Genomic DNA, 57,671 nt, shown 5'->3' on the forward strand with positions numbered 1-57,671 from the left:
GAAATGATTATGCCTGGTGACAATACCCAATTCAAGGTGGATCTCATCCAACCGATTGCGATGGAAGTAGGTCTCCGCTTTGCCATCCGCGAAGGTGGACGCACCGTTGGGGCTGGTGTGGTATCCAAAATCCTTGATTAAAGACTGATTGAAATGACTTTAAAAAGGGTGAAGTTTCCTTCACCCTTTTTTTATGGTTCAAAACTTAGTCTTTCAATCAACACGAGGGAAATGCCCATGAAAAAGGAGGTACAGTTTACGGTATCAGTTGCTTGCTTGTTTTTAGGTTTGGTATTGTCCGAATGGGGAGTCCCTCAGGATGACCCTGTTTTTGTAATTCACATCGAGGATCAGTTTTATATTTCGGGGCAAGGAGAAGATACTAACAGGTCCGGTAGTTGAAGGAAACGTCAGAGTGGGGGATGTGGTAGAATTGGTGGGCAGTACGGATAAACCATTCAAGACAACAATTGCTGCGTTGATAATTGAAGGGCGTGAGGTTCCAATGGTCTCTCGTGGAACAACCGTAGGCATTTTATTAAAAGGGCTCGAAAGAGGTGCTGGCCGTCGTGGTATGGTTATTGCTTCACCAGGCTTATGTCTACGGGTAATTGGCTGGAAGTCTTTTTGAAGCGATTGCCGCCCGGAGGTCCCATTTCGGATAAAGCTTTATTGAACAAAGCGTTTGTAATGGTCAATATGAATGGAGTACCATTTTCCGGTACGCTGACGTTCAGTGACGGGCGTCCGTTGCTGGCACGGGGAGATAGCACCACGGCGTATTTAACCATGACGCGTATCGTAGGAACCAGAAAGCACCAAATTGTACACCTTGTGGAAAGAGGTTCCGTATATGCTTTTGGGGTAATCCAGCAGATAGGACACAAAGAAGAAGATGGTTTTGTTGTAAAGAAACGGAAAAATTGTAATTTACACCCGGTATGTTATAGGATATAAACGGGCAACGTCTTATATTAACATTCTGCATAAAAATACCCACCGGCGTAGTATAAGGGTAGTACAGCGGTCTCCAAAACCGTTAGTGTGGGTTCGAATCCTGCCGCCGGTGCTACACCAAAATATGTTATCAGTTATGGAGCGCATACGCACCTATTTACAAGAAGTATTAAAAGAACTTCAAAAAGTTAGTTGGCCTACACGTGAACAACTTATTGAAAGCACCATTGTGGTAACGGTTGCCATTTTATTGGTTTCCTTTCTGACGTTTGCGGCAGACTCGGTCATTAGTTTGATCTTGGAAAACTTTTATAAGTTTTTCTCCTGAATTCCGCAAGACCTCCTGTTTAGATTGCCTCCCACAAGCGCAAAGAGTCCCTTTGTATGAAAGAATCCGCATCAAATACAAGCCGAAAGTGGTACGTTGTACGCACGTTTTCAGGCCATGAGAAGAAGGTGAAAGAAAATTTGCTTTCCGAACTTCGGCGCTTGGGAATTGAAGACCGTGTAGGGGATGTATTGATCCCAAATGAGACCATTTTTGAGATGCGGGCAGGCAAAAAGCGTACTCGTGAGAAAACCCTTTTTCCAGGCTATATTTTCATTGAGGCGATTCTGGATAATGACCTGATTCACGTTATTACGGGTCTAGCATCGGTGGTTGGATTTCCAAATGTAGGGAAGGAACCCACTCCGTTACGGCCTGAAGAAGTTTCCCGGATATTGGGTAAAATGAAAGAAGTGCGGGAGGCAGGAGAACAACCTGAAATTCCGTTTAAAGCCGGGGATGCGGTAAAGGTCATAGATGGCCCCTTTAATAATTTCAGTGGCTTTGTAGAAGAAGTACACCCAGACAAAATGAAAGTACGGGTTATGGTTTCCATTTTTGGTCGTAAAACGCCGCTTGAATTGGACTATCTACAAATTGAACACGAAGCATAAACTTCATTAATAACGGGGAAAACCCCACACCAATCACATTAAATCGGGAGCCTAAACGGGCGTTTGTACCGAAGTTGCACTATGGCAAAAAAAATTGACGGCTACATTAAGCTGCAAGTAGCAGCGGGCAAAGCCAACCCAGCCCCGCCAATCGGGCCAGCCTTGGGTCAAAAAGGGGTAAATATCATGGAATTTTGTAAGCAGTTTAATGCTGCTACGCAAGACAAAGTGGGCTATGTGATCCCAGTGGTGATCACGGTGTTCAGTGACAAGTCTTTCACCTTTATTCTGAAAAGCCCTCCTGCGCCCGTTCTGATTAAGAAGGCGGCAGGCATTGAATCGGGTGCTGCAGATCCATTGCGTAATAAAGTAGGTACGATTACTTGGGAGCAATGCCTTGAAATCGCGAAGACCAAAGAAAAAGATATGGGTGGCTCTAGCTTAGAAGCAAAAGCCAAACAAGTTGCAGGCACCGCCCGTTCGATGGGGGTGAATGTATCAGGTGTTCCAGAATAAGTATTAGTTTTCTTCACTTGCGGGAGCCTAAATGCAATATGCAGGAGGCGCAAGAACCGCATAACCTGTCAAAAAAATGGCAAAAAAAGGAAAACGTTACCAAAAAGCCTTGGAAGTGTTGGGTAACGTAGAAATGCCAGTTGGTCTGGAAAAAGCCATAGAACTGGTAAAACAAACAGCAACCGCCAAGTTCGACGAATCTATTCGTGTGGACATTCGGCTGGGGGTTGACCCGCGTCATGCAGATCAAATGGTACGTGGCTCCGTCATGTTACCACATGGAACAGGGAAAACTGTTCGAATTCTTGTACTGACCAAAGAAGGGTTGTGGAACGATGCTAAAAATGCAGGTGCCGACTTTGTGGGATTGGACGAGTATATTCAGAAAATTCAGGAAGGGTGGACAGATGTAGATGTGGTGATTGCAACGCCCGACGTCATGCCACAATTGGGACGGATTGCGCGGATTTTGGGTCCAAGAGGCTTGATGCCTTCCCCACGAACCGGAACCGTTACAAATGATGTTGTAGGCGCGGTTCAAGCGGCCAAAGCTGGTAAGGTTGACTTCCGGGTGGATAAATTTGGGAACTTACACACGGGTATCGGTAAAAAGTCGTTCGCGAACGCTGCACTGAAAGAAAATGCAGAAGCCTTTATCCGCGAAGTAATACGGTTGCGTCCATCTTCGTCTAAAGGTACCTACGTAAAGTCGGTCACGCTTTCTTCTACGATGGGTCCCGGTGTTGCGATAGACCGTAACGAAGCCGTCAACACCATCCGTTAATGTTAACCTGATCAACCGAGGAATTCAACTATGAAAAAGGAAGATAAAGCGGTCGTCATCGAGGAAATCACCGAGCGTCTAAAGAACTCGAATGCGGTTTACCTTACGAGTTTTCAGGGAATGACCGTTTCCCAATCCAATGATTTGCGAAATAAATTTCGCGCTGCTGGCATCGAGTTTAAGGTGCTGAAAAATACTTTTGTACGCCGTGCTATGGACAGTTTGGGCGGATACGAAGGGGTATATACCTTCCTAAATGGCACAACGGCGGTCGCGTTTACATCCGATCCTGCAGCTCCTGCACGTGTACTAAAAGACTTCATCAAAACCAACGATAAGCTCCAGTTTAAGGTTGCTTACGTAGATGGTGCGGTTTTTGAGAGTTCACATCTCGAAGCCCTGACCACACTCAAGTCCAAAGACGAGTTGATCGGTGAAATTGTTGGCTTGTTGCTCTCTCCGATCACTCACGTGGTAGGTGCGTTGCAGTCGGGTGGCTCGAACATCATGGGCATCCTGAAAACAATTTCTGAAAAAGAAAACTAACCAACGGGGTGGGTTCGCCTATCCTCTTATAACCTCATAAACCTTAATTTGCCGGGTAGCGAAAGCAAAGACCCCGGCAGGAGAAACCAAAATGGCAGATTTAAAAGCCTTGGCTGAACAGTTAGTCAGCCTTACCATCAAAGAAGCCAACGAACTATCTCAAATTCTGGAAGCCGATTATGGCATTAAGCCAGCTGCTGCTGCGGTAGCGGTTGCGGGTCCTGCTGTTGCAGCCGAAGCGGCTCCAGTAGAAGAACAAACAGAATTTGATGTGATCCTCACGGGCCTTAAGCCAGATGCTAAGAAGGTTGAAGTGATCAAAGTTGTTCGTGGTGCGGTTAGCGGCCTCGGTCTGGCAGAAGCCAAAGCGTTGGTAGATCAAACCCCGAGCACGCTCAAGAGTGCCATCTCTAAAGGCGAAGCCGAAGAGTTGAAGAAAACCCTTGAAGCAGCAGGTGGTGTTGTTGAAATGAAATAAGGCATATGATTTGATACAGGATATTTTCGTACGTTCTTTATCATCATAAGCTTCAGGCCGGCTCTGTTGTGGAGGAAAATTCTATCCCGCGGAGTCGGCTTTTCCTGCGTAATACAACCTGTTTAGGCGGAATGCCCGTCTTAAACAACACGATATCCTATTCATGGCATTGGTGGCCTGCGATCACAGGTTATCAAAAATAGGGAGATGTTATCAATGGCAGAAAACTCAACCATGTCGTTGAACGGCTTGAACACACCCAAACGAAAGACTTTTGCACGGGTTCGGAATATCTTGGAATATCCAGATTTTTTGGATGTGCAATTTCGGTCGTTCGAAGAGTTTGTTCAGGCTGATTGTGCCCCGGAAGACCGCAAAAATGCGGGTTTGCAGAAGGTGTTCCTCGAGCACTTTCCGATTCAAGACAGCCGGGAGCGCTCCATTTTGGAATTTATCCACTATTCATTAGACCCGCCCAAGCACACCATCGAGGAATGTATTGAGCAGGGTCTCACCTTTGCGGTTCCCCTGAAGGCCCGCTTGCGCCTGTCGTCGAATGAAGACGAAGACGAAGACGAGGCAGAAGAAGCCATCGAGTCTGAAGTCTATTTAGGCAATTTGCCTGCAATGACAAACCGAGCAACGTTTATTATCAATGGCGCCGAGCGGGTTATTGTATCGCAGTTGCACCGTTCTCCGGGTGTATTCTTCGGTCAGTCTCAACACCCAAATGGAACTACCTTATATTCTGCTAGGGTCATCCCGTTTCGTGGATCGTGGGTAGAATTTACCACCGACGTGTCCAATCTGCTTTGGGCATATATAGACCGCAAGAAAAAATTACCTGTTACGACGTTGTTACGGGCGCTTGGGTTTTCGTCGGATGCTTCCATTCTTCGCTTGTTTGATCTTGCGGACGAAGTGTTTTTGACCGACATGGCCTCGTTCTCGCCATGCGTTGGGCGAATGCTGGCTGCTGACATTGCGGTTGAAGCAAAAACCGAAGTGATAGATGAGGATACAGGAGAGGTGGTTTCGGAGAAAATTGAGCGCAGTGTTTTAATTGCTGCGGATACTCAGTTGAAGGACAGTGATTTTGATGTGATCCGAAATTATGACATAGACCGAATTTACCTCCTTAAAGAGGATCAATCTGAAGAAATTGATAAATCTTCGTTATTGAAGACTTTGCGGAAAGATCCCACGACGAATGAAAAGCAAGCGCTAGAATACATTTATGAGCAATTGCGTGGCAGTGAGGCGCCAGATGAAGAAGCGGCTCGGACTGTTTTGGAGCGACTCTTCTTTTCTGAAAAGCGGTACGACTTGGGAGAGGTGGGTCGTTATCGGATCAATAGCCGTTTGAAGCAAGACATAGATCCTGATACGCTGGTACTGACCAAGGAAGATATTGTCTCGATTATACGAGAATTGCTGAATTTACAAAACAATCGTTCATCGGTGGATGATATTGACCACCTCGGCAACCGCCGTGTACGAACGGTTGGTGAACAATTGGCGGCACAGTTTTCTTTGGGGCTTGCACGGATGGCGCGGACTATAAAGGAGCGGATGAACCTGCGTGATGCCGAGAATTTCACTCCTCAAGATTTGGTGAATGCCCGGACGGTATCGAGTGTGATCAATACGTTCTTCGGGACAAACCAGCTGAGTCAGTTTATGGATCAGACCAATCCGCTGTCTGAACTGACACACAAGCGGCGGATGTCGGCCTTGGGTCCTGGTGGTCTTACGCGGGAACGGGCTGGTTTTGAGGTACGTGACGTTCACTATACCCACTATGGCCGTTTATGTCCGATTGAGACGCCGGAAGGCCCGAACATTGGTTTGATTTCTTCCCTTTGTGTTCATGCACGGGTGAATGATTTTGGTTTCATCGAGACGCCGTATCGGATTGTTCGGGATGGGGTGGTTTCGGATGAGATTGTGTATTTGACCGCTGAGCAAGAAGATAATGCTGTTATTGCGCAGGCCAATGCGCAAATTGATGATGCAGGTAACTTCTTGACAGAGTTTGTGAAGTGCCGGAAGTCGGGTGACTTTCCTTTGGAGCGACCAGCGGATATACAGTATATGGATGTTGCGCCGAATCAGATTGTATCGCCTGCGGCAAGTCTGATTCCATTCTTGGAGCATGATGATGCGAACCGTGCGTTGATGGGTTCGAACATGCAACGTCAGGCAGTACCATTGCTTCGTCCTAATTCCCCGATTGTAGGAACTGGATTAGAAGAACGGGTTGCACGCGACTCACGTGCCGTGATTGTGGCGGAAGGCAAAGGGATTGTGAAATTTGTGGACGCTACCCGGATTGTAGTGACTTATGAACGAGAAGAGGAGGATGAACAAGTTTCGTTCGAGAATTCGGATAAAACGTATCACCTCATCAAATTCCTACGCACGAACCAAGACACTTGTCTAAACCAGCGTCCGATTGTGAAAGCGGGCCAGCCTGTAGTAAAAGGGACTATCTTGGCCGATACACAGTCAACCCAAAAGGGTGAGTTGGCACTGGGTCAGAATGTCGTTGTGGCATTTATGCCTTGGCGAGGCTATAACTTTGAGGACGCCATTGTGATTTCGGAAAAAGTGGTTAGAGACGATATTTATACCTCTATTCACATTGAGCAGTTTGAATTACAAGTCCGGGACACAAAGCGTGGCGAAGAAGAACTGACCCGTGAAATTCCGAACATCTCGGAAGAAGCGACCAAAGACTTGGACGAGCGTGGGATTATTCGGGTAGGTGCCGAGGTTAAGGCTGGGGATATTGTGGTGGGTAAGATTACCCCTAAAGGAGAGACCGACCCGACGCCGGAAGAAAAATTGTTGCGTGCCATTTTTGGGGATAAAGCGGGTGATGTAAAAGATGCCTCGCTGAAGGCCAGTCCCGGCATGAATGGGGTGGTCATTAGTACCAATCTGTTTTCACGCCGTAAAGCTGCCGACGCAGTAGCAAAGAAGACAGAGCAGCAGCAGTTGGAAAAAATTGACACCCAAATGGATCGTGACCTAAGGAAGTTACAAAGTTCTTTCTTTAACAAACTTTCTAAGTTGGTGGATGGGAAGACGTCTGGTGGAATTGAGCGTAAGACAGGAGAGGTGATCATTCCGAAAGGCGGGCGCATTACGTTGTCGCCCCTGATGAATGAGGAACCGATGAACCTGAATACCCAGCGCGGCTTCACCGACGATCCGAAGGTCAATCAGTTGGTTCGTCAATTAATTTGGAATTACCAGATTAAACTGAACGATATTACGGGCGATGCGAAGCGGGAGAAACACCGGATTCAGATGGGGGATGAACTTCCACCGGGTATCGTGCAGCTTGCAAAAGTGTATGTCGCCAAGAAGCGTAAACTTCAGGTAGGTGATAAGATGGCAGGCCGCCACGGTAATAAAGGGATTGTCTCTAAAATCCTGCCTCAGGAAGACATGCCATTCCTCGAAGATGGAACTCCCGTGGATATCGTTTTGAACCCATTGGGGGTTCCCAGTCGGATGAACCTTGGGCAGATTCTGGAAACGATGTTGGGATGGGCAGGCCAAAAAATGGGCATTAAATATGCAACCCCTATTTTTGATGGAGCCAAGTTGGAAGACGTGGTATCGGAATTGGATTTGGCCAAATTGCCCAATGACAGCCGTGTACAGCTCTATGATGGCTTAACCGGAGAGCCTTTTGATCAAAAGACCACGGTTGGCGTCATCTATATGCTCAAACTTTCGCACTTGGTAGATGATAAAATCCATGCCCGTAGCATTGGGCCTTATAGCCTGATCACCCAGCAACCACTGGGAGGTAAGGCACAATTTGGGGGTCAACGTTTTGGGGAAATGGAAGTGTGGGCGTTATATGCCTATGGGGCTGCCAACGTGTTACAAGAAATGCTTACCGTAAAGTCCGATGATGTTCAAGGCCGTTCTAAGGTCTATGAAGCCATTGTGAAAGGTGAGAATATGCCTGAACCTAATGTGCCCGAATCCTTTAATGTATTGGTTCGAGAGTTGCAGGGATTGGGATTGGAAATTGATATTGATTGAGCGCTTCGACCAGTGCAATGAACTTCATTGTACTGGTTGGTTTCACTAAAAGCTGGACGCTAAAATCGGGACTCCGAATATGGCTTATACCAAGCAACAAAAACTCAAAAAGAGCTTTAGTACGATGACCGTCAGCCTCTCGTCACCAGAAAGCATTCTGGAACGGAGCTATGGAGAAGTCTTAAAGCCGGAAACCATTAATTATCGCTCGTTCAAGCCGGAAAAAGACGGTTTGTTTTGCGAAAAGATTTTTGGTCCAATTAAGGACTGGGAATGTCATTGTGGCAAATACAAGCGTATTCGCTATAAAGGCATTATCTGTGACCGATGTGGGGTTGAAGTAACCCAGAAAGCCGTTCGTCGTGAACGTATGGGACACATCCAACTCAGTGTCCCTGTTGTTCATATTTGGTACTTTCGCAGTTTGCCGAATAAAATCGGGAATTTGCTCGGAATCAAGACCAAAGATTTGGATAAGGTCATCTATTACGAGAATTATATCGTGATACAGGCTGGTTCTGCACGGGAGTTTGGGATTGATAACAATCAATTGCTCTCGGAGGACGACTATTTTGACCTTCAGTACAAAGTGCCCGAAGATAACCACTTGCTGGAAGACTCGGATCCGCGCAAATTCATCGCCAAAATTGGTGGGGACGCCGTAGAGCATTTGCTCAGAATGGTGGACTTAGACAAAATGGTGGTGGAGTTAAAAACGGAGGCACGGGAAGAAACAAGTCAACAACGCAAGCAAGAAGCTTTAAAGCGGTTGAAAGTGGCTCAGTTTTTCCGCGAGGCGAATAAAAAGCGAGAAAACCGTCCGGAATGGATGGTGATGCGTGCGATTCCAGTGATTCCGCCGGAACTTCGGCCTTTGGTACCGCTTGAGGGAGGGCGCTTTGCAACCTCCGATCTGAACGACTTGTATCGCCGGGTGATCATTCGGAATAACCGCTTAAAGCGTTTGATTGAAATCAAGGCGCCTGAAGTTATTTTACGGAATGAAAAGCGAATGCTGCAGGAGGCAGTAGATTCGTTGTTCGATAATTCGCGGAAGGCAAATGCCGTTCGGAGCGACTCTAACCGCGCCTTGAAATCACTTTCGGATATGCTGAAGGGGAAAAGTGGGCGCTTCCGCCAGAACCTGCTTGGTAAGCGGGTGGATTACTCCGGTCGTTCTGTTATCGTGGTTGGTCCGGAATTGCAATTGCATGAATGTGGCCTTCCGAAAGAAATGGCCGTAGAATTGTTTAAGCCTTTTGTTATCCGGCGCTTGATTGAACGTGGGATCGTAAAAACGGTGAAGAGTGCTAAAAAAGTGGTGGATCGTCGCACGCCGGATGTATGGGACATTTTGGAAAAAGTGATTGACGGCCATCCGGTTATGTTGAACCGTGCACCCACGCTGCACCGCTTGGGTATCCAAGCTTTCCAGCCAACGTTGATTGAAGGAAAGGCGATTCGACTGCACCCATTGGTCTGTACGGCTTTTAACGCGGACTTCGACGGCGACCAGATGGCGGTTCACGTACCGCTTTCGCACGATGCTTGTCTGGAGGCGATGACATTGATGCTTTCCTCGCATAATATCCTCAGTCCAGCGCATGGCGGCCCTATTGCCGTACCGAGCCAAGACATGGTTTTGGGTATGTATTACATGACCAAGTTACTTCCTGGCGAAGTGGGCGAAGGCATGACGTTCTCGGACACCAAAGAAGTAGTGCAAGCGTTCGATCATGGGGTGGTGAAATTGCATACAAAGATTTCGCTTCGGCTGGGACCGGGCAAATTTATTGAAACTACTGTTGGGCGGGCCCTCTTTAACCAGATCGTTCCTACAGAATTGGGGTATGTGAACGAGGTTCTGACAAAAAAGAATCTCCGGAACATCATTGGTCGGGTATTTGCGTCAACCGGATTTAAGGGTACGGCAACCTTCCTCGACAATGTGAAGAATATGGGATTCCACCGTGCAATGCGGGGGGGATTGTCGTTCTCGATTTCGGACATTGTTATCCCGAATCTGAAGCATGAATTGATTGATAAGGCCCACGACGAGGTTTCGGAAGTGCGGGGTCAGTATGAAATGGGCTTCATTACCGATAATGAACGGTATAACAAGGTTATTGACGTTTGGACCAGAACAAACAATAAGGTTTCTGAGGTCTTGTATGAAACCCTTGAAAAAGACCGCCATGGGTTTAATGCCATTTATATGATGGCCCACTCGGGTGCACGGGGTTCTCAAGAGCAGATTCGACAATTGGGTGGTATGCGTGGTCTTATGGCTAAACCACAAAAAAACCTTTCTGGCGGTGCAGGTGAAATTATCGAAAATCCGATTGTTTCCAACTTTAAAGAAGGACTTTCGGTATTGGAATACTTTATTTCTACGCACGGTGCACGGAAGGGTTTGGCAGATACAGCCCTTAAAACGGCAGATGCTGGTTATCTAACCCGCCGTCTGGTGGATGTTGCGCAGGACGTGACGATTACCCACCATGACTGCGGAACCTTGCGTGGTATTCCGATTTCGGCCATTAAGGACAATGAAGATATCATTGAAAAACTCGAAGATCGGATTGTTGGGCGCGTCTCGGTACATGATGTGGAGGATCCGTTGACAGGTGATGTCTTGGTGCGTGCCAATGAAATGATCAACGAACAGGCTGCCGCCCTGATTGGGAATACCTCTATTGAGACGGTGGAAATCCGTTCTGTCTTGACCTGTGAGTCGCGTCGTGGGGTGTGTGCCCTGTGTTACGGGCGTAATTTGTCTTCTGGGCGATTGGCGGAAACCGGAGAAGCCGTAGGGGTTGTGGCCGCACAATCGGTAGGGGAGCCTGGAACCCAGTTGACCCTCCGTACCTTCCACATTGGGGGCGCAGCAAGACGTATTGCTGCCGAAAGTGCCCTCTCTGCACGTTTTGGTGGAAAAGTAGAGTTTGAGAACATGCGCAGTGTGGAATATGATGATGGCAATGGCCCTCGGATGATTGTTTTGGGTCGTTCTGGCGAAATCCGAATTGTGGATGACGGTGGAAGACACCTGATGTCCAGTTTGATTCCATATGGTTCAGAATTATTGGTTGAAGATGGTCAGTTAGTCGAAGAAGGCCAAATTCTTGCCCAATGGGATGCCTTTAACAGCCTTATTATCTCGGAAACAAACGGGATTGTGGCCTACCAAGACCTGATTGATGGGACGACCTATAAGGTGGAGTCGGATGAGCAAACAGGAAATAGCGACATTATTGTAACGGAAGGGCGTGAAAGAAACCTCACCCCGGCCGTCAATGTTACGGCAGAAGACGGTAAATTGCGTGAGTACTCGATGCCAGTCCGTGCTCGTATTCAGGTTCGCGAAGGTGAATTTGTACAGTCTGGGCAAGTACTGGCCAAGATTTTCCGTCAAACAGCACGGACGGGGGATATCACGGGCGGTCTTCCTCGGGTAACGGAACTTGTTGAAGCACGCCAGCCTACGGATGGGGCGGTCGTTTCTGAAATTGATGGTGAAGTAACTTTTGGTCAACGGAAACGTGGGGCACAGGAAGTGGTCATCACCAGTCGAGATGGTTCTATCTCACGCACGTATTTGGTGCCATTGTCTAAGCACCTTTTGGTCTTTGAGAATGACTATGTACATGCTGGCGATCCTCTCTCGGATGGTCAGGTTTCCCCACAAGACATCTTGCGCATCAAAGGCTCTTTTGCTGTGCAGTCGTATTTGGTGAATGAAATTCAGGAAGTGTATCGTCTTCAAGGGGTAACCATCAGTGACAAACATATCGAAGTCATTGTGCGTCAGATGATGCAAAAAGTGACCATCGTAGATCCGGGTGATACCGATTTCTTGGACGAGGATTTGGTAGATCGCTTTGAATTGGAAGAAGTGAACAACCACTTGTTTGATAAATTTGTGGTAGAAGAGCCGGGAGATACATTGCTTAAAATCGGCGAAATCATAGACCGAAAGCGGCTACGTGAGCATACATCGGAAATGAAGCGCCTTGATAAACAATTGCCGGTTGTTCGCGAAGCCCGTCAGGCTGTAGCAACACCAACATTATTGGGTATTACCCAGGCTTCATTGACGACTGATTCCTTTATCTCGGCGGCATCTTTCCAAGAAACCACAAAGGTATTGACACTTGCGGCTGTTCAGGCCAAGACCGATCACCTGCGCGGCCTCAAAGAAAACGTAATTGTAGGCCATTTGGTGCCTGCTGGTACGGGTGTTCGTAAGTATCGGGATTTGCTTGTTTCGTCAAAAGCGGAAACCGAAACGGTACGCTCGGCCGAACTCATCGGCTAAGCCATGCAGCCCGATATTGACAAAGTGTCGCTTCTTTACAGAGGCGGCACTTTTTTTCTTTTTGGTAACTTCGTTATAACAAAATGGAATAATAACCAAAGATTGGTTGGTGTAAGTTGCAATATTATTCCGAATGACATCAATATAACCAGTTAACAGAAAATGCAAGGATTAATAGCTTGGTTGTCTCAGCCGTGGCCGTGGTATGTATCGGGCTTTATGATAGCCCTTTTGATACCGTTATTGGCGTTTTATGAAGGGAAACCCTTTGGTATTTCACGGAACTTCAGACATATGTGTGCAGCCATTATACCTGGTAAAGATGACTATTTACGGTACGATTGGAAGCAGGAAGGGTTATGGAATCTAACGATGCTCTTGGGAGCGGTATTGGGCGGATGGTTGGCATCGGTATATTTAAATCCACATCAAATGCAGCTTTCGGTTGCAGCAACCCAATTAGTCGCGCAGTGGGGCATTCAAACCGGAAGTGAACTTAGCCCCGCTTTTCTGCTTGAGACGGACTTTTTGTTTTCAATAAAAGGCATCTTGGTTTTGGTTCTGGGTGGTTTTTTAATTGGTTTTGGCACACGGTATGCCAATGGGTGTACTTCGGGTCATGCCATTGCTGGCTTGTCTAATTTTCAGTTCCCGTCTCTGGTGGCCGTACTTGGCTTTTTTATCGGCGGTCTTTTGGGATCTTGGTTTGTTTTACCCATTTTGTTCAGGTTGTGATATGTGGTATCAATCTTCTTTTTTTCGTTGGGTGTATTACCTCTTTGTGGGTGTGTGGTTTGGCATTGTGATGACCAAAAGTGAGGCCGTTTCTTGGTTCCGGATTCAGGAGATGTTCCATTTCCAATCATTCCATATGTATGGTATTATAGGGACGGCTATTGGTTTTGGGGCCTTCTTTACGTTTATGATTAAGCGGTTTAAGGTAAAAGATGTATTTGGAAAGGTGGTGGTGCCGGAACAGAAAGGGCAACATGGGAGATTTAACACCCGTTATTTGGTGGGCGGTGCGATTTTCGGGCTGGGCTGGGCGTTAACAGGGGCTTGTCCAGGTCCCGTTTTTGTTTTACTGGGGCATGGCATTTGGTCAATGGCCGTTGTAGCTGTGTCGGCACTGGTCGGAACGAAGGTTTTTGCGCGGTTTCATCACCAATTGGTAGGGGGGTAAATGCTTATAAAGGCGTATCTCGCCCGATAAACCGCTCTTGTCCCAAAAGGAACCGGATTGCCCTTTTTACATTTCTACGGATACTTTCTTCCGACTTCAGGGCTGCAATGTAGCGGATAATTTCTTTTTTTCGAGAGGGTGTCAACTGGTTAAAGCCCAATTTAGCCGAAGGATTCTCATCTAAGGCAGCTACCAATTCTGGATGCGGGAGGATAGATCGGTCGCTGGGGTCATAAGAAAGGGTAAGATGAACAATTTCGCCAATACGCTTAGGGGATTTTAGCAACATTTTTTCATTGACGTACAGTCGCCAAGCACCGCTGTAGCGTACCAAGGTTTGCAGAAAGGGTTTGCCACTGATCGTCCCACAGACCGGAATAGGTCCTTTGTGTTTACCCGCTTGGAAAAATAATTCCAGAAGGATCGCCTCTGGCACCAAAACATATGGATTGATACCTATTAGGTCTAATGGTGCTCCAAAGGCAAACATAAATTACTTTGTTGATGATTCAATTTATGCCTATAAATTCCCTTGAAGTTGTAGGATGAAATTACGGGTAGGCGCCAAAATGGCTGGGCGTTCCATGTAATAATATTCGCCAGCATTTTTGGCCAATAGCGATATTTGTATTTTACCAAAATCGTAGCGGAGGCGGGCATCCCAGACTTTAATAGGAAGGTGGAGGGTGGCATCGGGGATGAAGTTGCCAAAATCGGAATCTACCCGTTCAAATGCAGAAGCATATCGGAAGTCTAAACCTACTTCTAACCGTTGAAGGGGTGAAACCGAGATAGAGGCTTGGAGCAAGTGTTTGGAACGATAATTCAGTGGCAAAATATTGTTTGGATCGGACCGGTCCTTGCCGTCTAATAATAAATAAGCGAGGTTAAATAACAATCGGCCATCTTTACGTCCGGCACTTACCGAGGCATCTACGCCATTGATTTGTCCTTTGGTTAGGTTAACAAATTGGAAGGCACGGGCATTGTTTTGAAATTTGGGTTCTACCAGATCCGTGTATTGGTTGCTAAAAGCCGCCACATCGTATTGTCCTCCCCAGTCCTCGATAGGCAATGCAAAAAAGCCTTTTAAACCTGCTTCGTAGCCATTCGATATTTCAGGGCGCAATTGGGTATTAGGAATCACAGGCAAGAATTCGCTATTGTTCACATATCGTTCGGTGATCCCCGGCACGCGGAAGCCATAGCCCCAAGCCACCCGAAGATTAAGCGCTGGATTCAAGGTATAAGACACATTAAATTTAGGGCTGAACCGTTGTACGACGTCGGTAGATGAGATCTCGTAGCGATCCAATCTAAACCCAGCCACCAAGTTGATTTTTTTTAAAAGTTGTTGTTCGTATTGCCCGAATACGGCCCATTCCGGTTGGGCAAAATTGGTATCATCCCCGCCAAAGAACCGCTTTGAATTGGTGGCATTTTGATCGAACCCCGCTCCGAAGATGAGGTATCGTTTTGCCTTTAGGTCTATGTTGGCCTGGAGTTCGCTCCCAAATCGTACCCCCGTTGTCCATTGATCCCGCTCCACCAGTGCGCCATTCCAGATGGGGATGGTAGTTCCGCCATAAAAACGGTTTTTGAGGGAGATAAAAACAGATGGATTCACCAAAAAGGTAAAAACGGGTAATATGGCCAAGCGCCGGACTTCATTGTCGGAGCTACCATTGAGCAGGCTGGTTTTGGCGACCCGTAGGGCATCGCGTCCACTAGCCCAATAAACAAAGCCGTTTTTGTGGGTGAGGCTACTGGTGACGAGGGTCTCTGTTTTGAGTCGGCTACTAAATTGGTAGCCTAACTTTGCGGCGAGATACCCTTCGTACCCATCCGAATTTTGGAAATAGCCTTCGGTTTGGGCGTAGTTCACGTTCACCCAATAGCCTAATTTGGGTGTAACTTGTTCGGAACGACTGATGTTAGCGCCCCAAAAATAGCGGTTTCGTTGGCTACCTGTCCAACTTTGTTTCCATTCGGTGTACCGCACGGGTGGGTGAACGCCTGCATAACTTCTGAAGGATGTTTCGGGTTTTTCCGGAAAGTCTTTGGTGATTACGTTGATGACGCCACCCAAAGCCCCTCCTCCATAGAGGGCGGATCCAGGCCCTTTGATGACTTCAACCTGTTTTATTTGGGCGGTAGGAACAAGATTAAAGGCAATTCCTCCGGTATCGGCATTGAGCATTGGCACGCCATCCACCAAAAACTGGATACGACTACCTACGCCATATGAAAAACCAGTGGAACCACGCACATTTACTTGGTTATCTGATAGTTGGACGCCGGGTGTATAGCGAAGGGCATCATCTAATTGAACAATATTCCTGACCTCGATGTCTTTTGCGCCGAGTACGGCGATACTTACAGGTGCTTCGGAGTTCAGTTGTTCGCGGCGGGCTGCTGTGATGACCACCTCGTCGGTTTGCATGGATTCTTCCCGTAAGCGGTAGGTACGTAACAAGGTTTCTCCAACTTTTAGCGAGATGGTTTCTTTTTGGGTAAGGTATCCCACTGCCGAAACGATGACCTGATAGACATTCGGCGAAACGGATCTTACGATAAAATGGCCGTTTATGTCAGAAACAGCTCCATATCCGGTGCCGGATAGCCGAATGGTGGCGCCAGGAAAAGGCTTCCCATCTTCCGTCTGAACCGTCCCGGAAAAAGTGGCCGATTGTGCAAGGAGGGGTGTATGGCCAAAGTACATAACCCCGAAGAACACCAAAAAAAGGAAACGTAAGTTCATGTTGTATGGGGTTTTATTGGGGACAGGAAGTCGGTGGAAAAGGGGGGAATTGATTAAAATCTACCGTAAGGCTAATCTCGGCGGTTTGGCCAGAGGACACGATGAAAGTACCATTGTTTTCCGTAAATATCCCTACTGGTTTTATCTCCAAGACCGTCGGGCCATATTGCATATAAACCCCAGAATACACATAAACACCGGGGTTTACATCGCTAATGCTAAAAGTGGATTGTGAGATGTCTGTGCCCGATGCCTTGAGGTCGTTGCTGAGGGCAACTTCACTGAAACGTGCCACAATATCATCCACCGAACAGGGAGTAAATGGTGCTGCACCAAAATACAACGCACGGACTTCTTCTGCAGGGGGCCATTTCCCTTTGAAAAAAATGGTTCCAGAAATTTTTCCCCGCTCCGGTGGCTGAAACCCGTGGTCGCAGCCGGAAATGACAGCGAAGAAAACCAGTAAAACGAGATAAATTCGGTTCATGATCGTTCCTTCATGATTAGAGGAGGCTTAAACGGTCAAAATTCAAAAACCATGATCCGTTTTAAGTTCAGCTTGAAGTTATATTCTTGGCGTTCCATTAGCAAGTCTTTCCTTAAAAAGGCTTTCCTTAAAAAGGCTTTCCTTTTGCGTAATTGGTGAATCTTACCCCATGAAATTATCACAATTTACTTTTGATTACCCGAAATCCCTGATTGCACGTCACCCGGTTTCACCGCGAGATCGTGCCCGTTTGATGGTGGTTCATCGAAAAGACCGAAGGATTGAACATCGGCATGTTGCCGACTTACCACAATATTTTTCGAGCGGAGATGTGATGGTAGTGAACAATACCAAAGTATTTCCGGCGCGGCTACTCGGCGAAAATGCGCGGGGGGCCAAAATCGAGTTATTCCTCTTGAGGCCCATTAATCCTACGGCACATCTATGGGACGTATTGGCGGCTCCAGCGAAAAAAGTGCCAGTGGGCGAAAAACTTTGGTTTGAAGCAGGCTTGACTGCCGAGGTTATAGACAAACCTACTGATCGCAGTCGGACCGTCCGCTTTTTGTTTGAAGGGGATGCCGTGGCATTGAATGGTTTGATAGACCAAATAGGACATGTGCCTATTCCACCCTATCTTAAGCGGCCAGATGAAGAGAGCGATAGATTGGACTATCAGACCATCTTTGCTTCGGAACGTGGTGCCGTGGCCGCGCCTACTGCCGGATTACACTTTACGCCCGATTTACTACAAGCCTTAAAGGAAAAAGGGGTGATTACTGCTCCATTGACACTCCATGTGGGCATCGGAACCTTTCGTTCGGTGGAGGTGGATGATGTGGAAAAGCACCAAATGGATGCCGAGATGTTTCTCATCAGTCCAGAAACAGCAGACACGGTGAACGCCGCCTTGAAAAATTCAGCGCAAAGGGTTACGGTGATTGGAACAACAGCCGTTAGGGCAGTGGAATCTAATGTCTCACCAGAAAAATTGCTAAAATCAGGAATGGGTTGGACCGATAAATTTATCTATCCACCGTATCAATTTGCTGTCACCCAACGATTGATGACCAACTTTCACATGCCTGAATCCACGCTGCTGATGTTGGTTTCGGCGTTGGCCGGGGATGTGGATTTTATGTTACACTGTTATAAAACTGCCGTAGAAGAGTCTTACCGGCTCTTTTCGTATGGCGATGCCATGTTAATTATATGATGGATTCGCGGACACCTTCAACTTCGGTAGTGATTCCGGCGGGGGGGCGTGGAACGCGCCTAGGAGGCCTCAAAAAGCAATATCGTTTATTGGGGGGTGTTCCGTTATTGGTGAGGAGCACTCAGGTGTTTGAGTCCTGTGACGAAGTGGGGGAAGTGGTCTTGGTTTGTCCACCAGGGGAAGAAAGCGTGGTGGAGGCTTGGCAAGAAGAATACGGCCTGTCTAAAATTAAGAAAATAGTCTCTGGTGGTGTTACGCGCCAAGAAAGTGTGCAAAATGGGCTTCAAGTGATTGATGTGGCATCGAAGGTGGTGCTGGTGCATGATGCCGTCCGTCCGTTTATTCAGCCCAATGACGTGACCCTTTTGATCCAGTGTGTAGCGGCAAATGGCGCGGCGTCGTTGGCCATTCCGGTGGCAGATACGTTGCGCAAGGTTGAAGGAAGTAAATTTGCCGATAGCGTTCCGCGAGACGGGCTTTTCCGGATGCAAACCCCACAAGGCTTTTTAATATCCATTTTTAGACATGCCCATCAACTGGCCGCCCAGCATGGCTGGAATGAAACCGACGATGTGGCGCTGGTACAACGGGCTGGCTACTCGGTTAATTTAGAGAGCGGTAGTTCGTGGAACCTGAAAATCACGACACCCGAAGATTGGGCATTTGCAGAAGTATTTTGGCCTCTATGGCAGCAAATGATTAAAAGTGACAAATTAGATTTGTAAAAACAAAAACTTATGCGAATAGGATTTGGATATGATGTTCACCGTTTGATGGAAGGCCGTCCGTTTATATTGGGTGGCGTGGAGATCCCGTTTGAAAAAGGCTTATTGGGCCATTCCGATGCGGATGTGTTGCTCCATGCGATTACCGATGCCTTATTGGGTGCAGCAGCCCTAGGCGATATTGGCGCACATTTCCCCGATAACGATCCTAACTGGAAGGGAGCGAATAGCCGTCACCTATTGCGGGCGGTTATGGACCTTATCTACGGTGCTGGCTATAAAGTGGGCAATGTGGATGCGACAGTGGTTTTAGAACGCCCCAAACTCCGCCCTTTGATAGATCAAATGCGGGCACACATCGCCGAGGATTTGTCTATAACAATAGGCCAAGTTTCGGTAAAAGCCACAACCAACGAGAGGATGGGTTTTGTGGGACGGCAAGAAGGGGTGGCTTGCCACGCGGTATGTTTATTGTTGCAGCGTTAAGTGTCCGATAAATTTTGTTCAAAAAACTATGGACATAGAATAATGTTTAACATCATACAGATGTGTTTAATCAATACTTTTCTTTAATTTCTGCGAGAAGCACCTCCGATTCTTGCAGGTCTTTGGCCACAATTGGTTTGGTGGCTTTACGAATCGAAATGGCTTTTTCCACAGCCTGAAGGGCTTGCGTGTATTGCTTATTTTTGGTATAGGCTGTCGCCATGTTGTGCCAAAGGTATCCAACAAATGGGTGACCGGGTGGAAGACGTTTGGTAGCAATGCGTTCTGCTTCTTTAAAATACTGGATAGACGCAGAGAATGCTTGTTGGTCGGATTTTAAGGTGGCGAGACTGTTCAACTGGAAGGCCACATAAGGGTGTTCGGGGCCCACGCTTCGCTTTAATATTCCTAATGATTCCACATAGGCTGCTTCGGCTTCATTATACCGCTTTTTGTCGTGCAAAAAATTACCAAGGGTATTCAGGTTACTGGCAAAATTTTGTGCTTCGGTAGTGTCTTGCAGGCTTCGGCGGATTGAGACCACTTTTTGGATCAAGGACAAGGCGCGGTCGGTTTGCCCTTTTTCTCCGGCAAAAATCGAAAGGCCATTGAGTAAACTTGCGGTTTGCTTATTTGGAACGGGGTGATGGGATTGATGAATCTGATAAGCTGTTTCATAGGACGTGATGGCCTTGTCTAAACGCCCCATCCGGAAATTGGTGTCGCCGTTAATTTTTAGCGCATCAATATAGGCTTCCGAAACGGAGTTCAGCGATTGAAACTGACGGATCGCTGTCTGAGCGAGAGAATCGGAGGTATTGAATTCGCCCATTCCATTATAAACATCCGCCAAAACCGTTAAAACTTCTGCACGAAGCTCTGGCTGGTTGTTTAACTCGGTTTTGAGGCGGTTAGTCCCTTGTTTTAAGATGGCACGAACGGGAATTTCCCCTTCGGGATATTTGGTGGGGTCACTGGCCTTGAATAAGTCCGTTAGGAAGACACCCACTTCCTTGGCTTTGTCGCGTTCTTTTTCAGCAAGGTTCAGGGCCTCACGAATGCGATTGTTTTGCCAGGTCATGACCACGGAAAAGGCCAGGAGCAAGACCAAAAATGCGGCGGCCCCTCCTACAGCCCACTTGTTACGACGGATGAATTTGGTCACGCGGTACGAAAATGTATCTGGCAATGCGAGAACAGGTTTGCCTTCCAAATAACGTCCAATGTCTTCACTAAGCTGCCCTGCCGATTCGTAACGACGCTCTGGCTCTTTTCGTAACGATTTCAGGACGATATTATCCACATCGCCCCGCAATTTGCGGATAAGTTGGGTTTGAGAAATGCTGCGGGTGGTGCTAATGGTTTTGGGATCCAGTGTTCGGGTATTGCCTTGCCCTATATAAACTTCCCGGATTTCTTGTATGGCGGTGCTGGGTTTGTTCGGTTCTTCTTCCAAAACTACCCGAATTAATTCTGCTTGTACGCGGGTGGCGATGGGAAAAGGACGCGACCCCGTGAGCAATTCAAAGAGCAAAACCCCCAAGCTATATACATCGCTGGCAGTCGTCAGGCTGAGACCCTTGATTTGTTCCGGGCTTGCATAGGCTGGAGTTAAAATGCGCAATTCTGGAACCGTATGCAATGATTCTACCGCCAGTTGATCCGGATTCAAGACCTTCGCAATCCCGAAATCTAAGAGCTTCACTTGTCGGTTTGGCGTCACTAAAATATTGGTCGGTTTCAGGTCTCGGTGTACGACCAAGTTTTGGTGGGCAAACTGCACCGCACTACACACTTCCCGAAAAAGTCTGAGCCGTTCCTCGATGGTGAGCCGATGATCGTCACAATATTGGAGGAAAGGGACGCCTTCAATATACTCCATCACAAAAAAAGGCATCCCTGACTCGGTGGCACCACCGTCTAACAAACGGGCAATATTGGGATGATTGAGTTGGGCCAGAATTTGTCGTTCGGTACGGAATCTGGTCAAAATATCCTCACTGTCCATCCCTTTTCGGATCAACTTCAGGGCCACCCGTTGATGAAAATCGGCGGTTTGGCGCTCAGCCAACCAAACTTCCCCCATGCCGCCACGTCCTATTTGCCGAAGCAAGACATAGCCCCCCACCTTTTCACCGGGATTATATTGTGCTATGGGTTCCGCAGGAGGTGGGGTAACGGCATCAAAAATGTGTTCTACCCGGTCTTCTTCCTCTTCCGCCAGCAGGCTTTTTAGTTCATCGTGCATCTCCGGATCTTGCTGTCCTATTTTTAGCAGGTAAGTGCGTTTATCCGACGCACTCATATCCAGCAATACATCTAAATGTTTCTGAATTTCAAGCCAGCGTTCGGGAGTCATGGTAAGATGGGTTTATGCTTGCACGAAAAAGGCAAGAGGGGTGATATTTGTGATGGCCAAGCGGTGCTAAAAGACGCACCGAGGTTTTAAGAAGAAACGCCGGAAAAAGATAAAGAAATGATCTTACCCTTCAAAAATTATCCCAACAAGGAGGTTCGCAAGGAACGCCCCAGCCAGAGTTTGGCTGCGTTCCAAGACCGACGGACGGTAATATTCGAGAGTTCCATGATGGCGGCAATTTCTTCGTAGCTCAGCCCACCATAAAACCGATAAACCACCACATTATATCCACGTTCATCAAAGGATTTAAGTTGTTCTAACGCCTCGTCTAATGCCAAAATTTCTTCGCTTTGCGTATCCGTCAGCCATTCGGCCACTTCATCCACATCTAAATCGCGTTGGCTACCACCTCGTTTTTGGGCGCGTTTTTTCTCCGCATTGTTCAGGATGATCCGGCGCATGGCTTGCGCGGCAATCGCAAAAAAATGATTCCGGTTTTGCCAATTGGCGGCTTTCTGGTCTGCCAATTTAAAGTAGGCTTCGTGCACTAAAGCCGTTGTATTGAGGGTTACCCCCGATGATTCCCAACGGAGTTTGGCATGGGCAATGCGCCTTAATTCTTCATAGATGATAGGAATTAGTTGGTTCATGGCCTGATCATCATTTTCATTGATGCGGGAAAGTAGTTGCGTCACTTCGGGAGAATGAGCCATTGTGGAGGGTGTTTTGGGTGGAGAAAAGTATTTATTATGGCTTATGATGTTCTTTTATTGGTTTGATGACTTTCCTAACGCTCCTAATCTACGCCGCAGCCCCCTTTATTTCAACGGGACTTTGGGTTACTTGGTCTCAAAAACAGGCAAAATTTTGATATGATTCCGGATTCGCCTTAGCAGTTGTTGCACAAAAACCGTATGGAATTGGTAAAGGGTAAAATATTTTGAATAGCGTCCTATTCTTATTATGATCCTAAGATGTTTTCATGGTTCGTGTAGGTGTGTGTTTTTGGTGAATGCAAGAATTCCCTACAAGGGAGAATAGATGGATTTAGGAAATTGTTTATATCTGACAATAAATGCCTGTGCAAACGATTCGTGAAATAGTATCTCCTTCCCTGATTTTGTTCTTGTTGTTCCAAGGCAGTCTTTCGGTTTGGATACAGTGGGATTTCCTGTTGCGTAGGGAGTTTATTGCAAAAAACTATTGTGTGAACCGTGCCAATCCCAATTCGGACTGTCAAGGCCGATGTTACTTAGGTTTTCGTTTGAATAAGACGTGGGATGAATCCGGGAAAAAGGCTCCATCCCAACGTGTACAGGAACAAGGTTCTTGGGTTTATGTGGCACCCTTTTCAGCACAACTCTTTGCATTTCATGAAGTGAATGGTCTGAAATTTCCACAATGTGCGCCACCGGAGCGTCTTGGATTTCTGCCAGACATCGAACATCCACCTCAGGTCTAAGACCACCTCTTCTAAGTTTAGCAACGTATTCTTCCTGTTTTGGAATGAAGGCTGCTTTGCCTGTGCATTTTGTCTAAGCGATGGGCTCAGGTGTGATTTTAATGGATAAAAAAAGTAGATATGAAACAAAAAAACAATAAGCTTCAGGTTTTTTTCCTGACGCTCGTGCTCTTGTGTGGGCTTTTACCGACCGTATGGGCACAAACAGAAAACCATTTTCGTTTGATAGATGCCCAGAATGAAGCTCCGTTGATCAAGGTTTCGTTTCGGTATGCAGGTCAAACGGGTTTTTCGGATGAAAAAGGGGTGGTTTCGTTTAGGTATGAAGCCGGAGCAATCATGCACCTATCTCATGTGGGTTATGGAATGTGGGAATTATCAGATGCGGGAGTTCAAGCGGCCATACAATCTGGTTATGTACGGAAAACCGAGCGGATGATGGAGGCTTTTCCTGTAACGGTCATCGCATTACGTCCTAAAACCAATCAGGGAACCGTCATGGAGCTGGACGAGCAAGACCGCTTGGCCCACGACGGTGGGGCGGTGTTGAACCAAGTAACGGCCATCAGCAGCATCCGTAAAAGTGGAAACTATGGATTTGATCCGGTCTTGCGTGGATTTAAATACGACCAATTAACTATCGTCATGAATGGGGCACAATCTGCGGCAGCGGCTTGTCCCAACCGAATGGATCCGCCTACCAGCCAAATGGCGCCGAATATGGTAGATCGGGTGGAGGTGTTAAAAGGCCCACACGCCCTACGATATGGTGGCGGATTTGGCGGAACCATTAACTTTGTTCCTGTTCCTTTGCGCTTTACCGAAAAAAAACAGGCTTCTGGTCGTGTTTCAGGCGGATATGACCAAAATGGACAGGTGGTCCGGAGCGAAGGCGTGGTGGGGCTTAATACGAAAAAATACAATTTAGACTTGTTTGCTGCGTGGTCTCAAGGCCAAGATTATCAAGACGGAGAAGGGATCTTGGTGGAATCCGACTTCAACAGAGGCAGTTTTGGTTCCAATTTGGGTGTGAAACTCTTGGAACACCACCAAATAAAAGCGTCGCTTACCCGTAATCTGGCACGGGATACCGATTTTATTGCTTTACCGATGGATTTGCGGAAGGATGATACGTGGTTGATGAGTCTCCGGCATGATGCCCGTTTCCATGTCGGAAGGTTAGCGAATTGGAATACCACCCTCGCTGCAACATTTGTGGATCACCTGATGAACAATTTTTTGCAAACCGCCCGAACAATGGATGCGGAGTCGGTAGCGGATACACGTACCTATAGTGCTCGTACCGAGGGGTTGTGGCGGCTGGACAAAAATATGCTGTATCTGGGGGCAGATTTTCGGATGGATGAGGCAACCGGAACACGGACCCGGAAAATGTTAACAGGCCCCAATGCTGGAAAAGTCTTTACCGACAACATCTGGCAAGGCAGCCGTATCCGTAAAACCGGTCTCTTTGCAGAGTATCACCTACACCGCAACTGGAATGTGTTTGTATCGGGGCGGTTAGACCTGAACCAAGCCAGTGCAACGGCCATAGATGCACATTTCTTGGCCCAAAACCCCGAAGCGCCCGAAGTACAGCTTAATCCCAACTTCAGCATTGGGACGACACACAAAGCGCATAGGGTGACGTATGGGCTTTGGTTGGGAAGGGCGATGCGGAGCGGTGGGCTTTCGGAGCGCTATATCAACTATTTTCCGGTGGGTCAAGACCCCTACGAGATATTGGGCAATCCGAATATTAAACCAGAAATCAATACCCAAGCTGATTTAACGTTCGCCTATAAAAGTGCAAATACGTTGGTGAATGTGGATGTGTTTGCATCATATTTACAAGACTACATTACATCCGCCATTCAAGCAGGTTTAAAACCACGGGTGGCAACGAGTCCCGGCGTTCGGCGTGTAATCAATATTGAGGAAGCCGTTAAAACAGGCTTTGAAGCGGCTTGGACACAGGCATGGCCCCTGAATTTGGAACACCAACTGAGTTTGGCCTATACCTATGGTGAAGACTTAGAACGAGACCAACCATTGCCCGAAACGGCACCGATGGAAATCCGATTCCGGCTTTCTGGCGCCTTTCTGGAAGGCAAACTCCGTCCGGAAATTGCGATGCGTCATGCCCAAAAACAAGACCGGATTTCAACCGAATATGGCGAAAAGACAACTCCTGCATTTATGGTCTGGGATGTAACCGCACAGTATAAAATCCGCAATGGGTATCGTTTTACGGCTGGTGTAAACAACCTATTCGATGTTGCCTATTATGAGCATATGAGTCGTTTCATGCGTGGCGCCACACCACGTCGGGTATTTATGCCAGGCCGGAATCTCTTTGTTTCGTTGAGTTTAGATTTTCAATAAGCCTTAGTCAAAATCTCCGAATAAAATCCAGTAACAGCAGGTTGGGGTGTCCTTTAGCCTGCTGTTTTGAAATGCTCAAAAAGGTGGATCCAAAAAAACTATTTTTGTAATGAGCAGATTTGTTTTGCGCTCCGGCGTAAGGAAATAACAAGTGCAGACCTCGACCTATGGGCGCGCAAGTGGTGGAGGCCAATGCTTGAACCTATAACTTCAAAACAACAATTCTGATAGTCATGAAAAAAGTTCTTTTCTCAGCGCTGCTGCTTTTCATGGGCCTCTCGTTCACCATCGCACAGCCTCGTAACAACAACAAGAAGAAACCACTTACAGGACCAGCCCTCGAAGCCCGTGTAAAAACGGTATGTAGCTGTCAGCTCAGCCGTGCGCACAAAGCTGGAAAAATGCCCCAATTCCTGAATCAAAAACTGAACCAACTCCAACAACGCAAACTTGTTACGCCAGCCGAAGCAGGCGTAATTCGTCAATTAGCCAAAGCCAAAACCTATAAGGAAGGGAAAGCAATCGCCGGACGCCTTCAGGACATGGCTGCGGCCAATTCGGTTGCGGCACAAATCGCTGCTGGTTCGATCAAGTTAGCCGACCAAGCCGAGGAAGATCCGGTTGCCTATGCCAGTAAAGGGGCTTCAGATGCGTTTAATACCATTGCTGCGGGTATCGGAGCAGGGGCTTTGGTAGGTGGAATGGTAGGTGGGCCGCAAGGTGCTGCGGTTGGTGCTGCGGTCGGAGGTGTTCTGGGAGCTGCCGCTGCTGCCTATGATGAATGGAATGATGGTGATGAAGGAACCGGAGGTGGAGAGTGTGGTGAAGGAGATGGGGGCGATGGCGGAGATACGGGAGGTGGTGGAACCGGAAATAGTTAAGGGGTATATGATCCCCTTTCTCCTGAAATCTCGTAATAGTAAGGTGTAGGGAATCACCAAAAACAGATTGTACCAACAGCATTTCAACTTCAGAACCTGATCTACTGCACCGGCAAATCTGGCAGACAATAATCTTAATGGTGGGACATTAAAAGACAACAATCCGTTTTTGGAGAAAAGGCCACTCAATCCGAGGGGCCTTTTCGCTTTTTTAACTTGTATTGATCCTTTTCAATATGCTATTGCGTGTATATCATTAACAAAGATGATAAAAGGCGGATTTTTACCGCACTTCTCTTCACAACCAATCTACCTGTCAAGACCAATCTACAGGAAAACCATAATGGTGGGACATTAGGACATATAAAATCCGTCTTTTGTGGAAAAGCCGCTCGCAAGGGTGGCTTTTCTTTTTTAAGAGTTGGTTTATAATTGTAAATAAACGATGTAGTCTATTGCTGGCGGAATGTCTCCGGTGGCCCGAATGTGTGCCGATATTTGTGCCCGATGGTGTGTTCCATGATTCAAAACATGGGTAATGATTTCGGCTCTCGTGTTTTGGAAAGAGGCTCCGGAGGTGGTTTGGTACGAAATGCTTTCTTGTAACGTTTCATTTCCCAAAAAAAGACAAATAGGTCTGCCAATCGCTGTTTGAAATTCTCATCCAAGTATGAAGTGTTTTGAGGGGGAAAGTAGGCCAAACAGCGACAGAAGAGCCTTCTCTGCGTAAACGGTTTAGCTAGATTTGTTGTGCAGCCAAAATGTGTGCGAATAAATTATTGGCGGTCAGGTTGGGTGTTGGCCAGGTAGAAATAGACCGAAACAGCAAGGTGTTCGGCCAATGATTATACCCAAGTAGGTTGATGAATTGTGTTTTCATATTTGGATCAAAAAAAGTCCGGCAGACGAAAAATCTTGCCGGACGCAACGTTAAAAGGGTTGTTTGCCTTTGGTTAGTCCCGACGGCCCGTTAGCAAGAGAACATAGTATAACAATTGCGCAACCGAAGCAACAGCAGCGGCCACATAGGTTAATGCGGCGGCATCTAATACCTTATCCACGCCTTCGCCCTCTTGTGTGGTCACCAAGTTCATTTTAGCAAGCATCGCTTTGGCACGGTTCGAGGCATCGAACTCGACAGGAAGCGTCACCAAAGAAAACACCGAGGCGGCTGCAAAAAGGACAATACCCAGCCATGCAAGTCCAGTGATGTTGATGGCCAATCCCGCCATGATGGCAATTGGGCCGAGCATACTTCCAAATTGAACGGCGGGTACCATCGCCGAACGCCAAACAAGCGGCGTATATTGTTCTTTATCCTGCAAGGCGTGGCCTGCTTCGTGTGCGGCGACCCCGGCTGCCGAAACAGAGCGTTCATTATAGGTTGCTTCGCTAAGGCGTAGCACCTTCCCGCGTGGATCGTAGTGGTCAGACAAGAAGCCGTTGGTAGGTTCAACCTTGACATGATACAGCCCTGCGGCATCCAGTACTGCCCGTGCCACTTCGGCCCCGGTCATACCACCACGGATTGGTACTTGTGCAAATTTGTTAAAGGTGGACTTTACCTTAAATTGTGCCCACAAAGCAAGCAACATGGGCACACCAAAAAAGAGAGCGTAGAGTAACATTTTTTATGGGTTTGTAGTTTTGTACAGTTTTGGATTTTGCAGGGAATATAACGCGGATTCTGGGTTGGGGTTGCAAAATACGGTGTTTTGGAGCAAAATGTTTTCGTTTTTAATTTAGGATTAATGCGTGTACGTAAAGGAACGGCCGAAAAAACGGTAAAGCTATCAGGTTGTTTATTAGCCGTGGACGTGGGGATTCGGACAGGATTTGCTGTGTATGATGAAACAGGGACATTGGTTCAATATGGATCGCATAACTATGGTTCTGTATCGAGGCTCAAACAAGCCGCTTGGGGACATTTGTCGGAAATTCGGAACCTTCACGTTCTTGTCTTGGAGGGTGGAGGTACTTTGGCCGAAGTTTGGCAGCACACGGCCCAAAAGCGTGGCATCAGGGTGATACAACTCTATGCGGAGACATGGCGTAAAGACCTCTTGTACCAACGAGAACAACGAACCGGAAAAATGGCAAAATCTTTTGCCGAAGAAGTGGCCCGGAAGGTCATTCGCGAAAGTAATTTACCCGCACCAAAAGCGCTGCGTCATGATGCAGCAGAGGCAATTTTAGTAGGTAAGTGGGCAATCTTTTATGGAGGTGTTTCTGGTGACCTTCAAAAAGAAGGGGAATAACGTAAGGAATCTGAAAAAAAAATCTACAAGTGGTTATTTTAATCTGTGCTTGCGTTGTGCACTCCCGAAAGGGTCCGAATTTTTACGATTTTTTGGACAAACACGCTTGCAAAGAAATTGTTTGTCTTATGGATGCATAATTTGCATTGTTCGAGTCGGGCAATTTCACAAACTGGGCGGCATTTTTTTCGAGGTCATAAGCATATGATGAACCGAAGAACTTTTTTACACATAGCGGGCTTAGGGATGGCTTCCATGTATTCGGCGGAAGTGAAAGCACTTGGCAAAGACGAGGTCCCGTTTTATTTGGGGACCTATACAGGTGTGGACCATGCGCCTCTTGGAAAGAGTGAGGGCATTTACCGGGCAGTAGTACATACCAAAACAGGTAAAATACGGTTATTGGGCTTGGTGGCAAAAGTGGATGACCCTTCTTTTTTGGCCTGTTCGCCGGATGGTCGCTACCTATTTGCTGTTCATGAACGGGATCCGGGTGAGGTTTCGGCTTATGCCATACAACCCGATGGTGGGCTTTTATTGCTCAACCGCCGCCCCACTATGGGGCCACATCCTTGTTTTGTCTCCGTAGATCCCTCCGGAAAAGTGGTTTTGGTGGCCAATTATTCAGGTGGAAATGTGGCTTCATATAAAATAGAAGGGCATGGGCAGTTGTCTGAACCCGTTTCGGTGTATGCTCACACAGGTAGGGGAGCAGACCCAGATCGTCAAGCTATGCCTCATGCACATGCGTTCAAAACAGCGCCCGGTGGGGAATTTGCGTATGCGGCCGATTTAGGAACAGATAAGGTGTACGGATATCGGATCCTCGCCGAAACAGGCCTCTTACAGCCCACTGAAAATCATTTTGTCCATACTGGCACAGGGTCGGGACCACGGCACATGGCCTTTTCTCCGAATGGTAGGTGGTTATTTATGGTGAACGAGCTGGATAATACCATCCTGAGTATCCGGCTAAATATCCAAAATGGCAAAATGACGATTAAAAACAAAAGGTCTTCATTGCCTGCAAATTTTGTTGGGACAAGCTATGTGGCAGATGTCCATTTGTCCCCCGATGGTCGGTTTATTTATGTGAGTAATCGAGGACACAATAGCATTTTTGTCGGTAAAATCAATCTAACGAATGGTGTCATTCTGCCTGTCCAACAAATTGCTTGCGGAGGAGATTGGCCCCGTAATTTTGGCATGGACCCGTCCGGCAAACTATTGTTGGTGGCGAACGAACGTTCCGGAAAGGTGGTGTCTTTTCAAAGAAATAGCCGAAGCGGACAGTTAACCCCAACAGGTAATGAACTGGCCTTGCCTAAACCCGTATGTATTGCGTTCCCAAAGACATAAAGGTAAAAGAAGTTGGGGTGACACACATATGTCACAGAGGGGTTGTAGTTTATTGCTATAAACCCCATAACGGAAAAAAATATGATCAAATTTATTGCTGATGAACTCTGGGCTTTTGATGCCGAGTGGATCCCAGACCCGGTGGCAGGTCGGATTTTGTATAAATTACCTGCGGCAATGTCCGACGGCGAGGTGATGCAACACATGTGGCGGCAAGCATCCAAGTCCAGAAGCCTCATTCCAACCGAGGCCGACCGCGCATTTGAAACACATAATTTTTTGGATTATGGCGTAGAACGGCCTTACCTGAAAACCAATATCTGTCGTTTGGTCTCTGTTTCTATTGTAATTCGTCGGAAGGTAGGTGCAGGAAAGGCAAAACTCTACCTTAGGTCCAGTCCTGATAATTGGAGCGATGTTGTTTCGGCGAAAGAACGGAACATCATTCACAAGTTTTTGGGTGGTTTAGAGCAAAAAATGGATGAACCAGATGCTACGTCCACCTTTAATGCAAAGGGCTTCAAAAAAGGCGTGCAATTGGTCGGGTATAACTCGATGGGGGCTGATCTGAGTATTTTTCTACAGCGTGCTATTGTGCATGGTCTTCCATTTAAGAAGCTAAACACACGGCCTACGTGGGCAAAAGATGGTGTGGACTATTTTGATGACAAAAGCCCTTATAACATAGATATGCAGAAGTTGGTGGGTGGTTTTGGACGATCGAATCCATCATTAAATGAATTGGCAGCCCTTTCTGGCATTCCGGGTAAAATGGGAACGGACGGCAACGATGTGGCTTTGTTGTGGCTGGATGGCAAGTTGGACGAAATTGTGAAGTACAATGAATACGATGCCCTTACCACTTATTTGGTGTTTTTGCGAATGGCGCATTTTGCGGGTATTTTTACCCCACAAGAATATGAATATGAACAACAATTGGTGGCTGACCTTATTGCAGACTTGTCACAACAAGAACGCTATGCCCACCTGATTGCCTACCAAGAAGAATGGAACCGACTGAAATCCCTACTCCAGTAGTTCCTATATTTACAATTGGTTACGGGAATATGACGTTGACCAATTTTGTAGAGAAACTTCGCCAGCACGAGATTCGTTTTTTGGCTGATGTGCGTTCGCAGCCGTATTCACGGTATCAGATAGATTATAATAAAGCCCAATTGGCTGAAAATCTGGCCCAATACGGAATCCGCTATGTGTTTTTGGGAGATGCGCTTGGCGGGAGGCCGCCTGATCCGGATTGTTATACCCAAGACGGAAAAGTGGCGTATGAACGTTGTCGGGAGAAACCTTTTTATCAGGACGGGATGAAACGGCTGGAGACCGCCTTCGCCAAACAAGTCCGACTGGCCTTGATGTGTGGATGTGCAAAGCCGGAAATGTGCCATCGCAGCAAATTAATAGGGGTCTCATTAAGCCGTCTGCATATTCCAGTGATGCACATTTTGGGAGATGGAACGTTGATGTCGCAAGAAACAGTGATGCGATTATTGGAACCAGCGCCTGATTTGTTTGGAGAATCTCCCAAATTGGGTACGTCTCGTAAAAGTTATCGTATAGAAGAAGACCAAGAACCGCCTTATTCATGAATCTTTTTACCATTGGTGTATATGGTTTCACCGAAAAAACCTTCTTTGAAACCTTAAAGACCCATGAAATTGACGTTTTGGTGGATGTTCGGCGGCGGCGTGGGGTACGCGGCAAAGTCTTTGCATTTGCCAACCGCGTCCGCTTAGAAAGCCAGCTTGCAAAAGAGGGGATGGCTTACCTCTACTTGCCAGAATTGGCACCTACCGACGAGATTCGTGCCTTGGCGACACACGTGGATGCAAGCGTAGGCGTCACCAAGCGAACGCGCCAAGTGTTGCCAGAATCTTTCTGTTTGGCCTATCAAGACCAAGTTTTGTCTCCATTATCCCGTGCTGATGTGCGCCTCAAACTCCCTCCACAAGCAACAAGGGTGGCGTTATTGTGCGTGGAAGCCAATCCTCATGCGTGTCACCGACAATTGGCCGCAGCGTGGTTGTCTGAACCTAACGAGGTGCCTGTGAAACATCTTATCCCCACATCATGAAAGTATTAATCGTATCCCGAACGGTTGTAGAACGCAGGAGGTGTATTGGTGCATTGGTCAGAACCAATGATGGTTATCAAAGTTTGCGGCTAATGGATGCACGCATTTTGCCAACAGGTGCATTTTGGACAGAAAGTGCCCCATTTCGGATTGGCGAGTTATGGGAGATCGAACAAGGCCCCGCAGCTTCCATACGCCGGCCACACAACGAAGATGTTTTGGTGTATGATTACACATTGTCCAACTCCTCGTTTACAGACCCACAACGCCTCGATGAATGGCTGCGGTTTCACTTGCATAAGATAGATCCTCCCTGTATTTGGGAAGGTTCACCAGAAAACCTGTTTGGCGGAAGGCTCCAAAGTACCCGTAAGTATAATGGACGTGGATTTGTTACAAAAGCAGATTTACCAGAAGTGAGTACAGGTTTTTGGATCCCCGATCAGCCACTAAAAAAGGTTTTGTATGAGGGAAAGGCCAGTTATTTGTACGACAATGGGCTTCAAAAAGCGCGGGTTGGTAAGTTGAAATACATTGGTGAACCCGCGCCTCCCGATCAGATTCCGGCGGGTACCTTGGTGCGGGTTTCCCTTTCGCGCTGGATCGAACTACCGCCTTATCCGGAGGCGTGTTGGCTGATGTTGTCGGGCTGGTATGGGATGCTTTAGAACGAGGCCTCCATATGCTCACTGAAGTTTCTTAGGTCGGAATATAGCCCGAAAAGCACCAAAATATCGCCTTCCTCTAATGTGGTATCGGGGGTAAGAACGCCCAATACATTGCGGCCACGTACTGTTTTCCCAAAGATATTTTTGGAAATGGTCTTCCGTACCACCGTTACCACATTCAGCCCCCATTTATTGCGCAACTGAGAGTTTTGGATGGTTTTCCCGATGAGTTTTTTGGGTAGTTCAATTTCAGCGATTTCAAATTTATTGTCCAAGGCCAAAGACTTAACCGCACCTTTAAGACCAAATTTTTTCGAGAACTCGTCGGCATATTCGGCTTCTGGTTCAATAATTTGGTTGACCTCCATCGTTTCTAAGATGGTATGATGAATAGGAGAAATGGCACGAGCGATGATTTTGGTTTGGCAAAGTTTTTTGAGCAATGCCACAGTGGTTACCGAAGCGCCTAAGTCTTCTCCGATACTTACAATAATGTAATCAGATTCGTCCAGCGGAATACGCCGTAAAACCAATTCATCACTGCTGTCTGCACAGATGGTATGGGTCAGTTTATCTTTATACATTTCGATATGGGCAGAACTATTGTCCACGCCCATCACTTCGTGTCCCTCTTCAATAAGGCGTATTCCTAAGTGTGAACCGAAGTTTCCTAGTCCGATAATAATAAATTTCATAGGTTTAATACTTAGTTAATCAGTATTTTGGCATCCGGAAAATGGATTCGTTTTTCGGGAGGTGGCTTGGTAAAGAACGAAAAAATACCAATCAGGAAGTTATAGAAACTGACCCGTCCGAGAAACATGAGTAAGATGATGACAATTTTACTTCCGGTACTCAGGTTAAACGTGATGCCCATGGTGAGGCCCACTGTTCCATATGCAGAAAAGCACTCAAAGGCAATCTGGAGTACGTCGAGTTCTGGTTGAAGCGCTGCTATAATACAGGTTCCTGTTCCAATGGCAATTAAAGACAAGCTGATAATTACAGACGTTTGACTGATGAGCGATCGGGTAATGTATTGCCATCGGATGACCATTTTATTGATCCCTCGGATGTGGTTAAAAATATTCATCGAGGCAATGGCAAATGTTGTGGTTTTAATCCCGCCTCCCGTAGATCCCGGCGAAGCGCCCACCCACATCAGTAACAAGTAAATCAGAATCATTGGTCGTGACATTGCGGCAATATCTACCGAGTTAAAGCCTGCTGTACGGGGGGTGACCGAACCAAAGAAAGCAACTGCTAATTTTCCCCAAAATGTGGGATGTTCACGCAATGTTCCATTGGCTTCGAAGATGTAAAAAGTCAGCATTCCAAAAATCAGTAAAGCAGCGGTTGTCCACAGAACCAAGCGGGCATTCACCTCGTATCGGGTACTGCTTTTGGAGTAATGGGGGGGGACCAATTGTAACAATCGTCGAACGATCTTCTCGATCCTGAAATGAATAATGTTGTAGGTAGCAAGCAATACGCTATACCCAATTCCACCCAAAATGATCAGCATGGCAATGGTGGTATGAAAGCCATAGTTGAAGCGCACACTGCTTTCGTATAGACTGGCGGAAAGCGGCGAAAAGCCTGCATTACAAAACGCGGAGATAGAATGAAAAACCGCAAAGAAGAGTCCGAAATCAGGAGCATAAAAGTAGATGAACAAGGCACCCAAGCCTTCAATAGCAAACGTAAATACGATAATTTTCAGGAGAACACGGGTGTTTTCGCTCAGGCTGTCTGAACCAACCAAGTTTTGTACCAGCAAGATGTTCTTAAAGGAGCGGTTTGTTCGGAAAAAGACCCCAAAAACATTGGTGAAGGTCAGGATGCCCAACCCTCCAACCTGTATCAGAATCAGAATAATGAGCTGCCCAAAGGTGGTGAATCCTTTTCCCGTGTCTAAAACAGCCAAGCCGGTTACACAAACAGCACTTGTGGAGGTGAACAAGGCGTCTATAAATGTAATGCCGTGGGTTGTGCTATTGGGCAACATCAAGAGGATGGCCCCAATAAAGATGACCCCGGCAAAAGTAAAGACAAACAAAACGGTTGGGTCTATCTTGGCATCGGAATTGAGAAAGGTTTTATCGGAAAGGTCTATAACAGTAAGAAAAATAAGGATATAAATAAAGAGGCTACTTGAAAAATCGCTCTGGCTTATTAGAGAACTGACCAAACTCGTGAAGAAAACAACTGTCAGCAGGGTCGAGACCAAAATGGCGATGAATCGGACAAATTTGGATTTAAATTGGCGATAGCGTTGAAAAAAGCGGTTGGCAAAGAGCAGGTAGTAAGGTATGGAGATGAACGTCGGAATCACCCACCAATGTAGTTCGGGGATGCCAGCATAGAGTACAATGGAGAGCAGTACAAAAAGTGGGATGCCCCATTGGTTACTAAGATTGTCAATTAACTTCATAAGGAGTCGCTGCAAATAACTTGCAGTATGTTTGAAAAACAAGGCGCAAATTTATGAAAAAACCAACTCTGAATGTGTTATAAAATGTACGGTGTAAATAAGACTTCCTTTAAACTTCTTTTTTGAATGGGATTAAGTCAGATATTTTGGTGGTTAGTAATAAAAAGTTTCTGGTTAATTTCAAGCGATGACCTCAATAAACATGAGTGGTATTCCAGATTTTTCGACTTCGGAGGTGCTGGTTTTGGCCAAACGGATTTTTGGTAGGGCGGGTGTGGTGAGGTCCTTACCTAGCTATAGAGACCAAAATTTTTGGATAGAAGCTGGGCCGGACCAAGGGGTCGTCCTTAAAATCGTCAATGCTGAAGAGCCGCTCGAAGTTATACGACTTCAACAAGCGGCCATGCAACGGGCTGTGCAGGCTGGTCTTCCATGTCCTGAAATTATCACCACCCGAAGCGGAGAACTTTGGAGTCGGGCAACGAAAAATGGCCTGCATTACTGGATTTGGTGCATGAGCCATATGCCCGGCAAGCCTATTGCTTCCCTCTCATACCATAGCAAAACATTATTGTTTGAATGGGGCTGCACGCTGGGGGCGCTAGATAGGGCCTTAGAATCACTTGATGTCGCCTTTATGAACCAAAAAGCGGAATGGAATTTATCTCATGCGGCCTCGGTCATTGCCGATAAACGGGGATATGTGACGGATATCCATACCAAGGAGTGGATCGAACATGTGTTAAAGCAATATGCTGCTATTCCGCAGGAGGTTTGGGCGGGACTCCGGCAAAGCACCATCCACAATGATGCAAATGATTATAATTTACTGATAAACCCTGCTGGGTTTTCGACCATTGAAGGCGAACAAATTAGTGCCGTGTTGGATTTTGGGGACATGGTAAAGGCACACACCATCAATGAACTTGCTATTGCTGCCGCCTATGCCTGTTTAGACAAAGCGTACCCACTACAAGTGATTGGAGAAGTTGCAAGAGGGTATCATGCCATGAATCCTCTTTCCGAAGAGGAACTTTCCGTTTTGTTTGTCTTGGTTTGTATGCGCCTCTGTGTAAGTATTTGCATGGCCGCAAAAGAACAAGCCCTCCGACCGAGCGAGGCGTACATTGGCGTTTCGCAAGCACCTATCCGTAGGACGCTCCCACGGTTGGTTTCGATCAATATGAAGACGGCAACAGCGGTTTTAAGGGTGGCTTGCGGATATCCGGCCTCGCCCAAAAAGTCTAAAGTTAAAGCTTATCTGGCTACACAAGTAGCCCAAACGCGGCGTATTCCGGTTGTTTCTGGCCTAGAGCCGGATGATGCACTGGTGATAGACCTTGGTGTGGATAGTCATTTGGTTGCGGGGGATCCGGCACAAAATGAGGCGGTGGCGCTGGGTTCGCGCATTGCTGCCGAAATGCAAAAGCATAACAAGCGGGTGGCGGTTGGGCGCTATAATGAACCTCGTTTATTATACAATGTTTCCTTTTTTAAAACAGGGACACGCCTTACAGACGAATCTCGGACCATTCACTTGGGGATGGATTTTTTTGCTCCGGTTGGGACGATGGTTTTTGCTCCTTTAGCGGGAACCCTCCATGCTATCGCTTTTAATCCGTTGCCGCAAGACTATGGTGGTGTTGTTTTGCTTAAACACCTAACACCGGAAGGGGAAGCGTTTTATACCTTGTATGGCCACCTAAGCAAGGCATCGCTCTTGGATAAAAAAGTGGGGCAAGAAGTGTCTCCGGGCGATCCATTGGGAGAATTGGGGTCAGAGGCCGAGAATGTAGGTTGGCCGCCACACCTGCATTTTCAGGTGATGGTGGATGATTTGGGGTTAGGAACTGATTTTCCCGGCGTGGCATTGGCGTCGGAAAGGAACGTCTGGACGGAACTCTCTCCGGATCCTAATGAGATATGTGGTATTGCGCCTAAGTGCTTTCCGCCAGAAAAAGGGTCTAAGGCCGACACGTGGTCTAAGCGGCGATTGCGTCTGGGTCCTAACCTGAGTTTGGGGTATGATGAACCAATAAAAGCATTGCGCGGCTGGAAGCAATATCTGTTTGACGAAACAGGTCGGCGGTATATAGATGGCTACAACAATGTACCGCATGTAGGACATGCCCATCCTCGTGTTGTGGAAGCTGCTGGTCGGCAAATGTCCATCCTGAACACCAATACAAGATATTTGCATGATGCCATCTTGGAATACGCAGAGGCGCTGTGCAAGACCTTGCCCGCATCGCTGTCGGTTTGTTATTTCTTAAATTCAGCGAGTGAAGCCAACGAATTGGCCCTTCGGATGGCCCGTGTGACTACCCGCCAAAAAGATATGATGGTACTTGATGCCGCTTATCATGGCCATACAACCAGCCTGATTGATATTTCCCCCTACAAACACAATGGGCCTGGAGGGAGTGGGCCGCCCGATTGGGTGCATACGCTGCCCTTGCCCGATCTCTTTCGGGGGGTGTATAAAGCCGAAGACGTACTGGCAGGTGAAAAATATGCACAAGCTGTTTACGCAAAAATAGCGGAATTAAACGCCATCGGGCGAGGCGTTTGTGGTTTTATTGCCGAAACCTGCCCCAGTGTAGGCGGACAACTTTTTTTGCCAAAAGGATATTTAAGCACGGTTTATCGGGCCATTCGTGAAGCAGGTGGGGTGTGTATCGCAGATGAAGTACAAACCGGATTGGGGCGTATTGGGACGCACTTTTGGGCATTCGAGGCACATGGTGTCGTGCCAGATATGGTAATCATGGGCAAGCCTTTAGGAAATGGCCATCCGATTGGCGCGCTCGTTACAACGCCCGAAATTGCAACAGCATTCCACAATGGGATGGAGTTTTTTAGTACATTTGGTGGGAACCCCGTTTCGTGTGTGGTGGGGCGAGAGGTGTTGAAAGTGGTACAGGAAGAAAACTGGATGGCCCATGCAAAACTAGTGGGGGATCGGTTGTGGGAGCAACTACGGACACTGCAATCGGGTTTTCCGATCATCGGGGATGTACGTGGTTCGGGTTTGTTTGGTGGCGTAGAATTGGTTCGGGATGAATTACTAACGCCCGCAGACCGTGAAGCACAATATGTGGTAAACCGAATGCGCGCACATGGCATTTTGATTGGTACGGATGGGCCTTTTCATAATGTTGTTAAAATTCGTCCTCCAATGCCTTTTGATCAATCAAATGCAGATTTATTGGTGGATCGGCTTGGCCAGATTTTGCATGAGTTGGATTCTGTAAGACCATAAAGTGGAGGTCTTGTGCTGCTTCGGTCATGGGTAGATAAGAGGGATTGGGTTTCCTATACTGGTTGTTTGCCTATACATTGATACCCCAATTAACCGTTTGCTTTACGGCTCATGCGGTCTAAAATCCGGACGAGGGCCAGAACGGCGGCTTCTATATGGGCTAAGGTGGTATGCTTTCCGAAAGAAAAACGAATGGTGGCAGCGGCTGTTTTTTCGGGCACGCCCATTGCCCGGAGAACATGGCTGGGTTCAACGGCGCCGCTGGTACAAGCGGAGCCACTGGAGACCATAAACCCTGCCAAATCCATATTTAGTAACAACATTTCGCCGTCTATTGGTTCATCGTTTAAAGGCGGGAAGGAAAGATTTAGAATATGGGGCGAGGTAGGTGTTCCGTCTTGCGGCGTGTTCCAGACATACCTACCTGCCAGATAAACTTCCAATTGATTAATCAGATGCGCCTTAAGGGTTGCTAAATAGCGTAGGTGCTCTTCGGCTTCGGCAATCGTTTGTTCAAAAGCTGTGACCAAGCCGACAACTTGTGCAACGGCTTCTGTACCGCCGCGTCGCCTCCGTTCTTGTGCGCCGCCTTCCATCAAGGTGGTTTCAATGGAGGTTCCTGTGCGAATATATAAGGCCCCTGCCCCTTTGGGGCCATACACCTTGTGTGCAGAGAATGAACACATATCCACCCCCAAGGCATCCATTCTTGGTTGGAACAGCGCCGCTTGAACGGCATCTGTATGACATAGAATCCCTTTTTTACGGCAAATCTCGGCTATTTTATGAATTGGAGAAACCGTCCCCAATTCGTTGTTTACATACATTACCGAGACGAGCCGCGTATTGGGTTGCAAGGCATCCTCCACCTGTTTTGCCGTGACGCTTCCGTTGGGATGAGGCTGCAAAAAAGTGACTTCAACCCCTTGTTTCTGAAGAGATTTGGCGGGCTCCAGAATCGCTTCGTGTTCTGCAAACGTGGTGATAAAATGGTCTCCAACTTTAAGCGTTCCTTTAAGCGCTAAATTGTTCGATTCTGTAGCACCACTGGTAAAGACCACTTCACCTTCTTCAGCACCAATAAGGCGTGCAAACCGCTGGCGGGCATCTTCGATGGCAAACCGCGCCGTCCGACCCAAACGATGTACCGAAGAGGCATTCCCATATTCCGAGGTAAGGTAGGGCATCATCGCCTCCAGAACAGAGGGGGCGAGTGGCGTAGTGGCTGCATGGTCTAGATACACGGGCATAGGCGCGGTTTTTTAACTTATGAATCGATTACATCGAATCCGGCATAGGGAATCAAGGCTTCTGGCAACCGAATGCTACCATTGGGTTGTTGGCCATTTTCCAAAAGGGCGGCAACAATGCGCGGGAGGGCGAGTCCGCTACCATTGAGAGTATGGACAAATTGGGGTTTTTTGGCGCCTGGCGAACGAAAGCGAATATTAGCCCTGCGTGCCTGAAAGGTCTCGAAGTTGGACACCGAAGAGACTTCGAGCCAGCGTGCCTGTGCTCCACTCCACACCTCAAGATCATATTTTTTGGTTTGCGTAAAACCGAGATCGCCGGTACACATCAACAGGCGATGATAGGGCAATTCTAGTTTTTGTAAAGCGGTTTCGGCATTTTCGCGGATGCCTTCTAGGTGTTGATAACTGGTTTCGGGATGAACAAATCGTACCAATTCTACTTTATCGAACTGATGGAGGCGGTTGAGGCCCCGAACGTCTTTGCCATAGCTGCCTGCTTCACGCCGGAAACACGGGGTATAGGCACAGTATAAAAGGGGTAATTGGCTTTCTTCTAAGATCTCGTCACGGAGGAAATTGGTAACCGGGACCTCGGCAGTAGGAACCATAAAGAAGCGATCGAGGGTGGCTTCATACATCTGGCCTTCTTTGTCGGGCAATTGCCCTGTCCCGATGCCACTGGCTTCATTGATCATCAGTGGCGGCTGAATCTCGGTATAACCCCCTTCATTTACCGCTAAATCCAAGAAGAAATTGATAAGGGCGCGTTGTAGGCGGGCCCCTTTCCCGATATAAAATGGAAATCCTGCGCCCGTAACTTTGGAGCCACGTTCAAAATCTATAAGGTTGTGTTTGGCTGCCAGTTCCCAGTGAGGCAATGCAGGGAAGCCAAAAACGGGCTTCTCGCCCCATTCAAATACCACTTGATTACCGCTTTCATCACGACCAATCGGGACGTCGGGATGAGGAATATTGGGGATTTCGAGCAATAACTGCTGCCGTTCCACTTCCATAGACCGTGCCCAGTCTTCTATTTCTTTGATGTGGGCTTTTAGGGTAGCAGTTTCTTGGCGTGCGGCTTCAGCTGCTTCTTTTTTTCCACTGCGCATTAGGTCTCCAATACTTTTAGAGCGCGCATTGAGGGTGGCTTGTACCTCTTGTAGCTTCGTGAGGGTCTCGCGCCACTCCAGATCAAGGACAAGCAATTTGTCCACCACTTCGGTTGTGCCTGCGTTCTTCTGAACGATGGCTTCTTTTACACGTTCCGGATTTTCCCGGATGATTTGAATGTCTAACATGACGTTGTCAGGTTGCTTATTGAGGGCAATCCAGTTAGGATGGCTTGATTCCAGGTTAATTTAGGCGCCGTCGGTCTCTGTTCGTAATACCGCATCCCGTTTAATCAGGTCCTGAATGTTGTGTGGGATCGGTTTAGGTTTATATCCGATTTCAGATTCTGCTTTCAAAATAAGCAGTCCGGATTTTAGCGGTCGTTTGGCGGGTTGGGTGAACGCATTGCTATTGGTCGGTTCAATTAGGTTGGGATCGAACCCAAGTGTTTGTGCAATGGTTTGTCCAAAATCAAAAATCGAGATCATCTCACGTCCGGCAATATTCCAAACCCCTGCTTTCCGAAAGCGGATCAACCGTTCAATGCCCTCTGCTAGGTCATGGACATAAGTGGGGGTTCGCCATTGATCGGTCACCAATCGGACGTTTTTGCCTGCGTCCAATTGCTCGATGAGCCAAGTAGCAATATTGGGCCGGATGAGTTTGTGTCCAGTTCCATAAACCAAGATCGTGCGGACAAGTGCCCACTGATCGTTTTTAAGGGTTCTGACGGCATTTTCTGCCGCCAATTTGGTTCGCCCATAATACGAAAGGGGGTTTGGCCGAGCCTTCTCGCTATAAGGTCCATTTTCTCCGTCAAAGATGAAATCCGTAGAAAGGTGGACGAGTCGTGTTCCAAATGCTCGGCAGAGGCGTACCAATTGCTCGACAGCTCCCACATTGAGTTGCCAGCACATGTCTCGTTGTGTTTCGCAGGCGTCCACCATCGTCATCGCGGCACAATGTACCACCACATCGGGAGCAAAATCTATAAATATATGCCGCATTTCTTCCGTTTCCAGAATGTCCATAGGGATGTAGCCACAGGATTGGTGGCGGAGTTTTGCGGTTTGGTCGCGGGAGGTAGCCAGTACGTCGTAGATTGGTTGGTGAGACAAAAGCTCCACTAGGGCCTGCCCCAGCAAGCCGTTTGCACCCGTAATCAAGATTCGACGATATTTTGGCAATTCAAACATCGGCTTTGTTTACGTTTTCCAACAAAAACTGGGTGAGTTCGTGCGCATCCGAAACTTTTAGTCTTCCGGCCAGCACCAAGCGCAACTGACGGCGTCTTTCAGCGGCTTCCCATCGGCCTTGTTCTTCCGAGGTGTCGGGCAATAAGGCAGGTACCGTTGTTGGCCGTAATTCTTCATCAATGGCGACCATCGTATAAAAAGCGCGGTTCGAGGCGGTTTTTCGGCTCGTTCGCGGGTTTTCGGCCCAGACATTAATCTCCACTTCCATCGAGGAACGGAAGGAACGGTTCACATGCCCGACCAAGGTGACAATGTCGCCCAACTTAATGGGAGATGAAAACTCGACGTGATCCACCGAAGCCGTCACGACCGTTCGGTTGCTATGCCGCTGCGCCACAACGCCGGCACACATATCCATCAGGTAGAGCAATTGCCCACCCATCATATTGCCCAGTGTATTGGTGTGATTGGGCAAAACAATTTGCGACATCTCGGTGTGCGAGGCCGCCACATTTTTGGTAGGCATCATGTGGTAAGGGTTAATAAAGACCTGTTTAGGAAGCCGCATTTTGGGGTAAGGTAAGGATTTTGCGGGCTTCTTGGCCGATCTTGTCACGTTTTTAGTGAAAGAACGAGGAATCAGTAATAGGGTAGAACAGCATCCAGCGCTGCTTGGTTAATCTGGGCCGCCGCTGGTATGTAGTTGGTTGGTAGGGCCGCCATATGGGCAATCATTCGTTTTTGGGCCTGCATTAGGGCGGGTAACTGGGGTTGGATGTCTTCAAATTTCTGAATACGTGGCAGGCGTTGTTTGGCGCGGAGGATCCAGAACTGGCCCTTGTGTGGAAAAGGTCCTTGTATGCCTGTCCAGTCATTGGTGACCCGGAGCGTGGGCACAGGCCATGTTGGAATTTCTTGATCTTGTACCCAAAAATCTTGGGGAGCAATGCCGTCTAATGGTCGAAGGGATTTTTCGGCCATTAGACGGCGCAAGGTTTGCCAAACCGACGCACTATCCGGAAAAGCCCATGCTTCTACCTGCGTGATGAGGCCGTCCCGAAATAAAGTTGTTTTAAACTGTTCATAAAAAGCGCGTTCGTACCGTGACAAACGCAAGGTGTCCGAAACTGCCGAAAGAGTTGCATAATATCGTGCCGTATATTGGGCAATTTCGGTTTGTAGGGATACATAGGCATCATGATTCGGTATTTTACTTTGGGCAATTTCGGTTAGGATGGCATCTCGGATGGTGATTTCTAGCGCTTGCCGGAGGTCTTTCCGCCAATAGGGGGCCGGTACATCTGGTAGAAAGGCCAGAAAATCCGATACACGGAAAGGCTTACCAGATATGGTGGCTAAAATCGCTTGTGGATTCAGACGGGGTGCTTTTAGGGTGGGTACTTCTTGTTGTGCCACCACCAAACCTTCGGGGGTATTGAGGCGTTCTGAATAGGGCGCGATCAATGGCCACAAGGGTTCTAATTCGTGTAAATAGATATGGAGGCGATGGGCTGTTAAAATAGATTTAAGATGGAGAGATGCGGCCTCGGTATATCTTCGGTTGCGCCACTCAAAAGCAAGTTTTTCCTTTTCTCGGAGAAATGACGTTTCGTCGAGGGCAATGTCTTCCCGCCGCTCGATGAGGCGAAATAGGTGCCAACCATTGAGGGATGCCACAGGGGTGGAAGTTTCTAAGGGTTTTAAGCGATATACCGCCTCCTCTGGTGCCAAATCCAAATCATTCCAATGAATCCATCCCATTTCTCCCGCTTTTTCAGGTTCTGGGATGCCGTATTTCTGCATTGAGGTACGTGCAAGTGCATTAAAATCGGCCCCAGCCTGCAACTGGGCGTATAGTGAATCTATCTCGCGACGGGTTTGTCCATAAATCTGCTGGAGCCGTAGGTGGGTCTTGTATTTGATAAACGCATCATAAAGTTGTGCGGCAGTGGGCTGAGGAATAGTGTCTAATAGCGTGCGCTCTAAATAACGTTGCCGGCGTGAAAAATTAACTTGTCGGTTTATGTATAATTGTACGCGTTGTGATTGGTCTAATCCGCTTCGTTTTCCCCATTCTCCAATGATGCTACGCTCTAGCATTTTATAAGCATAGGCTCTTCTGGATGCGGGGGTGTCGCGTCCGGGAGACTGTATCATAAAAAGACTGTATTCATCTTTAAAATGTTGCTTATGAATGCCGATATTCTGCCAGTATATTACTAAATCATCTTTTTGAGCATGTATCGCATGGATAGAATTGAATAGAAGAAAAAAAGTTAACCAAGTTAAGCGCTTGAACGAATATATGAAGATTAAATGATGATGATTGTTTTTTGAATTTAAATTAGGAATCATTGTCATCTTGCTTAATTGGGCGATGAATCGTTAAAAATAACTCTTTTCCTTTCACCCAAATCATGAAAAAAATGAAGTTCCATGTTACCTCCAAGCATTTCTGGTACGGAATAGCGTTTTGTATTGCGCTTCTTCCGGCCAATGCACAGGCGCAGAACGCCCCTCCGATCTTGGCAAATCCAGTGTGGTCGGTGGATTCCGGAACCGTTCCGTTTATGGGGACGGGCAATACGGAGCGTGGCGGTGGGTATAACCCGAAAACCGACCATGTTTTGGTGGTTACGCGCACCAATCCCACTCGTATTGCGGTCGTAAATGCGGCAGATGGTAAGTTCATAAAAGATATGGATATGACAGGGGTAAATGGTGGAACGTTTCACCTGAGTGAGATTGGCATTACGGGAGACGGTCAGATATTTGGCGCCAACCTGACGACCAATAGCACCACCAGCAACATCAAACTTTATTATTGGTCGGACGAAGATGCCAAACCTATGATGGTTTTTGATGGAAAAGTGGAAGCGGCCCGTTACGGAGATGGAATTGGCGTGGGCGGAATGGGTAACAATGTAAAGGTGTTTTTGAATGGTAGTGGAAACGATAAAATGGCAGAGTTTGCTTTTGATGGAACGAAACTCAATTTTGTGAAAAGCCATGTTGTTGAGGCGGGTATTGCCCGCGCCCGATATGGGATGGCGCCCGTTATGGGCACCTCTTTGGTTTGGGTAAATGAACCCACCACCGAATTGGGACTATTCGATACGGCTAATGGTACGGTGTATAATGTGCCGGAAGACAAAGTGGGAAAAGGTTTTGGAGATCTTACCTATTTCGAGGCGAATGGTCGTAGATATGTAGCAACAGGACCAAATTTTGCAGGCAAAATGGAATGGGTATTGGTGGATGTTACCGTTCCAGCGGAAGCCAAAATTATCGCAACTTCTCCCGAAAACACAGCACGGCCCAACCTGAACGCCACAGGCTTTGCCGCCTATGACAGCAAACGCGGGAACCTGATCGTGCTGACGACCAATAATCAGATGGTCAGTTACCCGCTTTCGCAATTGGTCACCGCGCCGATCGCAAAGGTTATTAACAAAACCAATTGGCGTGTGGATGCCGGAAAAGCCCCGTTTATGGGCACGGGCAATACCGAACGTGGGGGCGGATATAATGGCGCAACGGACCACGTTTTAGTGGTGACCAGAACAAACCCCACTCGGATTGCTGTTTTGGATGCAGCCGATGGTAAGTTTCTGAAAGATATGGATATGACAGGGGTTGCTGGTGGAACCTTCCTGCTCAATGAAATAGGGATTACCCCCAGTGGTCAGATTTTTGGGGCCAACCTTACCACAAACAGCACCACCAGCAATATCAAAATTTATTATTGGGCAAATGAAGATGCCAAGCCCGTTGTCGTGTTTGACGGAAAAGTGGAAGCTGCACGCTATGGGGATGGTTTAGGAATTGCGGGAGATGGCAACAATGTGCGCATTTTCCTGAATGGCTCTTCTAATGACAAAGTGGCGGAATTTGCCTTTAACGGTGCCCAAATGGCTTTTGTGAAAAACCATGTGGTAGAAACCGGCATTGCACGTGCCCGCTATGGCATGGCCCCTGTTCCAGGTACAAACCTGATGTGGGTGAATGAACCACAGAACCAAATGGCCCTTTTTGATCTAAACACCGGAAAGATTGTGGCGGATGTGCCCGAAGATAAATTGGCCAAAGGATTTGGAGACCTCGCATACTTCGAGTATGGATTTCGTAGATATGTGGCGACCGGGCCCAATTTTGCAGGTAAAGGGGAATTTGTCGTGGTGGATGTTAGCGATCCGGCGAACGTGGCCATTGTGGGTGTAACCCCAGACTTTCCGAATCCCAACTTAAATGCCACTGGATTTGCGGCGTTTGACTATAAACGTAATGCCCTCATTGTGATGGCGACCAATAACGCCATTGTAAGCTATTCTATTGTTGGAAAGTCGGAGGTGAACACTGCACCGCCAGCAGCCAGTATCGTGGCGCCCGCTGATAAAGGCAAAGTGGTTTTGGACGGACAAGGCAGCAAAAACGTGACTTTCTCTTGGACGCCGGTGAGCGATGCAGACGGTGACGCCGTTGCTTATCGCTGGCATCTTTCTACCCAGCCAGATATGAGCGACCGCCAAATGGACATCGAAGTGGGAGCGGCAACAAGTACTTCCGTCAAGCAAAATTTCCTCTACGACATCCTGTACTGGCAAGGCAAACGCACAACGGGCATGACACTCTATCACCGTGTTTATACCTTCGACGGTACTTCTTTTGTATCTGGCCCCATTTCTTCATTTGATGTTTCGTTGGCCGGAACCTTCGTAGATCGCGAAGAAGAAGGAGGCATTCCTGCCACGTTTGCTTTGAAAGGTAACTATCCCAATCCATTTAATCCGACGACCAGTATCTCCTTCGATCTACCAGAAGTGGCTTCGGTAGAAGTGGTGATCACAGATATGCTGGGTCGCGAAGTGATGCGTTCGGGCCAGTTGACGCTAAGTGCCGGGGCTGCCCAAAAAATACAACTTGATGCACTTGGCCTAAGTTCGGGCAATTACCTCTACCGTGTGCAAGCCAAAGGCGCCAAAAAATCCTATGTTGCCACCGGGCGGATGACCCTCTTGAAGTAAAAATGCTTGGTTTAAGAAAAGGGCGGGGTGTAGGGTCTGCTTCGTCCTTTATGATTTATTACTAAATCAGATTGTTACGCTATATTATCTAAACAAATCGTTAATGAAAAAACTGTTTTTTTTGATGATGGCATTCTTTGCCAGTACAACCATATGGGCACAGCCTGCGCCCACCACCAATACGTTGTACGACATCACCTTTAAAGGTACGACCGTTACCTTAGACGGCGACTTAAGCGACTGGTCGGATGCACAGTGGATTTTTCTGAGCCAGGATAAGGTTAATTTTCTGGATCCGACAAACCGTCCGATTCAAGGCCGTCCAAAATCTCCAGCAGATTTTAGCGGTTTTTTTGCAATTAAAATGGATGCGGATAACATCTATTTTGCGGTGAAAGTAAAAGATGAAGGCACTCCGATGATCGAAACACCTGCTACACCAAACTTGGCCTTTGTGTATGACCACCTTTCGGTCTATCTCGGCTTGTATGATATTGGGACCTTGGGTGGAAGCCCCCATACTGAAGGTGCCGGGCAAGTGTATTTTATTGATCCAGTAAAAAAAGACACCATCAAATCTAGCATCCGGACATACCGCATTGGCCCGGGGACAGATAACCAGAAGTCCACGTTGGGCCCAGATTTCCAGTTGTTGCTTCGTGCTTTGCCTTATGCACCGGGAACCAAAGGAACAGCCGTTTCTACGTATAGCGGTGCAATGGTGGATACCACAATTGTCAACACCGAGGCTGGCTCGAAGCTGACAACCGATGAACAAGGCTATACCTTGGAATGGAAAGTGCCCTTCGCTTCGTTGGCGGGTAAAATTTCAAAAGGAACCCGTGAGTACAAAAATTATGCATGGCCGTTGTTCTCCCCCAAAGACGGTATGGTTATTGTTTTCGATGCCGATATTACCGACCTCGACGAGGGGGAATCTAATTCCGGTGGAGCCACTCGGTTTATGCGTATCGGCAATATGCCTGCTCTTTGGCGAGACTCCAAAAGTTTTCAGATGCGGGGGCGTATTGTAGATGTGAGCAATCCCCAAAATGCGAATAATAGCCCTGCAAACCGTTACCCGATTGATTATAAACCAGTTCAAACCATTGCGTTGGATGGTAAATTGGATGAATGGAAAGATGCGAAATTTTTTGGATTTAGCCAGGAAGCCTTAAACTTTGCTGGAGCCGTTGCGCCCAAATCTCCTGCTGACCTGAGCGGCTATGTTGGGTTGAAAATAGACGACAACAATCTTTATGTAGCAGCCAGTGTGCGCGACGAAGGCAATGGCTTGGTCGGAACTACGGCTGATGCCGCCGCCGCCAAATTCTTTGACAGCATTCGCTTGTACCTCGGTTTGTATAACATCAAAAACCGTGCGGGTAGCCCGCATACCGAAGCTACGTTCCATTTCAATAAACCCGGTGGTGGGACGGTTCCCGCAAATAGTGCGTACCGTATTGGCACTGGAACCGACAATACCTTCACAACGCTCGGATCGGACCACCACTTGGTTCTTCGCTCGTTGCCCTATGCCGCAGGCGCCAAGGGTACGGCGTATATCGCAGGATTGGTGAATCAGGCGAATAGTACTTGGGACGCCTCTTCTGTTTTGGCCACCGATAACAAGACCTACACCGTAGAGTGGAAGATTCCGTTTGCCTCGTTGGGTGGCGCACTTGGAAGTGGGGATTTTGCTGGATTCAATTGGCCCACCTTCAAGCCAGCGGCGGGAATGTTTTTGCCCTTAGACATGGAATTGACGGACTTGGAAGATGGTGAAGCCACCGATGGCTCTAAAACCCGCGTGCTTCGTGCGGGATCGGGCGCTACGCCAGACAAAACCCCCGCAAATTGGGGGCTTCGTGGCATTGTGACGCAAGAAGGACTTTCAATTGGTGTCAAAAATGAAAGTACCGAAATTCCTGCCGGATTTGTGTTAGAAGCAAACTATCCGAACCCATTCAACCCCACAACCACCATTGAATTTGGTTTGCCGATGACCTCGGATGTACGCTTAAGTGTCTTTAATGTATTGGGTCAAGAAGTGGCCGTATTGGCCTCCGGAACCCAACGTGCCGGAACCCATACGGTAACGTTTGAGGCGGGTAACTTGCCGAGCGGTACGTATTTGTATCGTCTAAGTACACCGCAATACACGGTAACTAAACGCATGGTTCTGGTCAAATAAGCAACGGAAAGGGGCAGGTAGTTGCCCCTTTTTCTTCTTTTGCAACTTACCAGATAGGATTATGAAAAGATTGTTGGTGTTGGTGCTTGCCCTGTTGCCATCCTTTGTGTTGGCCCAAACCACCGGAAAAATTGCAGGACGAGTGGTGGATACCGCTACCGGAGTGGGCATTCCCGGTGCAAATATCGTGGTTTTGGGAACGCCGCGTGGTGCATCCTCCGATTTGGATGGGAACTACTTTGTCCTAAATGTAGAACCGGGCGTTTATACCCTTATTGCATCTTTTGTGGGTTACGAAACCAAGCGCGTGGAAGGCGTGCGGGTGGGTGTAGATAGAACTGCGACGGTCAATTTCTCGATGGCTGAAGACAATGCCCTGACCCAAGAGGTGGTCATTCAGGCCAATAAAAACTTGGTGGAAGTGGATAGAACCTCGTCCTCGGCCAAAATTGGGGGCGAGCAAATAGCGGCCTTGCCTGTGGATAGCTTCTTGGAAACCATCGGACTGCAAGCGGGCGTGACCAAAGGAGCTGGTGGCGAACTCCACATTCGGGGTGGCCGCTCTTCGGAAGTAAAGTATTATGTGGACGGAGTCGCGGTCTCGAACCCTTTTAACAACAGCATGGCCTCGCCCGTAGAAAACTCGGCGGTGCAAGAGGTGGAGGTCATCAGCGGAACCTTCAATGCGGAATACGGCCAAGCGAATTCGGGGATTGTGAACGTTGTGACCAAATCCGGTAGTGAGAAGTTTACGGGGTCGTTTAACCTGAGCGGCGGTGGGTACTTTTCCGGACGGGAAGGCATTTTCCCAGACATTGGCGCAGCAAGTCCGTTAGGCCAAAAACGCTTCGAGGGTTCTATTTCTGGTCCCACAGGCATTAAAAACCTGACATTCTTCCTGAATACAGGTTGGACGGACTACGATAACTACTTGGGCGGCCGTCGGGTCTTTATGCCGTCCGATTCTTCTAATTTCTCGGGAAGGCCGGATACTTGGCGCATCCAAGCAACCGGAGACTCTGCCTATGTCCCGATGAATCCAACCAATGGTCTGACGAATCTTCTGAAACTGACGTACCAACTCTCACGAGACATTAAACTTTCGTACTCGGCTTCTCGGAATTGGTACAAGAGCCAATCGTACAGCCATTTTTATCGGCTCAACCCCGAAGCGCGTCCTACGTTACGCAGCCTCAGCTATAACCACTTATTGGTGTGGAACCAAGTACTGAATGCCCGAACTTTCTTTAACGTCCGGTTAACCTATTACACCACAGACCTTAGCCAATATGTGTATGAAGACCCGCAAGACGAGCGTTATCGATATATTTATGGTCGGGGGATTCAGCCGGGCAACGTCTTCAATACGGGTGGCGTGGACCGAAGTCACATCCGACGAGACAGCGATACCTATGCGGCACGCTTCGACATCACACGACAAATTGGACAAAGTCATTTGGTGAAAGCCGGAGTTGAGTATCGGTACAACCGCCTCTTCAGCGACGAATTCCAGCTTTTGGTGGATCCACGCCAATTTGGTACGTTCGAGCCGCAAATTCCAGACCTTAGCTCTACCCTTCACAACCAATACACCCGCCATCCCATAGAGGCCGCACTCTTTATTCAGGATAAAATAGAGATTAAAGATTTAATTGTGAATGTGGGCCTACGCTATGACTATTTTGATCCGAATGCCAAGGTTCCGACCGATCTGAAAGATCCGCAAAACACTTTGCGTCCGCGCCCCGAAGCCGAGGCATACCGCGAGGCAACCATCAAAATGCAAGTTAGCCCACGTCTTGGATTCGCGTTCCCCATCACCGAAACGGGGGTAATTCATGCCAGCTATGGCCATTTCTTTCAAATTCCGGAATATGGCCGTATGTACGAAAACCCCGACTTTAAGGTGGCGTTGGGGAATTTTAATACCTTTATGGGCAATGCCGACTTGGAGCCGCAACGCTCCACAATCTACGAATTAGGACTTCAGCAACAACTGGGGCAAAACCTTGCGATAGATGTAACGGCTTATTATCGGGATGTACGTAACCTCATCGGAGCCAAACTCTACCGCACTTATACCGGATCGGACAGCTACGGGCGTTACGAAAACGCCGATTTTGGCTCCGTCCGCGGGCTTACCGCCTCGCTTCAGATGGTTTTTCCTGCGTTTGGTATCCGCGGTGGTATTAACTACACCTATCAATCGGCGCGAGGAAATGCCAGCGATCCTCGACAGGCATTCTATGATGCACAGGGCAATAACGAAGCTGCCCGATCGCTCATCCCCTTAGACTGGGACCTTCAACACAGCCTAAACGGAGACCTGACATGGAACCAAGGCGGTTGGTCTGCGGGTATCATCGGTGAATTTAAATCCGGATATCCCTTCACACCCACCGACGTCCAGCGGAATCCGATTGTGGAGCAGCGTAATGGCGCACGGTATCAGCCCGAATTTCGCTTAGACCTTCGTGCGGGTCGGGACTTTAAGCTGGGAGACTTGCGGGCACAAATCTTCATTTTTGCAGATAACTTACTCGATGCCTATCGGCCAGATCGTTACCCGCGCCTCTTTCAAACCGAAATAGAGGCGCATCGCGCAAATGGATTGGAAGTGATCAATACCCTCAAGGAGTTTCGGACGAATCCGGCAGTCCAGCCCTCGCCCCGCATGATTCGGCTTGGGATGATGCTTGACTTCTAAGCAAAACCGAAATCTTTTTGGTAACTTAACTTTAGAATTGGATTGTGATGCGTACTATAAAATCATTTATCTATATACTCGTTTGGTTTCTTCCGGTCTTTGCGCTGGCCCAAGTAAACCAATCGGGGACGTACATCAACCCGAACAATGGACTGCGGGACTGGCGGACGGACATCAACCTCACGGGCAACCAGGTGGAGTCCATTATCACCAACTATGGAACCATTGGCAAAGGTAACGAGAGCATCAACCAAGCGGGTGTATGGCCGAAAGGAACCGGACACGGCCACTTACACCAAATGAGTGGCTGGGTGGGTTCGCGATTGCTGAATAAAGCCGGACAACGGACGGTCATTATCTCGGACGGTTATACCGACGGCAATACGGGGCCACTCGCCGAAACCGACGGCAAGGTGGAGTGGAAATTTCAGCCCAAGCCAGGTTACCTAAATCGCAGTATTGCTCGCCCAGAGGTTGCCAACTCATTAAACCCTAGCAGTTGGCCCACCAATTGGCCAGGGAAAGATGCCCAGTGGAATGGTAAATGGAATGGATTCTTTGGGCTAAACCAATTTAATGCAGACCAAGAAGTGTATTATGTGATGGATGACTTCACCAACCGTGAGTTTCAGGTGTACCCTTTTGGGGAGGCTGATGCCGAACGGCGGGGATTGGGGCTTCAGGTGGATGTAAGGCTCTTCCAATGGTCGCAAGCCTTGGCAAAAGACATTTTGTTTATGCAATACGAGGTGTCTAATGTCGGAAATATTAACTATACCAGCGATCTAAACAATAACCCACTGTTTTTTGGGGGTTATACCGACACAAACCCATCGGGCGCAGGAGCCACCGACGACGCTGCTGCATTCTCGAAACAACGGAATTTGGTCTTTGGTTGGTCTTCCGACGGTGTGGGCAAGTGGACGCAATTCCGTGAAATTGCCCCCGGACATGTGGGGTGGAAGTTCCTCGAAAGCCCCTCGATTTCTAACGATGCTATAGACAACGACGGCGACGGCCTGGTGGATGAGTCCCGTGATAATGGGGCCGGATCATTGGTGGTGTCTTCGTGTGGCATCTATGGCCAACCCCGCGAACATTGGTCGGGTGATGAAGACTGCGACTGGAATGCCAAAATAGACGATAAGGGAACCGATGGTATTGGCCCTGGGGAAGAAGGGTATCCTGGCCCAGACCCAGACGGTACGGAAGGTAACAAAAAACCGGATCAGGGCGAGCCGAATTTTGGACGACTGGACAAGGATGAATCCGACCAGATTGGACTGACATCTTTTTATGCTCCGCTTTTCGGAACGGTGGACATCAAGGAGGAAGAGGCGATGTGGCCACGAATGCAACCGGGTTTCTTTGATGTGCCCCAACAGGCTGTTAACCAAATCTGGATTTTTGCCTCTGGGCCGTTTGCCTTGCCCGTGAACCGAACCGAACGTTTCTCTACGGCTTTCCTCTGGGGAGCCAACCGAGATGCCCTCTACCGGACGGCACAAGTGGCCCAACGGATTTATGATGCCGATTACCGCTTTGCACGTCCACCAAGGCAACCCGAACTGCGTGCGGTAGCAGGAGACAAACAAGTAACGTTGCTGTGGGACGACCTCTCGGAGTTCTCCCGTGATCCTATCTATGGCCAAGATTTCGAGGGATACCGAATTATAAAATCCACCGATCCACAATTTCGGGATGCCAAAGAAGTGACCGATGCCTTCGGAAATGCGGTCTATAAGCGCTCTATGGCCCAATTTGACAAAGTGAACGGCTTGGTGGGGCCTCATCCATTACAGTTTGGGGAAGAAATTGGTTTACCGAATGGCATTCATTACCATATGGGCGATGATAATGGCCTTCAGCATTCCTTCGTAGATCGGGATGTGGTGAATGGCCGCACGTATTATTACGCCGTTATTGCCTATGATGCCGGGTATGCCACCGATTATTTTAAGCGTGGCATCTCGGAGATAGAAGACCTGTTCCCGATTTCGCCCTCCGAGTCGCCAGCCAGCATTACGCTCACCAATGGCGTAGTTACCAAATACGACCGAAATACCGTATCCGTCACCCCCAATAAACCCGCTTCCGATCTCGAAATAGGCAAACTCCAGACCGAAGCCGGGGATTGGGTTAAAAAGGCGGTGGGCTTCTCTACGGCTCAGGTGAGGGCGGTGGCACTTTCCGGAGAAATTCTGAAAGATGCGACCTATAATATCACCTTCGATACAAAACCCCTCACCAACCGTCCTACCGTAGAATATAACACGGCTACATTTAGCGTCCGAACGTCCGATGGCCGCATTTTGGCGGATAAAGTTCCTGTCCCTACTACCGCAGATGGCACAGCCAGAACAACATGGACGCACGAACTCTTGGCCGATGGCATTCTGTTGCAGTTCGAGAATGCGTATCCCACCGAGTCGGATACCAAAAAAACGTCTGGATGGGAGGCCAATGTAAAATCGAACCTAAAAACCGAAGTGGAGGCAACAGCTTCTACCGCGTATCCTACCGCACCTATTTGGCCTATAAATGCCGTTATTGAATTTACGCAGGCCGTTGCAGACACCGCTTGGTTCTCGGTAAATGCTACCCGAACAGTGGATACGTATTTCAAGGTTTATGATGCTGTTACAAAGAAAAGTTTAGATTTTATGTTTGCTGAACCAACCGAAACCGCCAATGGGCGCATAGATGTGGGCGAGGCGATTGGCTTGCTTTTCAAAGATAAACCAACCGATACCCGCTATACCCGCGCTTGGACGATTCGTTTTTTACAACCAACCGATGCCGAAGGCAAACCACTTCCGACAACGCAAACTGTTTTGCCACAATCGGGAGATAAGTATTACCTGCGTACGCAGGTTCCTTTCGGAAAAAACGACCGATTCTCCTTTGGTTCAACCGCTACCAAGCAAGTTGCCAATCCCGATGCCTCGCTCTTAGACAAGGTGTATGTGGTTCCCAATCCCTACGTGGTGGGCAATACCGCCGAGACGCGTCCGTTCCTCTCTGGCCGTGGCGAGCGAAAACTCTTCTTCCGAAACCTGCCCGCCAAGTCCACCGTTCGGATTTTCACAGCAAGTGGGGTTTTTGTGCGCGAGATTGAAGGAGCAAACGGAACAGCCACATGGGATTTGCAGACGAAAGACGGCCTCGAAGTCTCGTATGGCCTGTATTTCTACTTGGTGAAGGCGGAGGGAGTTGGAGAGAAAACTGGCAAATTCGCCATTGTAAACTAACCTGTAACCGTGTCCGGTAAACCAAACCGTTTGCCGTTCAATAAGGATAGGATCATGAAAAAACTTGTTTACCTTGTGGTGATGGTCTTGTGTCTGCCGATTGGGACAAGGGCACAATCTAAGGTCGCTACAACCTCGGTACCTTTTCTGGAAATTGGGGTGGGTGCACGGAACGTAGCCCTTGGCGAGGCTAGCGTATCGGCCGTCAATGACATCACCGCGCTCTATTGGAATCCGGCAGGGATTACCAAAATGAAAAATGTGGAAGTAGGATTTCAACACACCACGTGGTTTGCCGGAACCCAACTCCAATATGCCGCTGGTGGGGTGAACCTCGGCAACGCGGGAGCCATTGGCGTAAGTATGTATGCCATGGGATCGGGCGAGATGCAAGTCCGAACGCTGGAATACGAAGGTGGAACCGGAGAAACGTTTAATGTGCAAGACTTGAGCATTGGGCTGAGTTATGCCAAAGCCCTTACAGATAACTTCTCGATTGGGGGAACCGCAAAGTTCATCAATTCGCGCCTCTGGCGAATGTCTGCCAAAACCATGGCCTTGGATTTGGGGGTGCAGTACCAAACGCCCCTTAAAAACCTGAACCTCGGTTTCGCCATCTCCAACTTTGGTGGGCAAATGAAACTTGCGGGCGATAATACCAATACCCGCGTGGACTTAGACCCTCTCGGAGCCGGAGACAACGATGGCTTATTGGGGAATCTGGCCGTAAAATCGTGGGATTTGCCCCTCCTCTTCCGAATTGGTGTGCATTATAATGCCGTAAAAACCGCCAATAGCCGCCTGATGATTACAACAAATGCCCTCTACCCGAACAACAACGAACGCTCGGTGAATGTGGGTGCAGAGTACGCCTTCCGAGAAATATTTTTCCTCCGTGCGGGGATGAGTAACCTCTTTTTGCCCGATGCAAACCGAGGACAAGGCAATATGCGGCTCGGTTTTGGCTTATTGTTGGGGGGGAAAATTGGGGCGGATTATGCCTTTGCGGATCGCGGCGATTTGGGCAGTACAAACATCATTGGAGCAACCATCCGGCTTTAAATTGTATAACAACAGTTCTTGATGAACGGAGCAGTCTTTTTAGGTTGCTCCGGTTTTTTTAGGTTACAAGAGGTATATTAGGTCAACAACCCTTTAACACGTTCAATAATTTTGATGGAAAAGAATCAACCAATCTTGGGGTTCATCGGAACCGGAGTCATGGGCAAAAGCATGGCTGGGCATTGGCTAAAGGCCGGATACGAAGTCTGGGTCTATAACCGAACACGAGAAAAATTGGTGTCCTTATTAGAAATGGGAGCCAAAGAAGCCCAATCGGTTGCCGATATAGCACAACATGCACAAGTTATAGCCACCATGCTGGGGTTTCCGACCGATGTGGAAGACATCTATTTGGGTGAAAATGGCCTGATAGCGAATGGAAGTCCTGCGCAACTCTTGGTGGATTTTACGACTTCCTCGCCCGACTTAGCCCGTAAAATTGCCGGAAAAGCCCGCGAAAAAGGCATCTCGACCTTGGATGCGCCTGTTTCTGGCGGCGATACTGGCGCACGCGAGGCGCGACTCTCTATCATGTGTGGTGGCGCGGAGGAAGCCTTCAAGACCGCATGGCCGCTCCTTAATTTATTAGGTCAGAATATCTTACATCATGGCCCCGATGGAGCCGGGCAACACGCTAAAATGTGTAACCAAATCACCATTGCAGGCATGATGATGAGTGTGATGGAAGCCTTGGCTTATGCCAAATCCGCTGATTTAGACCCCGAAAAAATGTTGACCTCGGTTGGTTCCGGTGCAGCCACCTCGTGGACGCTCCAAAACCTGATGCCCCGCGTCCTAAAAGGCGACCTGAATCCGGGCTTCTTTGTGGCCCATTTCATCAAGGATATGGACATTGCCCTGCACGAGGCCGAAAAACGCGGACTCGAATTGCCCGCTTTGCGTCTGGCGCGCCAACAATACCAGCGCCTCGCAGATATGGGATACGCCCACCTCGGAACCCACGCCTTATGGTTGGTTTATGAGGATTCTTTAGGGTGATTTAAGTCAACCAGAGGTGCATTTGGGTGCTTGTGGTGGGAGAAAGCCGGAAGGAACGGCGGTGTTCGGGCGTAGGGCCATGAAGGGCCAGTGCGGCGTAATGGGCTTGGGTGGGATAACCTTTGTGGCGGTCAAAGCCAAAATTGGGGTAGGCTTTGTGTAGATCGTGCATCATGCGGTCACGGGTCACTTTGGCGACGATCGAAGACGCGCCGATGCACTGGCTACGGGCATCCCCTTTCACTAATGCC

General features: G+C 48.0%; 47 protein-coding genes and 1 tRNA gene (1 of these 48 running past the window's edge). 31 read left to right on the forward strand and 17 right to left on the reverse strand.

Annotation, left to right across the window (positions count from 1 at the left end; translation table 11 throughout):
• Positions 1 to 141, forward strand: a 141-nt coding sequence (gene tuf, locus JNN12_00445; GenBank protein ID MBL7976777.1) for an elongation factor Tu, incomplete at its 5' end; no start/stop codon positions are given.
• 141 nt (positions 142 to 282) lie between these two features.
• On the opposite strand, the gene JNN12_00450 is transcribed toward tuf, so the two are convergent.
• Positions 283 to 534 (reverse strand): hypothetical protein, encoded by a 252-nt coding sequence (locus tag JNN12_00450; GenBank protein MBL7976778.1) that lies wholly within the window; start codon positions 532 to 534, stop codon positions 283 to 285.
• 464 nt (positions 535 to 998) lie between these two features.
• Between JNN12_00450 and JNN12_00455 the strand changes: the two genes are divergently transcribed.
• The 11 genes from JNN12_00455 to JNN12_00505 all read left to right on the forward strand — a co-directional run bounded on the left by JNN12_00455 (position 999) and on the right by JNN12_00505 (position 13,789).
• Positions 999 to 1,069, forward strand: a tRNA-Trp gene (locus tag JNN12_00455).
• 24 nt (positions 1,070 to 1,093) lie between these two features.
• Positions 1,094 to 1,285, forward strand: a complete 192-nt coding sequence (gene secE, locus JNN12_00460; protein ID MBL7976779.1) for a preprotein translocase subunit SecE — start codon at positions 1,094 to 1,096, stop codon at positions 1,283 to 1,285.
• A 56-nt stretch (positions 1,286 to 1,341) separates the two neighbouring features.
• Positions 1,342 to 1,899 carry a transcription termination/antitermination factor NusG gene (gene nusG, locus JNN12_00465; protein MBL7976780.1) on the forward strand — a complete coding sequence of 186 codons (558 nt, stop codon included), beginning with the start codon at positions 1,342 to 1,344 and terminating at the stop codon, positions 1,897 to 1,899.
• Positions 1,900 to 1,980: 81 nt separating this feature from the next.
• Entirely contained in the window at positions 1,981 to 2,415 is a 435-nt protein-coding gene (gene rplK / locus JNN12_00470) for a 50S ribosomal protein L11 (protein ID MBL7976781.1), read from the forward strand.
• 76 nt (positions 2,416 to 2,491) lie between these two features.
• Positions 2,492 to 3,199, forward strand: coding sequence for a 50S ribosomal protein L1 (locus JNN12_00475; GenBank protein MBL7976782.1), 708 nt, complete (start codon positions 2,492 to 2,494; stop codon positions 3,197 to 3,199).
• 30 nt (positions 3,200 to 3,229) lie between these two features.
• Positions 3,230 to 3,745: a 50S ribosomal protein L10 gene (locus tag JNN12_00480; GenBank protein ID MBL7976783.1), complete on the forward strand. Its 516-nt coding sequence runs from the start codon at positions 3,230 to 3,232 to the stop codon at positions 3,743 to 3,745.
• Positions 3,746 to 3,836: 91 nt separating this feature from the next.
• Complete coding sequence (rplL, locus tag JNN12_00485) at positions 3,837 to 4,223, forward strand: 50S ribosomal protein L7/L12 (GenBank protein ID MBL7976784.1); 387 nt, start codon at positions 3,837 to 3,839, stop codon at positions 4,221 to 4,223.
• Between the two features lie 234 nt (positions 4,224 to 4,457).
• Positions 4,458 to 8,288, forward strand: a complete 3,831-nt coding sequence (gene rpoB, locus JNN12_00490; GenBank protein MBL7976785.1) for a DNA-directed RNA polymerase subunit beta — start codon at positions 4,458 to 4,460, stop codon at positions 8,286 to 8,288.
• Between the two features lie 79 nt (positions 8,289 to 8,367).
• Positions 8,368 to 12,606 carry a DNA-directed RNA polymerase subunit beta' gene (gene rpoC / locus JNN12_00495; GenBank protein MBL7976786.1) on the forward strand — a complete coding sequence of 1,413 codons (4,239 nt, stop codon included), beginning with the start codon at positions 8,368 to 8,370 and terminating at the stop codon, positions 12,604 to 12,606.
• A 162-nt stretch (positions 12,607 to 12,768) separates the two neighbouring features.
• Positions 12,769 to 13,341: a YeeE/YedE family protein gene (locus JNN12_00500; protein MBL7976787.1), complete on the forward strand. Its 573-nt coding sequence runs from the start codon at positions 12,769 to 12,771 to the stop codon at positions 13,339 to 13,341.
• A 1-nt stretch (position 13,342) separates the two neighbouring features.
• Positions 13,343 to 13,789 (forward strand): YeeE/YedE family protein, encoded by a 447-nt coding sequence (locus JNN12_00505; GenBank protein ID MBL7976788.1) that lies wholly within the window; start codon positions 13,343 to 13,345, stop codon positions 13,787 to 13,789.
• 4 nt (positions 13,790 to 13,793) lie between these two features.
• On the opposite strand, the gene JNN12_00510 is transcribed toward JNN12_00505, so the two are convergent.
• From JNN12_00510 to JNN12_00520, 3 genes are read right to left on the reverse strand one after another with little or no spacing between them, the layout of a single operon-like run.
• Complete coding sequence (locus JNN12_00510) at positions 13,794 to 14,279, reverse strand: YdeI/OmpD-associated family protein (protein ID MBL7976789.1); 486 nt, start codon at positions 14,277 to 14,279, stop codon at positions 13,794 to 13,796.
• A 30-nt stretch (positions 14,280 to 14,309) separates the two neighbouring features.
• On the reverse strand, positions 14,310 to 16,550 hold the full coding sequence (locus tag JNN12_00515) for a TonB-dependent receptor (GenBank protein ID MBL7976790.1): 2,241 nt from the start codon (positions 16,548 to 16,550) through the stop codon (positions 14,310 to 14,312).
• 13 nt (positions 16,551 to 16,563) lie between these two features.
• Positions 16,564 to 17,037, reverse strand: a complete 474-nt coding sequence (locus JNN12_00520) for a hypothetical protein (GenBank protein ID MBL7976791.1) — start codon at positions 17,035 to 17,037, stop codon at positions 16,564 to 16,566.
• Between the two features lie 169 nt (positions 17,038 to 17,206).
• Between JNN12_00520 and queA the strand changes: the two genes are divergently transcribed.
• The 3 genes from queA to JNN12_00535 are packed head-to-tail and all read left to right on the forward strand — an operon-like array spanning position 17,207 to position 19,464.
• The gene (gene queA / locus JNN12_00525; GenBank protein ID MBL7976792.1) at positions 17,207 to 18,253 is read left to right on the forward strand and encodes a tRNA preQ1(34) S-adenosylmethionine ribosyltransferase-isomerase QueA; all 1,047 of its coding nucleotides are present in this window, start codon (positions 17,207 to 17,209) and stop codon (positions 18,251 to 18,253) included.
• Positions 18,250 to 18,978 (forward strand): 2-C-methyl-D-erythritol 4-phosphate cytidylyltransferase, encoded by a 729-nt coding sequence (gene ispD, locus JNN12_00530; GenBank protein ID MBL7976793.1) that lies wholly within the window; start codon positions 18,250 to 18,252, stop codon positions 18,976 to 18,978. Before queA ends, ispD begins: the two co-directional genes overlap by 4 nt.
• Positions 18,979 to 18,990: 12 nt before the next feature.
• Complete coding sequence (locus tag JNN12_00535; GenBank protein ID MBL7976794.1) at positions 18,991 to 19,464, forward strand: 2-C-methyl-D-erythritol 2,4-cyclodiphosphate synthase; 474 nt, start codon at positions 18,991 to 18,993, stop codon at positions 19,462 to 19,464.
• A gap of 70 nt (positions 19,465 to 19,534) precedes the next feature.
• Here JNN12_00535 and JNN12_00540 read toward each other — a convergent pair whose 3' ends face one another.
• Positions 19,535 to 21,823, reverse strand: coding sequence for a serine/threonine protein kinase (locus JNN12_00540; protein MBL7976795.1), 2,289 nt, complete (start codon positions 21,821 to 21,823; stop codon positions 19,535 to 19,537).
• Positions 21,824 to 21,960: 137 nt separating this feature from the next.
• Positions 21,961 to 22,536 (reverse strand): sigma-70 family RNA polymerase sigma factor, encoded by a 576-nt coding sequence (locus tag JNN12_00545; GenBank protein MBL7976796.1) that lies wholly within the window; start codon positions 22,534 to 22,536, stop codon positions 21,961 to 21,963.
• A 362-nt stretch (positions 22,537 to 22,898) separates the two neighbouring features.
• On the opposite strand from JNN12_00545, the gene JNN12_00550 reads away from it, so the two are divergent.
• The 3 genes from JNN12_00550 to JNN12_00560 all read left to right on the forward strand — a co-directional run bounded on the left by JNN12_00550 (position 22,899) and on the right by JNN12_00560 (position 26,551).
• Positions 22,899 to 23,285 (forward strand): hypothetical protein, encoded by a 387-nt coding sequence (locus JNN12_00550; GenBank protein MBL7976797.1) that lies wholly within the window; start codon positions 22,899 to 22,901, stop codon positions 23,283 to 23,285.
• A gap of 120 nt (positions 23,286 to 23,405) precedes the next feature.
• Positions 23,406 to 25,670 (forward strand): TonB-dependent receptor, encoded by a 2,265-nt coding sequence (locus tag JNN12_00555; protein ID MBL7976798.1) that lies wholly within the window; start codon positions 23,406 to 23,408, stop codon positions 25,668 to 25,670.
• Positions 25,671 to 25,903: 233 nt separating this feature from the next.
• Positions 25,904 to 26,551 carry a hypothetical protein gene (locus tag JNN12_00560; GenBank protein MBL7976799.1) on the forward strand — a complete coding sequence of 216 codons (648 nt, stop codon included), beginning with the start codon at positions 25,904 to 25,906 and terminating at the stop codon, positions 26,549 to 26,551.
• A 426-nt stretch (positions 26,552 to 26,977) separates the two neighbouring features.
• Here JNN12_00560 and JNN12_00565 read toward each other — a convergent pair whose 3' ends face one another.
• The 3 genes from JNN12_00565 to JNN12_00575 form a co-directional block, all read right to left on the reverse strand.
• Complete coding sequence (locus JNN12_00565; GenBank protein ID MBL7976800.1) at positions 26,978 to 27,172, reverse strand: hypothetical protein; 195 nt, start codon at positions 27,170 to 27,172, stop codon at positions 26,978 to 26,980.
• Positions 27,173 to 27,290: 118 nt separating this feature from the next.
• Positions 27,291 to 27,431 (reverse strand): hypothetical protein, encoded by a 141-nt coding sequence (locus JNN12_00570; GenBank protein ID MBL7976801.1) that lies wholly within the window; start codon positions 27,429 to 27,431, stop codon positions 27,291 to 27,293.
• A 73-nt stretch (positions 27,432 to 27,504) separates the two neighbouring features.
• On the reverse strand, positions 27,505 to 28,179 hold the full coding sequence (locus JNN12_00575) for a zinc metallopeptidase (GenBank protein MBL7976802.1): 675 nt from the start codon (positions 28,177 to 28,179) through the stop codon (positions 27,505 to 27,507).
• Between the two features lie 123 nt (positions 28,180 to 28,302).
• On the opposite strand from JNN12_00575, the gene JNN12_00580 reads away from it, so the two are divergent.
• The 6 genes from JNN12_00580 (at position 28,303) to JNN12_00605 (ending at position 32,928) form a co-directional block, all read left to right on the forward strand.
• Positions 28,303 to 28,809, forward strand: a complete 507-nt coding sequence (locus JNN12_00580) for a hypothetical protein (GenBank protein MBL7976803.1) — start codon at positions 28,303 to 28,305, stop codon at positions 28,807 to 28,809.
• Between the two features lie 204 nt (positions 28,810 to 29,013).
• Complete coding sequence (locus JNN12_00585; protein MBL7976804.1) at positions 29,014 to 30,168, forward strand: lactonase family protein; 1,155 nt, start codon at positions 29,014 to 29,016, stop codon at positions 30,166 to 30,168.
• An 81-nt stretch (positions 30,169 to 30,249) separates the two neighbouring features.
• A complete protein-coding gene (locus JNN12_00590) occupies positions 30,250 to 31,206 on the forward strand; it encodes a hypothetical protein (GenBank protein ID MBL7976805.1) in 957 nt (318 codons plus the stop codon).
• A gap of 29 nt (positions 31,207 to 31,235) precedes the next feature.
• The gene (locus tag JNN12_00595) at positions 31,236 to 31,775 is read left to right on the forward strand and encodes a DUF488 domain-containing protein (protein ID MBL7976806.1); all 540 of its coding nucleotides are present in this window, start codon (positions 31,236 to 31,238) and stop codon (positions 31,773 to 31,775) included.
• Positions 31,772 to 32,260, forward strand: a complete 489-nt coding sequence (locus JNN12_00600; GenBank protein MBL7976807.1) for a DUF488 domain-containing protein — start codon at positions 31,772 to 31,774, stop codon at positions 32,258 to 32,260. The genes JNN12_00595 and JNN12_00600 overlap by 4 nt, the downstream gene beginning before the upstream one ends.
• Positions 32,257 to 32,928, forward strand: a complete 672-nt coding sequence (locus JNN12_00605; GenBank protein MBL7976808.1) for a hypothetical protein — start codon at positions 32,257 to 32,259, stop codon at positions 32,926 to 32,928. Before JNN12_00600 ends, JNN12_00605 begins: the two co-directional genes overlap by 4 nt.
• On the opposite strand, the gene JNN12_00610 is transcribed toward JNN12_00605, so the two are convergent.
• Positions 32,925 to 33,623 carry a TrkA family potassium uptake protein gene (locus JNN12_00610; protein MBL7976809.1) on the reverse strand — a complete coding sequence of 233 codons (699 nt, stop codon included), beginning with the start codon at positions 33,621 to 33,623 and terminating at the stop codon, positions 32,925 to 32,927. The two genes, JNN12_00605 and JNN12_00610, sit on opposite strands and share 4 nt — an antisense overlap.
• Positions 33,624 to 33,634: 11 nt before the next feature.
• Positions 33,635 to 35,377 (reverse strand): hypothetical protein, encoded by a 1,743-nt coding sequence (locus tag JNN12_00615; GenBank protein MBL7976810.1) that lies wholly within the window; start codon positions 35,375 to 35,377, stop codon positions 33,635 to 33,637.
• Between the two features lie 172 nt (positions 35,378 to 35,549).
• Between JNN12_00615 and JNN12_00620 the strand changes: the two genes are divergently transcribed.
• On the forward strand, positions 35,550 to 38,624 hold the full coding sequence (locus JNN12_00620) for an aminotransferase class III-fold pyridoxal phosphate-dependent enzyme (GenBank protein MBL7976811.1): 3,075 nt from the start codon (positions 35,550 to 35,552) through the stop codon (positions 38,622 to 38,624).
• Between the two features lie 89 nt (positions 38,625 to 38,713).
• Here JNN12_00620 and JNN12_00625 read toward each other — a convergent pair whose 3' ends face one another.
• The 5 genes from JNN12_00625 to JNN12_00645 form a co-directional block, all read right to left on the reverse strand.
• Positions 38,714 to 39,874 (reverse strand): cysteine desulfurase, encoded by a 1,161-nt coding sequence (locus JNN12_00625; protein ID MBL7976812.1) that lies wholly within the window; start codon positions 39,872 to 39,874, stop codon positions 38,714 to 38,716.
• 17 nt (positions 39,875 to 39,891) lie between these two features.
• Positions 39,892 to 41,175 carry a serine--tRNA ligase gene (gene serS, locus JNN12_00630; protein ID MBL7976813.1) on the reverse strand — a complete coding sequence of 428 codons (1,284 nt, stop codon included), beginning with the start codon at positions 41,173 to 41,175 and terminating at the stop codon, positions 39,892 to 39,894.
• Between the two features lie 60 nt (positions 41,176 to 41,235).
• Complete coding sequence (gene rfbD, locus JNN12_00635) at positions 41,236 to 42,183, reverse strand: dTDP-4-dehydrorhamnose reductase (GenBank protein MBL7976814.1); 948 nt, start codon at positions 42,181 to 42,183, stop codon at positions 41,236 to 41,238.
• Positions 42,176 to 42,709 carry an acyl-CoA thioesterase gene (locus JNN12_00640; GenBank protein ID MBL7976815.1) on the reverse strand — a complete coding sequence of 178 codons (534 nt, stop codon included), beginning with the start codon at positions 42,707 to 42,709 and terminating at the stop codon, positions 42,176 to 42,178. The genes rfbD and JNN12_00640 overlap by 8 nt, the downstream gene beginning before the upstream one ends.
• A gap of 113 nt (positions 42,710 to 42,822) precedes the next feature.
• Positions 42,823 to 44,340: a peptidylprolyl isomerase gene (locus JNN12_00645; GenBank protein MBL7976816.1), complete on the reverse strand. Its 1,518-nt coding sequence runs from the start codon at positions 44,338 to 44,340 to the stop codon at positions 42,823 to 42,825.
• Between the two features lie 260 nt (positions 44,341 to 44,600).
• On the opposite strand from JNN12_00645, the gene JNN12_00650 reads away from it, so the two are divergent.
• The 6 genes from JNN12_00650 to JNN12_00675 all read left to right on the forward strand — a co-directional run bounded on the left by JNN12_00650 (position 44,601) and on the right by JNN12_00675 (position 57,420).
• Entirely contained in the window at positions 44,601 to 47,207 is a 2,607-nt protein-coding gene (locus tag JNN12_00650; protein ID MBL7976817.1) for a DUF4623 domain-containing protein, read from the forward strand.
• Between the two features lie 103 nt (positions 47,208 to 47,310).
• Positions 47,311 to 49,401, forward strand: a complete 2,091-nt coding sequence (locus JNN12_00655) for a T9SS type A sorting domain-containing protein (GenBank protein MBL7976818.1) — start codon at positions 47,311 to 47,313, stop codon at positions 49,399 to 49,401.
• 61 nt (positions 49,402 to 49,462) lie between these two features.
• A complete protein-coding gene (locus JNN12_00660; GenBank protein MBL7976819.1) occupies positions 49,463 to 52,108 on the forward strand; it encodes a TonB-dependent receptor in 2,646 nt (881 codons plus the stop codon).
• A gap of 47 nt (positions 52,109 to 52,155) precedes the next feature.
• Entirely contained in the window at positions 52,156 to 55,359 is a 3,204-nt protein-coding gene (locus tag JNN12_00665; GenBank protein ID MBL7976820.1) for a hypothetical protein, read from the forward strand.
• A gap of 54 nt (positions 55,360 to 55,413) precedes the next feature.
• Complete coding sequence (locus tag JNN12_00670) at positions 55,414 to 56,421, forward strand: PorV/PorQ family protein (GenBank protein MBL7976821.1); 1,008 nt, start codon at positions 55,414 to 55,416, stop codon at positions 56,419 to 56,421.
• A gap of 114 nt (positions 56,422 to 56,535) precedes the next feature.
• Positions 56,536 to 57,420 (forward strand): NAD(P)-dependent oxidoreductase, encoded by an 885-nt coding sequence (locus tag JNN12_00675; protein MBL7976822.1) that lies wholly within the window; start codon positions 56,536 to 56,538, stop codon positions 57,418 to 57,420.
• A gap of 1 nt (position 57,421) precedes the next feature.
• Here JNN12_00675 and JNN12_00680 read toward each other — a convergent pair whose 3' ends face one another.
• Positions 57,422 to 57,671 carry the 3' portion of a ribonuclease HII gene (locus tag JNN12_00680; GenBank protein ID MBL7976823.1) on the reverse strand. The gene runs 395 nt beyond the window's last position, so 250 of the gene's 645 nt are visible here — the last part of the coding sequence; its start codon lies beyond the right edge, outside the window; it ends in the stop codon at positions 57,422 to 57,424.

This window comes from Bacteroidetes Order II. bacterium (assembly GCA_016788705.1).
In the GTDB taxonomy this organism is placed as follows: Bacteria; Bacteroidota; Rhodothermia; order Rhodothermales; family UBA2364; genus UBA2364.

Coding starts and splice junctions, on each gene's coding strand:
- JNN12_00450 (MBL7976778.1), bottom strand. CDS start 534: ATGCCTACGGTTGTTCCACGAGAGACCATTGGAACCTCACGCCCTTCA.
- secE (MBL7976779.1), top strand. CDS start 1,094: ATGGAGCGCATACGCACCTATTTACAAGAAGTATTAAAAGAACTTCAA.
- nusG (MBL7976780.1), top strand. CDS start 1,342: ATGAAAGAATCCGCATCAAATACAAGCCGAAAGTGGTACGTTGTACGC.
- rplK (MBL7976781.1), top strand. CDS start 1,981: ATGGCAAAAAAAATTGACGGCTACATTAAGCTGCAAGTAGCAGCGGGC.
- JNN12_00475 (MBL7976782.1), top strand. CDS start 2,492: ATGGCAAAAAAAGGAAAACGTTACCAAAAAGCCTTGGAAGTGTTGGGT.
- JNN12_00480 (MBL7976783.1), top strand. CDS start 3,230: ATGAAAAAGGAAGATAAAGCGGTCGTCATCGAGGAAATCACCGAGCGT.
- rplL (MBL7976784.1), top strand. CDS start 3,837: ATGGCAGATTTAAAAGCCTTGGCTGAACAGTTAGTCAGCCTTACCATC.
- rpoB (MBL7976785.1), top strand. CDS start 4,458: ATGTCGTTGAACGGCTTGAACACACCCAAACGAAAGACTTTTGCACGG.
- rpoC (MBL7976786.1), top strand. CDS start 8,368: ATGGCTTATACCAAGCAACAAAAACTCAAAAAGAGCTTTAGTACGATG.
- JNN12_00500 (MBL7976787.1), top strand. CDS start 12,769: ATGCAAGGATTAATAGCTTGGTTGTCTCAGCCGTGGCCGTGGTATGTA.
- JNN12_00505 (MBL7976788.1), top strand. CDS start 13,343: ATGTGGTATCAATCTTCTTTTTTTCGTTGGGTGTATTACCTCTTTGTG.
- JNN12_00510 (MBL7976789.1), bottom strand. CDS start 14,279: ATGTTTGCCTTTGGAGCACCATTAGACCTAATAGGTATCAATCCATAT.
- JNN12_00515 (MBL7976790.1), bottom strand. CDS start 16,550: ATGAACTTACGTTTCCTTTTTTTGGTGTTCTTCGGGGTTATGTACTTT.
- JNN12_00520 (MBL7976791.1), bottom strand. CDS start 17,037: ATGAACCGAATTTATCTCGTTTTACTGGTTTTCTTCGCTGTCATTTCC.
- queA (MBL7976792.1), top strand. CDS start 17,207: ATGAAATTATCACAATTTACTTTTGATTACCCGAAATCCCTGATTGCA.
- ispD (MBL7976793.1), top strand. CDS start 18,250: ATGATGGATTCGCGGACACCTTCAACTTCGGTAGTGATTCCGGCGGGG.
- JNN12_00535 (MBL7976794.1), top strand. CDS start 18,991: ATGCGAATAGGATTTGGATATGATGTTCACCGTTTGATGGAAGGCCGT.
- JNN12_00540 (MBL7976795.1), bottom strand. CDS start 21,823: ATGACTCCCGAACGCTGGCTTGAAATTCAGAAACATTTAGATGTATTG.
- JNN12_00545 (MBL7976796.1), bottom strand. CDS start 22,536: ATGGCTCATTCTCCCGAAGTGACGCAACTACTTTCCCGCATCAATGAA.
- JNN12_00550 (MBL7976797.1), top strand. CDS start 22,899: ATGCCTGTGCAAACGATTCGTGAAATAGTATCTCCTTCCCTGATTTTG.
- JNN12_00555 (MBL7976798.1), top strand. CDS start 23,406: ATGAAACAAAAAAACAATAAGCTTCAGGTTTTTTTCCTGACGCTCGTG.
- JNN12_00560 (MBL7976799.1), top strand. CDS start 25,904: ATGAAAAAAGTTCTTTTCTCAGCGCTGCTGCTTTTCATGGGCCTCTCG.
- JNN12_00570 (MBL7976801.1), bottom strand. CDS start 27,431: ATGAAAACACAATTCATCAACCTACTTGGGTATAATCATTGGCCGAAC.
- JNN12_00575 (MBL7976802.1), bottom strand. CDS start 28,179: ATGTTACTCTACGCTCTCTTTTTTGGTGTGCCCATGTTGCTTGCTTTG.
- JNN12_00580 (MBL7976803.1), top strand. CDS start 28,303: ATGCGTGTACGTAAAGGAACGGCCGAAAAAACGGTAAAGCTATCAGGT.
- JNN12_00585 (MBL7976804.1), top strand. CDS start 29,014: ATGATGAACCGAAGAACTTTTTTACACATAGCGGGCTTAGGGATGGCT.
- JNN12_00590 (MBL7976805.1), top strand. CDS start 30,250: ATGATCAAATTTATTGCTGATGAACTCTGGGCTTTTGATGCCGAGTGG.
- JNN12_00595 (MBL7976806.1), top strand. CDS start 31,236: ATGACGTTGACCAATTTTGTAGAGAAACTTCGCCAGCACGAGATTCGT.
- JNN12_00600 (MBL7976807.1), top strand. CDS start 31,772: ATGAATCTTTTTACCATTGGTGTATATGGTTTCACCGAAAAAACCTTC.
- JNN12_00605 (MBL7976808.1), top strand. CDS start 32,257: ATGAAAGTATTAATCGTATCCCGAACGGTTGTAGAACGCAGGAGGTGT.
- JNN12_00610 (MBL7976809.1), bottom strand. CDS start 33,623: ATGAAATTTATTATTATCGGACTAGGAAACTTCGGTTCACACTTAGGA.
- JNN12_00620 (MBL7976811.1), top strand. CDS start 35,550: ATGACCTCAATAAACATGAGTGGTATTCCAGATTTTTCGACTTCGGAG.
- JNN12_00625 (MBL7976812.1), bottom strand. CDS start 39,874: ATGCCCGTGTATCTAGACCATGCAGCCACTACGCCACTCGCCCCCTCT.
- serS (MBL7976813.1), bottom strand. CDS start 41,175: ATGTTAGACATTCAAATCATCCGGGAAAATCCGGAACGTGTAAAAGAA.
- rfbD (MBL7976814.1), bottom strand. CDS start 42,183: ATGTTTGAATTGCCAAAATATCGTCGAATCTTGATTACGGGTGCAAAC.
- JNN12_00640 (MBL7976815.1), bottom strand. CDS start 42,709: ATGCCTACCAAAAATGTGGCGGCCTCGCACACCGAGATGTCGCAAATT.
- JNN12_00645 (MBL7976816.1), bottom strand. CDS start 44,340: ATGATACAGTCTCCCGGACGCGACACCCCCGCATCCAGAAGAGCCTAT.
- JNN12_00650 (MBL7976817.1), top strand. CDS start 44,601: ATGAAAAAAATGAAGTTCCATGTTACCTCCAAGCATTTCTGGTACGGA.
- JNN12_00655 (MBL7976818.1), top strand. CDS start 47,311: ATGAAAAAACTGTTTTTTTTGATGATGGCATTCTTTGCCAGTACAACC.
- JNN12_00660 (MBL7976819.1), top strand. CDS start 49,463: ATGAAAAGATTGTTGGTGTTGGTGCTTGCCCTGTTGCCATCCTTTGTG.
- JNN12_00665 (MBL7976820.1), top strand. CDS start 52,156: ATGCGTACTATAAAATCATTTATCTATATACTCGTTTGGTTTCTTCCG.
- JNN12_00670 (MBL7976821.1), top strand. CDS start 55,414: ATGAAAAAACTTGTTTACCTTGTGGTGATGGTCTTGTGTCTGCCGATT.
- JNN12_00675 (MBL7976822.1), top strand. CDS start 56,536: ATGGAAAAGAATCAACCAATCTTGGGGTTCATCGGAACCGGAGTCATG.